This window comes from Kitasatospora humi (genome assembly GCF_020907985.1).
In the GTDB taxonomy this organism is placed as follows: domain Bacteria; phylum Actinomycetota; class Actinomycetes; order Streptomycetales; family Streptomycetaceae; genus Kitasatospora; species Kitasatospora humi.
The window spans coordinates 54,638-112,052 of the sequence record NZ_JAJJPA010000010.1 but is presented as its reverse complement, the minus strand read 5'-3'; the positions used below and the strand labels follow the sequence as shown (position 1 = coordinate 112,052).

General features: G+C 72.4%; 52 protein-coding genes and 4 tRNA genes (2 of these 56 cut by a window edge). 35 read left to right on the top strand and 21 right to left on the bottom strand.

From position 1 onward, the window contains the following. From LN042_RS13275 to trxA, 7 genes are all read left to right on the top strand, one after another. A protein-coding gene (locus tag LN042_RS13275; protein ID WP_230051368.1) for a hypothetical protein crosses the window boundary here: on the top strand, positions 1-2,086 show its 3' portion. It extends 335 nt beyond the left edge of the window; 2,086 of the gene's 2,421 nt are visible here — the last part of the coding sequence; the start codon falls outside the window, past its left edge; the stop codon is at positions 2,084-2,086. Between the two features lie 107 nt (positions 2,087-2,193). Beyond that, positions 2,194-4,755, top strand: coding sequence for a murein biosynthesis integral membrane protein MurJ (gene murJ / locus LN042_RS13270; RefSeq protein ID WP_230051367.1), 2,562 nt, complete (start codon positions 2,194-2,196; stop codon positions 4,753-4,755). 214 nt (positions 4,756-4,969) lie between these two features. Further along, entirely contained in the window at positions 4,970-7,306 is a 2,337-nt protein-coding gene (locus LN042_RS13265; protein WP_230051366.1) for a serine/threonine protein kinase, read from the top strand. A 31-nt stretch (positions 7,307-7,337) separates the two neighbouring features. Next, entirely contained in the window at positions 7,338-8,204 is an 867-nt protein-coding gene (gene sigM / locus LN042_RS13260) for an RNA polymerase sigma factor SigM (RefSeq protein ID WP_230051365.1), read from the top strand. Next, positions 8,201-9,070, top strand: coding sequence for an anti-sigma factor family protein (locus LN042_RS13255; RefSeq protein WP_230051364.1), 870 nt, complete (start codon positions 8,201-8,203; stop codon positions 9,068-9,070). The genes sigM and LN042_RS13255 overlap by 4 nt, the downstream gene beginning before the upstream one ends. Positions 9,071-9,197: 127 nt before the next feature. Continuing rightward, entirely contained in the window at positions 9,198-10,172 is a 975-nt protein-coding gene (trxB, locus tag LN042_RS13250; protein WP_230051363.1) for a thioredoxin-disulfide reductase, read from the top strand. A gap of 84 nt (positions 10,173-10,256) precedes the next feature. Further along, positions 10,257-10,583, top strand: coding sequence for a thioredoxin (trxA, locus tag LN042_RS13245; RefSeq protein WP_230051362.1), 327 nt, complete (start codon positions 10,257-10,259; stop codon positions 10,581-10,583). A gap of 85 nt (positions 10,584-10,668) precedes the next feature. Here the strand turns inward: trxA and LN042_RS13240 are convergent, their stop codons facing one another. The 9 genes from LN042_RS13240 to rpmH form a co-directional block, all read right to left on the bottom strand. Next, the gene (locus LN042_RS13240; RefSeq protein ID WP_230051361.1) at positions 10,669-11,283 is read right to left on the bottom strand and encodes a GNAT family N-acetyltransferase; all 615 of its coding nucleotides are present in this window, start codon (positions 11,281-11,283) and stop codon (positions 10,669-10,671) included. Between the two features lie 166 nt (positions 11,284-11,449). Then, complete coding sequence (locus tag LN042_RS13235) at positions 11,450-12,529, bottom strand: ParB/RepB/Spo0J family partition protein (protein ID WP_230051360.1); 1,080 nt, start codon at positions 12,527-12,529, stop codon at positions 11,450-11,452. Next, entirely contained in the window at positions 12,526-13,533 is a 1,008-nt protein-coding gene (locus LN042_RS13230; RefSeq protein ID WP_230051359.1) for a ParA family protein, read from the bottom strand. The genes LN042_RS13235 and LN042_RS13230 overlap by 4 nt, the downstream gene beginning before the upstream one ends. 220 nt (positions 13,534-13,753) lie before the next feature. Beyond that, positions 13,754-14,524 (bottom strand): 16S rRNA (guanine(527)-N(7))-methyltransferase RsmG, encoded by a 771-nt coding sequence (rsmG, locus tag LN042_RS13225; RefSeq protein WP_230051358.1) that lies wholly within the window; start codon positions 14,522-14,524, stop codon positions 13,754-13,756. A gap of 140 nt (positions 14,525-14,664) precedes the next feature. Continuing rightward, positions 14,665-15,198 (bottom strand): Jag family protein, encoded by a 534-nt coding sequence (locus LN042_RS13220; RefSeq protein WP_230051357.1) that lies wholly within the window; start codon positions 15,196-15,198, stop codon positions 14,665-14,667. Positions 15,199-15,281: 83 nt separating this feature from the next. Continuing rightward, positions 15,282-16,472 (bottom strand): membrane protein insertase YidC, encoded by a 1,191-nt coding sequence (gene yidC / locus LN042_RS13215; protein WP_230051356.1) that lies wholly within the window; start codon positions 16,470-16,472, stop codon positions 15,282-15,284. 3 nt (positions 16,473-16,475) lie between these two features. Continuing rightward, positions 16,476-16,796 carry a membrane protein insertion efficiency factor YidD gene (gene yidD / locus LN042_RS13210; RefSeq protein ID WP_230051355.1) on the bottom strand — a complete coding sequence of 107 codons (321 nt, stop codon included), beginning with the start codon at positions 16,794-16,796 and terminating at the stop codon, positions 16,476-16,478. After that, positions 16,793-17,224, bottom strand: coding sequence for a ribonuclease P protein component (rnpA, locus tag LN042_RS13205; protein ID WP_230051354.1), 432 nt, complete (start codon positions 17,222-17,224; stop codon positions 16,793-16,795). The genes yidD and rnpA overlap by 4 nt, the downstream gene beginning before the upstream one ends. Before the next feature lie 18 nt (positions 17,225-17,242). Further along, positions 17,243-17,380 (bottom strand): 50S ribosomal protein L34, encoded by a 138-nt coding sequence (gene rpmH, locus LN042_RS13200; RefSeq protein WP_230051353.1) that lies wholly within the window; start codon positions 17,378-17,380, stop codon positions 17,243-17,245. 375 nt (positions 17,381-17,755) lie between these two features. Between rpmH and dnaA the strand changes: the two genes are divergently transcribed. The 12 genes from dnaA (at position 17,756) to LN042_RS13140 (ending at position 33,219) form a co-directional block, all read left to right on the top strand. Continuing rightward, positions 17,756-19,630 carry a chromosomal replication initiator protein DnaA gene (gene dnaA, locus LN042_RS13195; protein ID WP_230051352.1) on the top strand — a complete coding sequence of 625 codons (1,875 nt, stop codon included), beginning with the start codon at positions 17,756-17,758 and terminating at the stop codon, positions 19,628-19,630. A 910-nt stretch (positions 19,631-20,540) separates the two neighbouring features. Continuing rightward, the gene (gene dnaN / locus LN042_RS13190) at positions 20,541-21,671 is read left to right on the top strand and encodes a DNA polymerase III subunit beta (protein WP_230051351.1); all 1,131 of its coding nucleotides are present in this window, start codon (positions 20,541-20,543) and stop codon (positions 21,669-21,671) included. 134 nt (positions 21,672-21,805) lie between these two features. Further along, positions 21,806-22,681 (top strand): phosphogluconate dehydrogenase (NAD(+)-dependent, decarboxylating), encoded by an 876-nt coding sequence (gene gnd, locus LN042_RS13185; protein ID WP_230051350.1) that lies wholly within the window; start codon positions 21,806-21,808, stop codon positions 22,679-22,681. Between the two features lie 33 nt (positions 22,682-22,714). Beyond that, positions 22,715-23,851, top strand: coding sequence for a DNA replication/repair protein RecF (gene recF, locus LN042_RS13180; RefSeq protein ID WP_230051349.1), 1,137 nt, complete (start codon positions 22,715-22,717; stop codon positions 23,849-23,851). Between the two features lie 74 nt (positions 23,852-23,925). Further along, positions 23,926-24,438, top strand: a complete 513-nt coding sequence (locus LN042_RS13175) for a DciA family protein (RefSeq protein ID WP_230051348.1) — start codon at positions 23,926-23,928, stop codon at positions 24,436-24,438. A gap of 261 nt (positions 24,439-24,699) precedes the next feature. Further along, positions 24,700-26,748 carry a DNA topoisomerase (ATP-hydrolyzing) subunit B gene (gene gyrB / locus LN042_RS13170; protein WP_230051347.1) on the top strand — a complete coding sequence of 683 codons (2,049 nt, stop codon included), beginning with the start codon at positions 24,700-24,702 and terminating at the stop codon, positions 26,746-26,748. Between the two features lie 69 nt (positions 26,749-26,817). Continuing rightward, a complete protein-coding gene (gyrA, locus tag LN042_RS13165) occupies positions 26,818-29,436 on the top strand; it encodes a DNA gyrase subunit A (protein WP_443667702.1) in 2,619 nt (872 codons plus the stop codon). A 142-nt stretch (positions 29,437-29,578) separates the two neighbouring features. Further along, the gene (locus LN042_RS37715) at positions 29,579-30,274 is read left to right on the top strand and encodes a DUF3566 domain-containing protein (protein WP_230051346.1); all 696 of its coding nucleotides are present in this window, start codon (positions 29,579-29,581) and stop codon (positions 30,272-30,274) included. A gap of 304 nt (positions 30,275-30,578) precedes the next feature. Further along, positions 30,579-31,979 carry an SAM-dependent methyltransferase gene (locus LN042_RS13155; RefSeq protein ID WP_230051345.1) on the top strand — a complete coding sequence of 467 codons (1,401 nt, stop codon included), beginning with the start codon at positions 30,579-30,581 and terminating at the stop codon, positions 31,977-31,979. Between the two features lie 16 nt (positions 31,980-31,995). After that, a tRNA-Ile gene (locus LN042_RS13150) sits at positions 31,996-32,069 on the top strand. Between the two features lie 750 nt (positions 32,070-32,819). Next, positions 32,820-32,948 (top strand): DLW-39 family protein, encoded by a 129-nt coding sequence (locus LN042_RS13145; protein WP_211786189.1) that lies wholly within the window; start codon positions 32,820-32,822, stop codon positions 32,946-32,948. Between the two features lie 198 nt (positions 32,949-33,146). Further along, positions 33,147-33,219, top strand: a tRNA-Ala gene (locus tag LN042_RS13140). A gap of 73 nt (positions 33,220-33,292) precedes the next feature. On the opposite strand, the gene LN042_RS13135 is transcribed toward LN042_RS13140, so the two are convergent. Beyond that, positions 33,293-34,042, bottom strand: a complete 750-nt coding sequence (locus LN042_RS13135) for a DUF5324 family protein (RefSeq protein ID WP_230051409.1) — start codon at positions 34,040-34,042, stop codon at positions 33,293-33,295. Positions 34,043-34,193: 151 nt separating this feature from the next. Between LN042_RS13135 and LN042_RS13130 the strand changes: the two genes are divergently transcribed. Together LN042_RS13130 and LN042_RS13125 are read left to right on the top strand one after the other, a co-directional pair. Beyond that, complete coding sequence (locus tag LN042_RS13130) at positions 34,194-34,718, top strand: peptidylprolyl isomerase (protein ID WP_230051344.1); 525 nt, start codon at positions 34,194-34,196, stop codon at positions 34,716-34,718. Between the two features lie 103 nt (positions 34,719-34,821). Then, positions 34,822-35,739 (top strand): rhomboid family intramembrane serine protease, encoded by a 918-nt coding sequence (locus LN042_RS13125; RefSeq protein ID WP_230051343.1) that lies wholly within the window; start codon positions 34,822-34,824, stop codon positions 35,737-35,739. A 275-nt stretch (positions 35,740-36,014) separates the two neighbouring features. Here LN042_RS13125 and crgA read toward each other — a convergent pair whose 3' ends face one another. Further along, positions 36,015-36,266, bottom strand: a complete 252-nt coding sequence (gene crgA, locus LN042_RS13120; RefSeq protein WP_101380663.1) for a cell division protein CrgA — start codon at positions 36,264-36,266, stop codon at positions 36,015-36,017. 165 nt (positions 36,267-36,431) lie between these two features. Between crgA and LN042_RS13115 the strand changes: the two genes are divergently transcribed. The 6 genes from LN042_RS13115 to LN042_RS13090 all read left to right on the top strand — a co-directional run bounded on the left by LN042_RS13115 (position 36,432) and on the right by LN042_RS13090 (position 40,846). Then, positions 36,432-37,214 carry a DUF881 domain-containing protein gene (locus LN042_RS13115; protein WP_372495726.1) on the top strand — a complete coding sequence of 261 codons (783 nt, stop codon included), beginning with the start codon at positions 36,432-36,434 and terminating at the stop codon, positions 37,212-37,214. A gap of 97 nt (positions 37,215-37,311) precedes the next feature. Then, on the top strand, positions 37,312-37,485 hold the full coding sequence (locus LN042_RS13110) for a hypothetical protein (RefSeq protein WP_230051342.1): 174 nt from the start codon (positions 37,312-37,314) through the stop codon (positions 37,483-37,485). A gap of 77 nt (positions 37,486-37,562) precedes the next feature. Then, positions 37,563-38,225: an aminodeoxychorismate/anthranilate synthase component II gene (locus tag LN042_RS13105; RefSeq protein ID WP_230051341.1), complete on the top strand. Its 663-nt coding sequence runs from the start codon at positions 37,563-37,565 to the stop codon at positions 38,223-38,225. 4 nt (positions 38,226-38,229) lie between these two features. After that, the gene (locus tag LN042_RS13100; protein WP_230051340.1) at positions 38,230-39,270 is read left to right on the top strand and encodes a class E sortase; all 1,041 of its coding nucleotides are present in this window, start codon (positions 38,230-38,232) and stop codon (positions 39,268-39,270) included. Between the two features lie 35 nt (positions 39,271-39,305). After that, complete coding sequence (locus tag LN042_RS13095; RefSeq protein ID WP_230051339.1) at positions 39,306-40,022, top strand: class E sortase; 717 nt, start codon at positions 39,306-39,308, stop codon at positions 40,020-40,022. Positions 40,023-40,189: 167 nt separating this feature from the next. Next, positions 40,190-40,846 carry a BRO-N domain-containing protein gene (locus LN042_RS13090; RefSeq protein ID WP_230051338.1) on the top strand — a complete coding sequence of 219 codons (657 nt, stop codon included), beginning with the start codon at positions 40,190-40,192 and terminating at the stop codon, positions 40,844-40,846. A gap of 115 nt (positions 40,847-40,961) precedes the next feature. On the opposite strand, the gene pknB is transcribed toward LN042_RS13090, so the two are convergent. The 5 genes from pknB to LN042_RS13065 all read right to left on the bottom strand — a co-directional run bounded on the left by pknB (position 40,962) and on the right by LN042_RS13065 (position 48,211). Next, positions 40,962-43,046, bottom strand: coding sequence for a Stk1 family PASTA domain-containing Ser/Thr kinase (gene pknB / locus LN042_RS13085; protein ID WP_230051337.1), 2,085 nt, complete (start codon positions 43,044-43,046; stop codon positions 40,962-40,964). Positions 43,047-43,318: 272 nt separating this feature from the next. After that, a complete protein-coding gene (locus tag LN042_RS13080; RefSeq protein WP_230051336.1) occupies positions 43,319-44,773 on the bottom strand; it encodes a peptidoglycan D,D-transpeptidase FtsI family protein in 1,455 nt (484 codons plus the stop codon). Between the two features lie 110 nt (positions 44,774-44,883). Further along, positions 44,884-46,587: a protein phosphatase 2C domain-containing protein gene (locus tag LN042_RS13075; RefSeq protein ID WP_230051335.1), complete on the bottom strand. Its 1,704-nt coding sequence runs from the start codon at positions 46,585-46,587 to the stop codon at positions 44,884-44,886. A gap of 200 nt (positions 46,588-46,787) precedes the next feature. Further along, positions 46,788-47,339, bottom strand: a complete 552-nt coding sequence (locus LN042_RS13070; RefSeq protein WP_230051334.1) for an FHA domain-containing protein FhaB/FipA — start codon at positions 47,337-47,339, stop codon at positions 46,788-46,790. 11 nt (positions 47,340-47,350) lie between these two features. After that, entirely contained in the window at positions 47,351-48,211 is an 861-nt protein-coding gene (locus LN042_RS13065; protein ID WP_230051333.1) for an FHA domain-containing protein, read from the bottom strand. Positions 48,212-48,640: 429 nt separating this feature from the next. On the opposite strand from LN042_RS13065, the gene LN042_RS13060 reads away from it, so the two are divergent. After that, a tRNA-Leu gene (locus LN042_RS13060) sits at positions 48,641-48,724 on the top strand. Positions 48,725-48,900: 176 nt separating this feature from the next. Continuing rightward, positions 48,901-48,984, top strand: a tRNA-Leu gene (locus tag LN042_RS13055). Between the two features lie 70 nt (positions 48,985-49,054). Here the strand turns inward: LN042_RS13055 and LN042_RS13050 are convergent. After that, positions 49,055-49,249, bottom strand: a complete 195-nt coding sequence (locus LN042_RS13050; protein WP_230051332.1) for a hypothetical protein — start codon at positions 49,247-49,249, stop codon at positions 49,055-49,057. A gap of 207 nt (positions 49,250-49,456) precedes the next feature. Here LN042_RS13050 and LN042_RS13045 point away from each other — a divergent pair, with 207 nt between their 5' ends. The 3 genes from LN042_RS13045 to crcB are packed head-to-tail and all read left to right on the top strand — an operon-like array spanning position 49,457 to position 50,944. Further along, on the top strand, positions 49,457-50,116 hold the full coding sequence (locus LN042_RS13045; RefSeq protein WP_230051331.1) for an MOSC domain-containing protein: 660 nt from the start codon (positions 49,457-49,459) through the stop codon (positions 50,114-50,116). A 2-nt stretch (positions 50,117-50,118) separates the two neighbouring features. Continuing rightward, positions 50,119-50,544: a fluoride efflux transporter FluC gene (locus tag LN042_RS13040; protein ID WP_230051330.1), complete on the top strand. Its 426-nt coding sequence runs from the start codon at positions 50,119-50,121 to the stop codon at positions 50,542-50,544. Between the two features lie 25 nt (positions 50,545-50,569). Beyond that, positions 50,570-50,944 (top strand): fluoride efflux transporter CrcB, encoded by a 375-nt coding sequence (gene crcB, locus LN042_RS13035; RefSeq protein ID WP_230051329.1) that lies wholly within the window; start codon positions 50,570-50,572, stop codon positions 50,942-50,944. 30 nt (positions 50,945-50,974) lie between these two features. Here the strand turns inward: crcB and LN042_RS13030 are convergent, their stop codons facing one another. Further along, positions 50,975-51,349 (bottom strand): hypothetical protein, encoded by a 375-nt coding sequence (locus tag LN042_RS13030; protein WP_230051328.1) that lies wholly within the window; start codon positions 51,347-51,349, stop codon positions 50,975-50,977. 156 nt (positions 51,350-51,505) lie between these two features. On the opposite strand from LN042_RS13030, the gene LN042_RS13025 reads away from it, so the two are divergent. Then, positions 51,506-52,225 carry an alpha/beta fold hydrolase gene (locus LN042_RS13025; RefSeq protein WP_230051327.1) on the top strand — a complete coding sequence of 240 codons (720 nt, stop codon included), beginning with the start codon at positions 51,506-51,508 and terminating at the stop codon, positions 52,223-52,225. 85 nt (positions 52,226-52,310) lie between these two features. On the opposite strand, the gene LN042_RS13020 is transcribed toward LN042_RS13025, so the two are convergent. Beyond that, on the bottom strand, positions 52,311-53,561 hold the full coding sequence (locus LN042_RS13020) for an MFS transporter (RefSeq protein ID WP_230051326.1): 1,251 nt from the start codon (positions 53,559-53,561) through the stop codon (positions 52,311-52,313). A gap of 139 nt (positions 53,562-53,700) precedes the next feature. Here LN042_RS13020 and LN042_RS13015 point away from each other — a divergent pair, with 139 nt between their 5' ends. Then, entirely contained in the window at positions 53,701-54,579 is an 879-nt protein-coding gene (locus LN042_RS13015; RefSeq protein ID WP_230051325.1) for a site-specific integrase, read from the top strand. Positions 54,580-54,615: 36 nt separating this feature from the next. Here LN042_RS13015 and LN042_RS38000 read toward each other — a convergent pair whose 3' ends face one another. Continuing rightward, entirely contained in the window at positions 54,616-55,023 is a 408-nt protein-coding gene (locus tag LN042_RS38000) for a chaplin (protein WP_372495725.1), read from the bottom strand. A gap of 207 nt (positions 55,024-55,230) precedes the next feature. Beyond that, positions 55,231-55,893 carry a response regulator gene (locus LN042_RS13005; RefSeq protein ID WP_230051324.1) on the bottom strand — a complete coding sequence of 221 codons (663 nt, stop codon included), beginning with the start codon at positions 55,891-55,893 and terminating at the stop codon, positions 55,231-55,233. A gap of 183 nt (positions 55,894-56,076) precedes the next feature. On the opposite strand from LN042_RS13005, the gene LN042_RS13000 reads away from it, so the two are divergent. Beyond that, a protein-coding gene (locus LN042_RS13000; protein WP_372495724.1) for a phosphatidylglycerol lysyltransferase domain-containing protein crosses the window boundary here: on the top strand, positions 56,077-57,415 show its 5' portion. The gene runs 497 nt beyond the window's last position; 1,339 of the gene's 1,836 nt are visible here — the first part of the coding sequence; it begins with the start codon at positions 56,077-56,079; the stop codon falls past the right edge of the window.

Sequence of the window (57,415 nt, the reverse complement as noted above, 5' to 3'; positions counted from 1 at the left end):
GCTGCAACTGCGCGGTGACATCGCGGCGATGCTCTCCCGGACCGATCCGGTCTACCAGGACGGCAGCCCGCTGCCCGCCCCGGTGCAGCAGCTCTCCGACCTGGCACCCGGCGGCAGCGCGCCGTTCCACCTGCCCACCACGCTGGCCGAGCTGAAGCCGGGTCAGAACGGCTTCTACGAGCTGGCCGTGGACGTCGAGGCCGGCACCGCCGAGGACGACAGCCCGCACCAGGTGGGCATCGGCCGCACCACGCTGTCGTACTACCCGACCCCGGGCGACGACAAGCCGCTGCAGGTGGCCACCCTGTGGCCGCTCACCCACGCACCCGAGCTGGTCCCGCAGACCGTCCAGGACAGCGACCAGCCGGTGCTGCGCGACGACACCCTGGCCACCGACCTCGGCCCGAACGGCCGGCTCGGCCGGCTGCTCGCCGACGGGCAGGACATCCCCAGCCTCACCTGGGTGATCGATCCCGACCTGCTGGACGCGGTGCAGGCGATGACCAAGCCGTACCGGGTGCAGCAGCCCGGCCACTCCGGGGAGCCGGCGACCGAGAGCAACACCGTGCCGGGCACCGGCACCGCCGTGGCCACCGACTGGCTGAACAAGCTGCGCGCGGCGGTCGTCAAGCCGAACGACCAGGTGATCGCGCTGCCCTACGGCGACCCGGACCTGGCCTCGATCGCGCACGTCGGCGGCGCGCTGCCCGATCCGGGCACCTTCCTGACCACCGCCCGCACCGCCGGCAAGCTGACCGTCGACGGCCGGCTGCCGGTGGACTCGCTGGACACCGTGGCCTGGCCCTACCAGGGCTACCTGGACCCCCAGACCGCCCGGACGACCCAGCAACTGGGCGCCACCCAGGTACTGGTGGACAGCGCCAGCCTGCCGGACCACCTCAACTACAGCCCGAACGCGGCCCGGCCGATCGGCCAGAACCAGACCGCGGTGGTCGCCGACGACACCATCGCCGGCCTGTTCCGGTCCGACCTGAAGACTCCCGAAGCCAAGACCCAGGCCCGGCAGCGCTTCCTGGCCGAGACCCTGGCGATCCAGCAGCAGCGCGCGTCCGTCCAGCGGACCCTGCTGGTGATGCCGCCGCGCGACCTGACCGCGGACACCGCCGACGTGCTGAAGGCCTCGCTGAAGGCCGCCGGCGACGGCCACTGGATCAGCCCGGCCTCCTACACCGCGGTGGCGACCGCCGCGCCGGACGCCGACGCCGACACCGGCGTGGCCGGCCCCGACGCCTACCCGGCCGACCTGCGGGGCAGCGAACTGCCCGCCGACACCTTCGACCGGATCGGCACGACCCAGCAGCAGGAGCAACTGCTGCTGCAGATCCTGACCAACCAGGAGCGGGTGAGCGCGCCGTTCGCCGCGGCGCTGGAGCGGGCGACCTCCACCCAGTGGCGGGGCGACAAGTCGGCCGCGTCGGGCTACCTGGAGAACGCCCAGAACTACCTGGGCCACCTGCACAACGCGGTGCGGATCCCCGACAAGAGCAAGACCATCACGCTCGCGGGCGACTCCGGGGTGCTCCAGGTGAGCGTCCGCAACGAGCTCCAGCAGGGCGTGACCAACCTGGAGCTGCGGCTCACCTCGGGGCAGTCCAACCGGCTCATGGTGACCAGCCGGCAGCCGATCACGCTGGACCCGGCGCAGAGCACCTCGGCCCGGTTCCAGGCGCAGGCCCTGGGCAACGGCGCGGTGCAGATGACCGCCCGGCTGTACACGACCGGACCGAACGGCCAGCCGTACGGCGAGCCGGTGACCTTCACCGTGAACGTCACCCAGGTGACCAGCGGCGTCTGGTGGGTGGTCGGAGCCGGGACGGTGCTGGTGCTGGCCGCCGGGCTGCGGATCTTCCTGAAGCGCCGCAAGCACGGTGACGAGCCGCCGGCGGACCCGGACGCCCCGCTGGCCGACCCCGACGGCCCGGCGACCGACTCCGACGATCCGGCGGGCGCTCAGGTCGACCCGCAGGCCCCTGGTGCCCTCGGCGCCCCTGAGACCCCTGAGGCCCCTGAGGCCCCGACCGACGGCGAGGACCGGGCAACCGACCCCGCGGTGGCGCCTTCCTAGTCCCGGCGACGGGAGTTCTCCCGGCCGGCTGCGTTGAAAACCGGGTTCGGACCGGCGGTGATGAGACAGTAGGTGCTCAGGCCGGACCCGGACAGCGATGAGGTGGCATGAGCGAGCGCGGCGGCAACGATCGGCTGGCCGAGGAGCCGGACTGGTACCTCGACGAGACCTACGCGAAGGACCCGTTCGCCGCCGACCCGTATGCGACCGCCACCGGGCCGGGCCCGTACGAGCGGTCGACCGAACCCGCGGCAGGGGCGGCGGCCGGGACGGTGACCGAACCGGCGGCAGGAGCGGCCGGGGAAGCCACCGGGAGCGACGCGGTGGCCGCCGCGGCGCCGGTGCGCGAGTCGTCTGCGGTGCCGGCGGGGGAGGGCGGCGAGGCCATCGAGCGGCCCGCTGCGGCACGGGAACCGGCCCGGGGGCCGGACCGGCCGGCCGACGGCCCGGAGCCGACGGCGCCGGTCTCCCGCTGGGCCCGGCTGGCCGCTGCCGCCCGGGCCCGGGTGGCGGCGGCCGAGGCCGCGTCGGACGCCCTGGAGCACGACGACCCGGAGGAGGAGGCGGCGGCACGGTCCGGTGCCCCGGACGACGCCGCCCCGCCGCTCGCCTTCGACGCCGCCCTGCTCGCCCCGGCTGCCGGGGCCAAGGCCCCCGGGGCGAAGACCCCCGGGGCAACGGCCGCCGGGGCGATGGCCCCCGGGGCGATGGCCGAAGCCGACGCCGGTGAGCCGTTCGTCCCGGTGATCGAGTTCGACCCGCCGCTCAGCCCGGCCGAGACCGCGGCCGCGGCCCGCCGGCCGGCCGAGACCCCCGCGCCGACCGCGCCGACCGCACCGACCGCACCCGCCGCGCCTCCCGTGCCGCCGATGCCCCCGCGGCCACCGGCGGCGGCGCCCTCGGCCGCGCCCGACGAGCCGGCCGCCGAACCGCCCGTCGGACGCCCCGGGGACTTCACCGAGGAACTCACCGAGGAACTCACCGAGGAAGACGGGTTCGACCCAACGGCCCACCCGGCGGCTCCGGACCGGGTCGCCACCCTGCGGGGCTCCAGCGCGATCATGGCGGCCGGCACCCTGGCCTCCCGCGCCACCGGCTTCCTGCGCACCATGGTGATCGCGGCCGCGATCGGCGTCGGCACCATGGGCGACTCCTACTCGGCCGCCAACACCCTGCCCACCCTGCTCTACATCCTGATCGGTGGCGGCGCCCTCAACGCGGTCTTCGTGCCCCAGCTGGTGCGCAGCATGAAGCAGGACGAGGACGGGGGCACCGCCTACGCCAACCGCCTGCTCACCCTGGTGATGGCGGGTCTGGCCGGGGTGGTCTTCGTGGCCGTGCTGGCCGCCCCGCTGCTGGTGCAGCTGATCTCGCACTCGCTGATGTCCAGCACGGCCGGCGCCGACACCACGGTCGCCCTGGCCCGCTACTGCCTGCCGACCATCTTCTTCATGGGCGTCCACGTGGTGCTGGGCCAGATCCTCAACGCCCGTGGCCGGTTCGGCGCCATGATGTGGACCCCGGTGCTCAACAACGTGGTGGTGATCTTCACCTTCGCGATGTACCTGTGGGTCTTCGGGGCCTTCCAGAACAGCCGGGTCACCCCCGATTCGGTCAGCCCGGAGGGCCTGCGGCTGCTCGGCGCCGGCACCCTGCTCGGGCTGGCCGTCCAGGCGCTGGCCATGGTGCCGTACCTGCGCTCGGCGGGCTTCCGGTTCCGGCCCCGGTTCGACTGGCGCGGGCACGGGCTGGGCAAGGCCGCGCGGCTGGCCAAGTGGACCTTCTTCTTCGTGCTCGCCAACCAGGCCGGCTACCTGGTGGTCGCTCAGCTGGCCACCGCCGCCGGCAGCCGCGCGGCCGACCACGGCTACCTCGGCGTGGGCCTGGCCGCCTACTCCAACGCGCTGCTGATCTGGCAGCTGCCGATGGCGGTGATCACCGTCTCGGTGATGAGCGCCGTGCTGCCCCGGCTCTCCCGGGCGGCCGCCGACGGCGACGACGGCGCGGTCCGCGACGACCTCTCCCACGGGCTGCGCACCTCGGCGGTGGCGATCGTGCCGGCCGCGTTCCTCTTCCTGGCGCTCGGCCCGCAGATCGGCGGCGCCATCTACGGCCTGGGCAACGGCGGCAGCGCCGCGCACGGCACCACGGCGGTCGGCTACATGCTCTCCGCGTTCGCGCTCGGTCTGATCCCCTACTCGGTGCAGTACGTGCTGCTGCGCGGCTTCTACGCCTACGAGGACACCCGCACGCCGTTCTCCAACACCGTCTGGGTGGCCGTCACCCAGGCCGGCACCGCGCTGCTCTGCTACCTGCTGCTGCCGGCCCAGTGGGCGGTCACCGGGATGGCGCTCGGCTACGGCGCCGCTTACGTGGTCGGCGTCGCGGTGGCGGTGCCCAAGCTGAAGCGGCGGATCGGCGGACTGGACACCCCGCGGATCACCAAGACCTACGTCCGGTTGGTGATCGCCTGCCTGCCGGCCGGTGCGGTCGGTTTCCTGCTCGCGCTGGCGCTCGGTAGCGTGCTCTCCGGATGGCTGGGCAACGTGGTCGCGGTGCTGTTGGCGGGCGCCGCGCAGTCGGCGCTCTTCGTCGTGCTGGCCCGCCGGATGCGGATCGAGGAGCTGAACGCGATGATCGGCATGGTCCGCGGCCGACTCGGCCGCTGACCGCCTCTCAGTTTGTCCACCGACCGACCAGTGTGGGGGCGGACGGAACCGGATGGCCGCATCAGCGGTCGTACTCCGGTGGGAAGAGTGGGCACAATTGTCTTCGAACGACTGGGACCGCGGTCGCCGCGGCCCCGGGTCCTCGCCTGTCCTCCTCCCGAGGCAGCACGGCGAGGGCGCCGTACCGGGCGCTACAAGGGGAGGCTGGACGACGGTGGCTGATCGCACCACGGATCGCACCGAGGCGGCCGTCGACATGTCAACTGCCGAGGCCACCGGTGAGATCACGGCACCGCTGCCGACCGCCGAGGCAGTGGCCGACCTGACCATGCCGCTGCCCGCCGCGGATCCCTCCACCGACCGGACCGTGCCGCTGCCGATCGCGGAGGCCACGGCGGAGCTCACCATGCCGCTGCCCGGCGCCAAGGCGCGGGCCAGGACCGGCACCAGGAGCTCCCTCAGGACGCCGGGCCACCCGGCGGCGGGCCGGAGCCCGGGCAAGGCGCCCGCGAAGGCACCCACCAAGACGGCCGCGGCGGCCGGCACGGCGGCGGGCAAGTCCAGGGCCGCCGGACCGGGCGGCGCGGCGTCCAAGCCACCGGTGCGCCCGCAGAACCGCACCGCCGCCGAACGGGCCGCGGAGCGGTCGGTGGAACGGGCCGTCGAGGCCACCGGTGAGATCACCGCACCGCTCTCGGCCACCGAGATCGCCGCCGAGCTCGCCCAGCCCGCGGGCCCCAAGACCGCCGGGACGGCCCCCAGCGCCGCTTCTGAGCCCGCCGCGGCTCCCGGGCCCGCCGCACCCGCGGCCGTGCCGCCCAGGAGCACCGACGAGCCGTCAGCGCCCGGGAAGCCGTCGGCGTCCGGGGCGCCGTCGGCCGCGCCGGGCACCCCGCCGGCGACGGACGACGCGCTGCCCGAGCAGTTGCCGGCGCCGGTGCGGCAGAGCGGCGACCGGATCGCCGGGCGGTACCGGCTGGAGGAGTGCATCACCCAGTCGGCGGCCTTCAGCAGTTGGCGCGCCGTCGACGAGATGCTGCGCCGCGCGGTCGGCGTGCACCTGATCGCCGCGGGCAGCCGCCGGGCCGACGCGGTGCTGGCCGCCGCCCGCTCGGCCGCCCTGCTCGGTGACCCGCGCTTCGTCCAGGTGCTCGACGCGGTCCGGGAGGGCGAACTGGTCTACGTGATCCGGGAGTGGCTCCCGGACGCCACCGACCTCGCCACCATGCTGGCCGCCGGCCCGCTGGCGCCGCACGAGGCCTACCAGATGGCCCGCCAGGTCACCGACGCGATCGCCGCCGCCCACCGCGGCGGTCGCTCGCACCTGCGGCTCACCCCGCGCGCCGTGCTGCGCACCGACACCGGCCAGTACCGGATCAACGGCGTGGCGGTGGACGCCGCCCTGCGCGGCCTGTCCGCACCCGAGGACCGGGCGGCCGCCGAGCTGGCCGACACCAGGGCCATCGGCACCCTGCTCTACGCGGCCCTCACCCACCGCTGGCCGCAGCCCGAGGACCGCTACCAGCTGCGCGGCCTGCCCGACGGCGTGCCCGCGCCCGAGGTGCTGCGCCCCGACGCACCGCCCACTCTCTGCGCCCTGGCCGCCCGGATCCTCTGCACCCCCGGCACCGGCCCGCAGGCTCCGATCACCACCCCGGCCGCCCTGGCCAAGGCGATCGCCGCGCTGCCCAAGATCCACCAGCCGGAGGGCGGACCGAACAGCGGCGACCGCTCCGCGCACCGCTACCCGCCCGGCCAGACCGTCGGCCGGACGCCGGCCGCACCCGCCGGCGCGCCCCGCACCCGGCAGCCGCGCCCCGCCCCCGGTGGCCCGGTCCGGCCCGCCCCGGTCCGACCCGCCCCGATGCGACCGGCGCCGGACGCCGTCCCCGGCCACCCGGCACCGCGCCCGGTCGCCCGGCGGGGCAAGCGGGTGCTCACCTGGGCCGTCTCGGCGGTGGTGCTGGCGGCGATCGGCTACGGCTCCTGGCAGTTGGCCGGCACCCTCGGCGCGACCGGCACCAGCAGCGGCCCCACCACGCTCGGCAGCACGGTGAGCAGCCAGCCGCCCAGCAACGGACCCACCAGCGCCGCCCCACCGGTCGGCCCGCTGACGATCAGTGACGTCACCTCGTTCAACCCGTACGGCGGCACCCCGACGCACCCCAACCAGCTGGCGCTGAGTCACGACGGCAACCCCCAAACCGCCTGGACGACCGAGGGTTACCACGACGACCTGCCCACCATCGGCCACGGCAACGGACTGCTGGTCGACCTGGGCGCCGTCAAGTCGGTCAGCTCGGTCGAGGTGCAGTTCCTCGGCGGCGCCACCGGCGTCTCGCTGCAGGTGCCGAAGGACACCTCGGGCACCACGGCGCCCACCCGCTACGAGGACTTCGCGGCACCCCTGGCGAAGGCCACCGACAGCGACGCGAAGTTCCCGCTCTCCACCCCGGTCCGCACCCGCTACCTCTTGATCTGGCTCACCAGCCTCCCCAAGGATGGGGACAGTTACCGCGGCCAGGTGGCCGAGATCAAGGTGACCGGCTGAACGGCCGGACCGGCCCGGAAAGGTAGGGCGGATGGCAGGACCGGCGCGACCCGAGCGCGAGGAGATCGACCTCCCGCCGTCCGCCGAGCTCGGTGACGCCGAGCTGCTGGCCCGCCACCTCGCGGGGGACCAGGCGGCGTTCGGCGTACTGGTGGCGCGGCACCGGGACCGGCTGTGGGCCATCGCGCTGCGCACCCTGGGGGACCGCGAGGAGGCCGCCGACGCGCTGCAGGACGCCCTGGTGTCCGCACTCCGCGCGGCACACACCTTCCAGGGCCGAGCCGCCGTCACCACCTGGCTGCACCGCATCGTGGTCAACGCGTGCCTGGACCGGGCCCGCCGCGCAGCCGCCCGCCGCACCAAATCGCTGGACGCCCTGGAGGCCCCGGACGACCGACCGCCGCTGGACTCGCTGGTGCCGGCGGCCGAGGCCACCGAGACCCTGGTGCTCCGTCACGAGCTGCGCCGCGAACTGGGGGCGGCGCTGGCGGAGCTGCCGGCCGAGCAGCGGGCCGCACTGGTCCTGGTCGACATGCAGGGCTATCCGGTCGCGGAGGCCGCCGAGCTGCTGGGGGTGCCGGTCGGCACCGTCAAGAGCCGCTGCGCCCGGGGTCGGGCCAAGCTGCTGCCGCTGGTGCGCCACCTGCGCGGCGGCGCCGAGGACGGTGTTTCACGTGAAACACCGTCGGCGCGCGGCGGCCCGCCGACCGTTCCGGATGGAACGTCGTCGGCGGTTCCCCGTGAAACGTCGCCGACCGTTCCACGGGGAACGACGCCGGCGGTTTCACGTGAAACGTCGCCACCGGGGAACCCGATGCCCCGCCGCTCCGTCCCATCCGCGAGCCCGGCCGTCCCCGCCCAAGAGTCGACGCTGAGAGGAGATGCGACGAACCGATGACGAACCAGACGCCCGAACCGGTCGCCGACGCCTCCCACCCCGACATCGAAACCCTGGCGGACCTGTCGGAGGACCTGCTCGCGCCGGCCGAGGCCGCGGCGCTGCGCGGCCATCTCGCCGACTGCCCGGAATGCGCGGACACCCTGGCCGCCCTGACCGAGGTCGCCGCGCTGCTGGCGGCCGACCGGGTGGAGCCGATGCCCGCCGACGTCGCCCTGCGGATCGACGCCGCGCTGACCGCCGCTCAGCCGCCGAGCGCGCCGAGCGCGCCCAACGGGCCGAGCACCCCGAGCACCCCGAGCCCCGCCGGCGCCCGGCGACCGGCGGCCGCGGCGGGCCCCGGCAGCGCCGGGCCGCCCACCCGGAACGAGCGCAGCAGCCGGCCGGGCGGGGCCCGCTCCCGGCGCCGTCGACTGGTGCTGGCCGTGGTCGGCTGCCTGGCCGCGCTCGGCCTGGGCGCCACCGGGCTGGTGCTGAGCCGGGGCGGCTCGGCGCCGGCCGCCGTCAGCGCCGGCACCCCCGGCACCGAACAGCACCCGCTCGCCGCCGCCGGCCCGGAGTTCACCGCCGCCGACCTGTCCGAGCAGATCGACCGCCTGCTGCCGTCCGGCCCCGGCGGCCAGCCGCACGCCAGCGCCCAGCAGAGCGGCGGCGGGCTGCCCGACTGCGTCCAGCGGGCCGTCACCGGTCACCAGGGCGAGACCCCGCTGCTGATCACCCACGGCAGCTACCAGGGCGCCCCGGTGGAGGCCTACGTCTTCCGGCTCGCCGGCGCCCCCGGCCGGCTGGACGTCTTCCTGCTCACCCCCGGCTGCACCACCGACCCGGCCACCGTCCGACTGGAGCAGCAGATCCCGGCACGCTGACCGGGGCCGCCTGGTGCGCCGGGCGCTGGGAATGCGGGAGACTGGTCAGTCGTTGACCAGGGGCGGCGGAGACGACCGCCGTCCCTCCCCCCGCTGGTGCGGGTCGCGATGCCAACCAGGAGATGCAGTGAGCGACGTCCGTAATGTGATCATCATCGGTTCCGGCCCCGCCGGGTACACGGCAGCGCTCTACACCGCCCGGGCGTCCCTCAAGCCCCTCGTCTTCGAGGGCGCGGTGACGGCCGGCGGTGCCCTGATGAACACCACCGAGGTGGAGAACTTCCCGGGCTTCCGGGACGGCATCATGGGCCCCGAGCTGATGGACAACATGCGGGCCCAGGCCGAGCGGTTCGGCGCCGAGCTGGTGCCGGACGACATCGTGGCGGTCGACCTCACCGGTGACGTCAAGACCGTGACCGACTCCGAAGGCACCGTGCACCGGGCCAAGGCGGTCATCGTCACCACCGGCTCCCAGCACCGCAAGCTCGGCCTGCCCCGCGAGGACGCGCTCTCCGGTCGCGGCGTCTCCTGGTGCGCCACCTGCGACGGCTTCTTCTTCAAGGACCAGGACATCGCCGTGGTCGGCGGCGGCGACACTGCCCTGGAGGAGGCCACCTTCCTCTCCCGGTTCGCCAAGAGCGTCACCGTGGTCCACCGCCGCAACGAGCTGCGCGCCTCCAAGGCGATGCAGGAGCGCGCCTTCGCCGACCCGAAGATCACCTTCGCCTGGGACAGCGCGGTCGAGGCGATCCACGGCGACCCCAAGCTCACCGGCCTGACCCTGCGCGACACCACCACCGGAGAGCTGCGCGAACTGCCGGTCACCGGCCTGTTCATCGCGATCGGCCACGACCCGCGCACCGAGCTCTTCAAGGGCCAGCTGGAGCTGGACGCCGAGGGCTACCTCAAGGTCGACGCCCCCTCGACCCGCACCAACCTGACCGGTGTCTTCGCCGCGGGCGACGTGGTGGACCACACCTACCGCCAGGCGATCACCGCCGCCGGCACCGGCTGTGCCGCCGCGCTGGACGCCGAGCGGTACCTTGCTCACCTGGCGCACGCCGCCGAGCAGGAGAAGGCCGCGGCCGCCGTCGCCGTCTGACCCTCACCGGGCGGGTGCTGAAACAGATCGGCGCCCGCTGTTGTTGCCCCCACAGAACACCCCGAACAGACCCTAGGAGATCCCGTGGCCGGCTCCACCATCAACGTGACCGACGCGACCTTCGACGCCGATGTCCTCCAGAGCGAGAAGCCCGTTCTGGTGGACTTCTGGGCGACTTGGTGCGGCCCGTGCCGCCAGGTGGCCCCGGTCCTGGAGGCCATCGCCGAGGAGCACGGCGACAAGCTGACCGTCGCCAAGGTCGACGTGGACAACAACCCGGCCACCGCCGCCAAGTACGGCGTGGTCTCCATCCCGACCCTGAACGTCTACGTCAAGGGCGAGCTGGTCAAGAGCATCGTCGGCGCCAAGCCGAAGGCCGCGCTGCTGCGCGACCTGGAGGGCCTCATCTGATCCCGCGCGACTGCGCGGCGAAGGGGCGGCCGTCGGGTCCGCCCCTTCGCCGTTCACCGGACCATCCGTCAGGCCGGACCGACCGTCAGAACGGACGCAACGCGGGCTCCTTGGGCGCGGCCCCACCGAGCAACCGCTCCAGCGCGGCAGGGCGGCGCCAGGAGAGCGTCGTCCTGGACTCCAGCCGCAGCCGCGGGTAGCGGTGGTGCGGCCGCACCGTCTTGAAGCCCACCGCCAGCAGATGGTCGGCCGGCAGCAGACAGCTGGGCCGGTCCTTGCCGACCACCCCGATCGCCTCGATCGCCCTGATGTCGCGCCGGACCAGGTCCTTGGCCACCGTCTGCACCAGTGCCCGGCCGAGCCCCTGCCCCTGGAACGGCGGCAGCACCCGGCTGATCATCAGCTGAACGGCGTCCGGCGAGACCGGACTGGTCGGAAAGGACTGCGAGCCCGGCACATAGGCCGGCGGGGCGTACAGCGCGAAGCCGGCCGGCCGCTGGTCCACGTAGGCGATCCGCCCGCAGGACCCCCACTCCAGCAGCACGGCGGAGATCCACCCCTCCTTCTCGGCCTCCGCCTTGCCCGCTTCCACCGCCTCGCGCCCCCGCACCGGATCGAGCTCCCAGAAGACGCAGGAGCGGCAGGGTCCGGGTAGGTCCGCCAGATTGTCCAATGTCAACGGGACGATCCTGCGACCCATGCAGCACACCTCCTCGTTCGGTTCCTCCCCCTGGCGGCCCCGTCCCACACGGTTCGGGCAGTCGACCCGATCGGGCCGCCAGCACCTACAACGCCTGTGGGTGCATGTTTCACGTGAAACATGCACCCACAGTTGGCCCCACGTGCGAAACCGCCGCCGGCCGTGCTCAGCTCCCCGCGAGCCGCAGCCCGTCCTCCCCCGGAGCCAGGCTGTCCAGGATCCGGTTGAGGTCCTCCACCGAGGCGAACTCCAGCACCACCTTGCCCTTGCCCAGCTTCCCGTTGCGCTGCGACACCTCGACCTTGACCCGGGTGTCGAACCGGTCCGAGAGCCGGCCCGCCAGATCGTTGAAGGCCGGCGACAGCAGCTTGCCCGCCTTGGGGCCGGCGGCGCGCTTGGCCTTCTGCGGCTCCTCGTCCTTCATCAGCGCGACGATCTCCTCGACGGTCCGCACCGAGAGACCCTCCGCGATGATCCGGGTGGCCAGCGCATCCTGCCGCTCGGTGTCCGGAACGCCCAGCAGCGCCCGGGCGTGGCCTGCCGTGAGCACACCGGCCGCCACCCGGCTCTGCACCGCCCCGGGGAGCCGCAGCAGCCGCAGGGTGTTGGAGACATGCTCCCGGGAGCGGCCGATCCGGTCGGCCAGCGCGATCTGGGTGCAGCCGAAGTCCTTCAGCAGCTGGTCGTAGGCGGCCGCCTCCTCCAGCGGGTTCAGCTCCGCCCGGTGCAGGTTCTCCAGCAGCGCGTCCAGCAGCAGCTTGTCGTCCTCGGTGGCCCGCACGATCGCCGGGATCCGCTCCAGGCCGGCCTCCCGAGAGGCCCGCCAGCGCCGCTCACCCATGATCAGCTCATAGCGGTCCAGTCCGACCTGACGGACCACCACCGGCTGCAGCAGACCCACCTCCTTGATGGAGGTGACCAGCTCCTCGAGCTTCTGCTCGTCGAAGACCTCACGCGGCTGCCGCGGGTTGGGGGTGATCGCGTCCAGCGGCAGCTCCGCGAACCGCGCACCGGCCACCGGCGCCAGCTCGGTCAACGCCTGCTCGGCCGCCTTCTCCGCCACCGTGCCCCGCCCGGGCGGCAGCAGCGGCACCGCGGTCGGCGAGACCGCACCGGCCCCGGACGCCGAGCCCACCGACCGGCCTGCCGCCGGACCCGCGGGCGCGGCTGCCGCACCCGCGGGCGCCGGTGACGCCGCCGGGATCAGCGCGCCCAGCCCCTTGCCCAGACCCCTGCGCCCACTCACCGATTACCCTCCATCGTGCTCTGCTCCGTCATCGGCACCGCCTGCGCCCCGATCGTGTGCCGTCCCACCGCGCCGAGCGCCTCGGCCGCCGCCTGCTCCACCGCCGTCGGGGCTCCCGTCTCCGGCGCCACCGCACGCAGCGCCAGCTCCCGCGCCGCCTCCAGGTAGGAGAGCGCCCCGGTGGACCCCGGGTCATAGGTGAGCACCGTCTGGCCGTAGCTGGGCGCCTCGGAGATCCGCACCGAGCGGGGGATCGCGGTCCGCAGCACCTCGGTGGCGAAGTGGTTGCGCACCTCCTCCGCCACCTGTGCGGCCAGCCTGGTCCGGGCGTCGTACATGGTGAGCAGGATGGTGGAGACGTGCAGCGCCGGGTTGAGGTGCGCCCGCACCAGGTCCACGTTGCGCAGCAACTGCCCCAGGCCCTCCAGTGCGTAGTACTCGCACTGGATCGGGATCATCACTTCCTGACCCGCCACCAGGGCATTGACCGTCAGCAGGCCCAGCGAGGGCGGACAGTCGATCAGGATGTAGTCCAGCGGCTGCTCATAGGCCGCAATGGCCCGGGCCAGCCGGCTCTCCCGGGCCACCAGCGACACCAGCTCGATCTCCGCGCCCGCCAGGTCGATGGTGGCGGGCACGCAGAAGAGCCCCTCCACCTCCAGGACCGGCTGCACCACATCGGCCAGCGGCTTGCCCTCCACCAGAACGTCGTAGATCGACGGCACCTCCGCATGGTGGTCGATGCCCAGGGCGGTCGAGGCATTGCCCTGCGGGTCCAGGTCGATCACCAGCACCCTGAGCCCGTGCATCGCCAGCGCCGCGGCCATGTTGACGGTACTGGTGGTCTTCCCCACCCCGCCCTTCTGGTTGGCCACCACGATCACCCGGGTCGCCGGCGGCCGCGGCAGGCCCTCGCCCGCCCGCCCCAGCGCCTGCACTGCGGCCTGCGCCGCCCGCGCGATGGGGGTGTCATCGATCTGATCGATGGTCTCCGACTCCTGCATGGGGGTCAGTGTTTCACGTGAAACCGGAGCGGCGACAGTCGCCGCCCGGCCGCGCCCGAGGATGCCGAAGAGCAGAGAACGACGTTTCACGTGAAACACCATGCCCGCTATGTCGGAATTCTGACGATGCGACACTCCGGGAGCGGCAAGCGCAAGACTCCTGGACCACAAAGAGCCCCCGATCGCACCACGGCGACCAGGGGCTCTCTCCATACGGTGGTCAGCGCCGGCGGCGCCCACCACCACGCGGCTCGGCCGGCCGACCGCTCGCCCGCCCGGCCCGCGCCGCCTTGGCACGGCGCGTCGCCGCCTTAACGCCCCCCGGGCTCTCCCCGGCCTTCACCTGGACCACCCGGGTCGAGGCACCGAGCACCTGCTCCCCGACCGGCAGCACCGCCCACTCCACCGCGCCCAGCTTGACCAACGCCGACCGGGACTCCGCCAGCTCCTGCTCGGCGGTGTCCCCCTTGAGCGCCAGCATCTGACCGTACGGCCGCAGCAGCGGCATGCCCCAGCCGGCCAGTCGGTCCAGCGGTGCCACCGCCCGCGCCGTGACGATCTCCACCGAGATCTTGCCGACCATCTCCTCGGCCCGCCCGCGCAGCACCGTGACGTTCGCCAGGCCGAGCTCGCGCACCACCTCCTCCAGGAAGGTGGTCCGGCGCAGCAGCGGCTCCAGCAGCGTCACCGAAAGGTCCGGCCGGGCCAGCGCCACCGGGATCCCCGGCAGCCCGGCACCCGACCCCACGTCGCACAGCGACGCCCCGGCCGGCAGCAGCTCGGCCAGCACCGCGCAGTTGAGCACATGGCGGTCCCAGAGTCGCGGCACCTCCCGAGGACCGATCAGCCCGCGCTGCACCCCCGCCGAAGCCAGCAGCTCCGTGTAGCGCCGCGCCGCCGGAAAGTTCTCACCGAAGATCTCCCGCGCCGTCGGCGGGGCCTCGGGCAGGCCCTGGGCACCGCCCTCGCCCGCCGCACTCTCCGTCGCCATCTCAGTCTCTCCGCTCACTGCCCCTGCCGTTTCACGTGAAACAATCCCACGCCATTCTCCGGGCCGCCGCACGCGCTACGTACGAAGACCCCGCCCGCACCGACGTGCGAGCGGGGTCCCTGGCCGGTCGCCCGGAGCGATCAGCTCGCCAGCACCACGACGCAGCGCTGCGGCTCCTCGCCCTCCGACTCGCTGCGCAGCCCGGCCGCCGCCACCGCGTCGTGCACCACCTTGCGCTCGAACGGCGTCATCGGCCGCAGCTTCACCGGCTCGCCGGTCTGCTTGGCCTGCTCCGCCGCCTTCGCTCCGAGCTCCGCCAGCTCGGCCCGCTTGCGGGCCCGGAAGCCCGCGATGTCCAGCATCAGGCGGCTGCGCTCGCCGGTCTCCCGGTGCACGGCCAACCGGGTCAGCTCCTGGAGCGCCTCCAGCACCTCGCCCTCCTGGCCCACCAGCCGCTGCAGGGTGCGGTCGTTGCCCTCGCTCACGATGGAGACCAGGGCCCGGTCGCCCTCGACGTCCATGTCGATGTCGCCGTCCAGGTCGGCGATGTCCAGCAGGCCTTCGAGGTAGTCGGCCGCGATCTCACCCTCCTGCTCCAGGCGAGCGACCAGGGTGTCCGCGTCGGCCGCGGCGTCCGAGCCGTTGGGGGCAGCGGAGGTGGTGCCTTCCGTCACGGGAGGGGCTCCTTAGTGGATACGGGCCCGGCGAGCGGGCCGGGAACGACGTTCGGATGCGAGGGTGGGCCGACCGGTGCGGCTCAGGACTTCTTCTTGGGCCGCTGACCGCCCTGCTGCGGACCGCGCTTGGCCCCACCGCTCTGCTTGGCGGCCGGGCGCTTGCCGCCGCCGCCCTGCGTCCGGCCGGCGCCCTGGCCACTGGGCACCGCGTCCTCGACCGGCGCGGCCGGCTCCTGGGACTCCTTGGCCGCCGCCGGCTTGGCCGCCGCCGACTCGTGCTTGGCGGCGGCGGTGCCGCCGTGGTGCTGGCGCTGCGCCTTGGTCTGCTTGCGCGGCTGCTGGCGGCGCACCTGCACCGACTCCTGCACCAGCGCGGCGGCCTCCTGCGGAGCCGGGCCGGCAGCCTTGCCGCCGCCGAACAGCTTGCCGAGCGGGCCGCTGCCCTTGATCACGGTGCCGTCCGGGTTCAGCCGGCCGGCCGCCTTCAGGCGGGCCTGCCGCTCGTCCCAGGCCTTGGAGCCCGGCGTCGGGTTGTTGCGGATGACGACCAGCTGCTGGGCCATCGACCAGACGTTGGTGGTGAGCCAGTAGACCAGCACACCGACCGGGAAGTTGATGCCCATCACGGCGAACATCACCGGGAAGACGTACATCAGCATCTTCTGCTGCTGCATGAACGGCGTCTTGACCGAGAGGTCCACGTTCTTGGTCATCAGCTGGCGCTGGGTGATGAACTGCGACAGCGACATCAGCACGATCATCACCGCGGTGACGATCTTCACGCTGAGCTCGGGGCTGCTCACGAAGGTCGCGGACAGCGGGGCGCCGAAGATGTGCGCCTGCTTCGCGCTGTCCAGCAGGGAGCCGTTGATGACACCGATCTGCTGGTGGTGCGCGACGTGGCTCAGCACCCCGTAGAGGGCGGTGAAGAACGGCATCTGCACCAGGATCGGAAGGCAGCTCGAGAAGGGGTTGGTACCCGCCTCCTTGTAGAGCTTCATCATTTCTTCCGACTGGCGCTGCCGGTCGTTCTTGTAGCGCTCCTGGATGGCCTTCATCTTCGGCTGGATCGCCTGCATGGCCCGGGTCGACTTGATCTGCTTCACGAAGAGCGGGATCAGGGCGATCCGGATCACGACCACCATCGAGGCGATCGACAGGCCCCAGGCCCAGCCGCCGTTGGGGTCGAAGATGTGGCTGTACAGCGAGTGGAACTGGACGATGATCCAGGAGACCGCTGTGTAGAGGGGGTTCAGGAAGGACCAGGTCACCGGTCAGACTCCTTGAGCATTGGGCTTGGTCGTCGGCTCCGGGAGCGCGGCGCTACCGGTCGTCCTGGGGCGCACCAGTTCTCGTAGTCGCTGGTGCCAGACGGGACGCTTGCGCGGCGGTACGTGGTCCACTCCACCCGGGGACCATGGGTTGCAGCGCAGAATGCGCCATGCGGTGAGCACACTGCCCTTCACCGCCCCGTGCACCCGCACGGCTTCGTAGCCGTAGTGCGAGCACGAGGGGTAGTAGCGGCAGACCTGACCGAGCAGCGGACTGATCGTCCACTGATAGACCCTGATCAGCCCCATCAGCAGGTACTTCATCGCCCTGATCCTGTCGGCCCTGATCCTGTCGCTGTGGCCGGATCCGTCCGGAGCAACCGCTTCAGCGCGGCATCCAGGTCGTGTGCAAGATCCGTGTAGGACGCCGACCCCGCCGGAGGTAGCGCCCGTACCACTATCAGGCTACCTGCGGGCAGACCACCCAGACGCTCTCGTACGAGGTGACGAAGACGACGCTTCACCAGGTTCCGCACGACCGCGGAGCCGACCGCCTTGCTCACGACGAAACCCGCACGCACCGAGGGAAGCCCCTCGGCGGCGTGCGGGTGGGAGTCGCTGTACCCGTCCCCCGCCGGTCCGTCCTCTCGTCTGAGATGGACCACCAGCAGGGGCCGACCGGCCCGGCGGCCGCGTTTCACCGCGGTCGAGAAGTCCTGGCGCCGCCGCAGCCGATTCTCGGAGGGCAGCACTGCAGACTCTGCCGCGGATCAGGCGGACAGGCTGGCGCGGCCCTTGGAACGGCGGGCCGCCAGGATGGCACGGCCGGCGCGGGTACGCATCCGCAGCCGGAAGCCGTGGGTCTTGGCGCGACGACGGTTGTTCGGCTGGAAGGTGCGCTTGCTCACTCGGGGGCTCCTGGGGTGAATCGTAGGGTGACGAACTGCGGCATGGCCGTCACCGTGCGTCCGCGCGATCTCCCCTCACTTCTGGGAAATCCGGCCCGAATCCCCAGGTCCGCTGGGTTTCGGACAATCCACGGCGCCCGTGCTGCGCGCCTTCTGGAAGCGGGTTTGACCCGCGGGCATGCGGCAGCGGCCATCGACAACTCGACCTCGTTACGGTACGCGGCGGGACGCCCGAGGGTCAAACCGGACCCCGGTCGAGCACTAACCCACAGCCTGTGGACAACAACTTGAATCAGCTCTGCCCGCTGACTACCGTTGCAGGACTTGTCTGGTTTTGTTCATCCCCCCGATGGGGGAACGAGAAAGCGTGCACCAGTGGCTGATGTCAACAGCGACCTCGTCCCCGCCTGGGCGGAGGTCGTCGAGCGGCTGGTCAACGACACCTCGGTGGGTGACAAGGACAAGGTCTGGGTGCAGCGCACCCAGCCGATGTGGATGATGCACGACACCGCCCTGCTGGCCGCCCCCAACGAGTGGGCGAAGCAGGTGTTGGAGGGCCGGCTGCTGCCGCAGCTGACCGAGGAGCTCAGCCGGCTGTTCGGCCGCCCGGTGCGGATCGCCGTGATGGTCGACGCCAACGCCGCCCCGCCCACGCCGGCCCCCGCGCCGCCGCGCCCCGCCGAGCCCGAGCCGGGCTACCGCGAGCCGCAGCCGTACCAGGACTACTCCTACGAGGAGCGCCGCTCTCCCGGCTACCCCCAGCAGCAGCCCTACGGCGACTACCCGCCGTACCAGGAGCAGCCCTACGGCGGGCCGGCCTACCAGCAGCCCACCGGGTACCAGGAGCAGCAGCCGTACCAGTACCGCGACTGGGAGGCCGAGAACGCCCAGGCCGGCGGCCAGCCCGGCGGCCCCGCCCAGGGCGACCTGTTCGGCGGCGCCTACGACTCCACCGAGCCGCAGGGCCGGGGCGGTCGCGGCACCGGCCGCTCGCTGCCGCCGGTCCGCCGCGACCTACCGCCGGCCTCGCTGCGCCAGCCCCCCGGCCGCCCCGGCGAGGAGCCGACCGCCGCCGGCGGCGGCGAGCGCCCCGAACCCGAGCGTCCCGAGCCCGCCGACCGGCCGGGCTCCGCCGGACTGCCCGAGCGGGCCGGCGAGCGTGGCGTGCCCGCACCCCCCGGCGGTTCTTCCGGCGAGCTCGGGCGCAAGGACGAGCCGGCCGCCCGGCTGAACCCCAAGTACCTCTTCGACACCTTCGTGATCGGCGCCAGCAACCGGTTCGCGCACGCGGCCGCGGTGGCGGTCGCCGAGGCCCCGGCCAAGGCCTACAACCCGCTGTTCATCTACGGCGAGTCCGGCCTCGGCAAGACCCACCTGCTGCACGCCATCGGGCACTACTCGCGCAGCCTCTTCCCCGGCACCCGGGTGCGGTACGTGAGCTCGGAGGAGTTCACCAACGAGTTCATCAACTCCATCCGGGACGGCAAGGCGGACGCCTTCCGCAAGCGCTACCGGGACATGGACATCCTGCTGGTCGACGACATCCAGTTCCTCGCGCAGAAGGAGTCGACCCAGGAGGAGTTCTTCCACACCTTCAACACGCTGCACAACGCCAACAAGCAGATCGTGCTCTCCTCGGACCGGCCGCCCAAGCTGCTGACCACCCTGGAGGACCGGCTGCGCAACCGGTTCGAGTGGGGCCTGATCACCGACGTGACCCCGCCGGAGCTGGAGACCCGGATCGCGATCCTGCGCAAGAAGGCGATCCAGGAGCGGCTCAACGCCCCTGCGGACGTGCTGGAGTTCATCGCCTCCCGGATCACCCGCAACATCCGCGAGCTGGAGGGCGCGCTGATCCGGGTGACCGCGTTCGCCAACCTGAACCGCTCGCCGGTCGACCTGGAGCTGGCCGGGATCGTCCTCAAGGACCTGATCCCGGGCGGCGACGAGGACGCCGGGCCGGAGATCACCGCCCAGGTGATCATGCAGCAGACGGCGGCCTACTTCGGGCTCACCGTCGAGGACCTGTGCGGCTCCTCGCGCAGCCGGGTGCTGGCGACGGCCCGTCAGATCGCCATGTACCTCTGCCGGGAGCTCACCGACCTGTCGCTGCCGAAGATCGGCGCCCAGTTCGGCGGCCGCGACCACACCACCGTGATGCACGCGGACCGCAAGATCCGCTCGCTGATGGCCGAGCGCCGCTCGCTCTACAACCAGGTCACCGAACTCACCAACCGCATCAAGAGCTAGCGACTCCGCCACCCGGTCCCCAGGGCCGGTGGACGACCGTTTCCGGCCGTCCACCGGCCCTTTCGGTGTCCGGCGCCGTTTCGTCCCCGGGGTCGGGTGTAGCCGCCCGCAGCCCGGGGAAGGGATCGAGCTGACGCCCCACCAAGCTCCGGGCCGCTTCGCACAACTGAGCAGCAATTCGAACACTGCGGTCCCGTCGAGCCGTTCTCCACAGACGCGGGAGTTTTCCCCGGTCCACAGGGTGGGGAGCGCGGAGTTATCCAGAATTCCTCCACAGGGGACCCGCCGCTACGCTCTTCGCCGCAGGTCAGCTGCCTGTGGACTTGTGCACAACAGTTATCCACAGGCTGTGGACACTTGGCTGCCCGTCAGACCGCCGGAAAGTTGTCCACCGTCAATCCACAGGACCAGGGCGGTTGTCCCCAGCTTCTCCACAGCGATGTCCACTGTTCGACAGCCGTCAGGCCCGCTTCATCGACCTGTGTGAAAGCCGTCACGCGATGTTGACCCGGCCGCCGTGGATAACCCGGGGGAAAGCTGGGGAAGGAGCTGGGGAAAACCTGTGGATACCCAGAGTGCCCTGTGAGTAACACTCCGCCGTCCACAGCGGCGACTGGTTATCCACCGGCGCCCTCCACAGCCACTGTGGACAAAAAAGCGGCGATGACCTGGGAAAACGGGGTTATCCACGGTATCCACAGGCCCTACTACTACCGCTGAACCTAGAGAGCCCCCGAATCGCGAAACAGCGGGGTGGGCCGAAATCTGTGGACAAGCCGCCAGGACGCGTGTTCGCCCGACTTGCGCCGGTCGGCATCGACTGTCCGCGGAGTACGTCAGACTGTCTTCGGCAACAACAGAGCAAGACCAAGATCAGCAAGCGACAGCAGGATCCAGGAGGCGGTTACCGGTGAAGTTCCGGGTGGAGCGTGACGTCCTCGCGGAGGCAGTGGCCTGGGCCGCCCGCAGCCTCCCGGCACGGCCGCCGGTGCCGGTGCTGGCCGGCCTGCTGCTGACCGCGCAGGACGGCACCCTGGCGCTGTCCGGCTTCGACTACGAGGTCTCGGCCCGGGTGGAGCTGGAGGCCGACGTCGAGGAGTCCGGCACCGTGCTGGTCTCCGGCCGGCTGCTCAACGACATCTCCCGCAACCTGCCCAACCGCCCGGTGGAGATCTCCACCGACGGCATGCGGGTCAGCGTGGTCTGCGGCAGCTCGCGCTTCACCCTGCCGACCCTGCCGGTCGAGGAGTACCCGGCGCTGCCCCAGATGCCCACCGCGACCGGCACGGTCTCCGGCGACGTGTTCGCCACCGCCGTCAGCCAGGCCGCCGTGGCCGCCGGGCGCGACGACACCCTGCCGGTGCTCACCGGTGTCCGGGTCGAGATCGAGGGCGACCGGATCACCCTGGCCGCCACCGACCGCTACCGGTTCGCCGTCCGCGAGCTGATGTGGAAGCCCGAGCAGCCGGACATCTCCGCGGTCGCCCTGGTGCCGGCCCGCACGCTGCAGGACATCGCCAAGTCCCTGGGCAGCGGTGACAGCGTCTCGATCGCGCTCTCCTCGGGCGGTGCCGGCGAGGGCCTGATCGGCTTCGAGGGGGCCGGCCGCCGCACCACCACCCGGCTGCTGGAGGGCGAGTTCCCCAAGTTCCGCAGCCTCTTCCCGACCGAGTTCAGCGCGGTCGCCGCGGTGCAGACCCAGCCGTTCCTGGAGGCCCTCAAGCGGGTCTCGCTGGTCGCCGAGCGCAACACCCCGGTGCGCCTCAACTTCGAGCAGGGCGTGCTGACCCTGGAGGCCGGCTCGGGCGACGACGCCCAGGCCACCGAGCGGATCGACGCCGACCTGGAGGGCGACGACATCTCGATCGCCTTCAACCCGGGCTACCTGGAGGAGGGCCTCAAGGCGGTCGACGCGGCCTACGCCCAGCTGTCCTTCACCACCTCCACCAAGCCGGCCCTGCTGTCCGGCAAGCCCGCGGTGGACGCGGAGGCCGACGAGGCCTACCAGTACCTGATCATGCCGGTCCGGCTGTCCGGCTGATCCACAGCCGTTCGATGTGACGAAGCGCCGGTGTCCACATTCGGCCCGAACTCCTGGGGACACCGGCGCGGCGTAGGCTCTGAGGCGCGGCAACGGCGCCGCCGGATTGCACGAACTTCAGGTAAGGACAAGTCATGGAGCTCGGCCTCATCGGTCTCGGCAAGATGGGCGGCAACATGCGCGAGCGCATCCGCCGCGCCGGCCACACCGTCATCGGCTACGACCGCAACCCCGACCTCGCCGACGTCGCGAGCCTCCAGGAGCTCGTCACCAAGCTGCAGGGCCCGCGCGTGGTCTGGGTGATGGTGCCGGCCGGTGCACCGACCCAGCAGACCATCGAGGAGCTGGCCCGGCTGCTCTCGCCGGGCGACATCGTGGTGGACGGCGGCAACTCGCGCTGGACCGACGACGAGAAGCACGCCGCGCTGCTGGCCGAGAAGGGCATCGGCTTCGTCGACTGCGGCGTCTCCGGCGGTGTCTGGGGCCTGCAGAACGGCTACGCACTGATGTACGGCGGCGAGGCCGAGCACATCGCCCGGGTGCAGCCGGTCTTCGACGCGCTCAAGCCCGAGGGCGAGTACGGCGCGGTGCACGCCGGCAAGGCGGGCGCCGGCCACTTCGCCAAGATGGTCCACAACGGCATCGAGTACGCCATGATGCAGGCCTACGCCGAGGGCTGGGAGCTGCTGGAGGCCGTGGACAGCGTGACCGACGTCCGGGAGATCTTCCGCTCCTGGAAGGAGGGCACGGTGATCCGCTCCTGGCTGCTCGACCTGGCGGTGGACGCCCTGGACAAGGACGAGCACCTGGACAAGCTGCGGGGCTACGCGGCCGACTCCGGCGAGGGCCGCTGGACGGTCGAGGCCGCGATCGACCACGCCGTGCCGCTGCCGGCGATCACCGCCTCGCTGTTCGCCCGGTTCGCCTCCCGTCAGGACGACTCCCCGCAGATGAAGATGATCGCCGCGCTGCGCAACGAGTTCGGCGGCCACGCGGTCGAGTCCAAGTAACGAAGCACCAGAAGGCGGGCGCAGTACCTCCCCATGCATGTCGCGCACCTGTCGCTCGCCGATTTCCGGTCCTACGCCCGGGCCGAGGTACCCCTCGACCCGGGCGTGACCGCGTTCGTGGGGCCCAACGGCCAGGGCAAGACCAATCTGGTGGAGGCGATCGGCTACCTGGCGACGCTGGGCAGCCACCGGGTGGCCACCGACGCCCCGCTGGTCCGCCAGGGCGCCGAGCGGGCGGTGGTGCGCGGCTCGGTCGAGGACCGCGGCCGGACCACCCTGATCGAACTGGAGATCACCCCGGGCAAGGCCAACCGGGCCCGGATCAACCGCTCCGACAACGTCCGTCCGCGCGACGTGCTGGGCCTGCTGCGCACTGTGCTGTTCGCCCCCGAGGACCTGGCGCTGGTCAAGGGCGACCCGGGGGAGCGGCGGCGGTTCCTGGACGAGCTGCTGACTTCCCGGGCGCCCCGGCTGGCCGGCGTGCGCGCCGACTACGAGCGGGTGCTCAAGCAGCGCAACGCGCTGCTGAAGACCGCCGCGATGGCCCGCCGGGCCGGCGGCGGCAAGGGCGCCGACCTGTCCACGCTGGAGGTCTGGGACGGCCATCTGGCCCGGGCGGGGGCGGAGCTGACGGCCTTCCGGCTGCAGCTGGTCGCGGCCCTGCAGCCGCTGGTGGCGCAGGCCTACGAGCGGCTGGCGCCGGGCGGCGGCCCGACCGCCCTGGAGTACCGGGCCTCGGCCTTCGAGGGCGCCCTGCCGGGCAGCCGGGAGGAGGCGGAGCAGCGGCTGCTGGAGGCGCTGCGGGCGGTGCGCAGGCAGGAGACCGAGCGCGGGCTGACCCTGGTCGGACCGCACCGGGACGAGCTGGGCCTGCTGCTCGGCACCCTGCCCGCCAAGGGCTACGCCAGCCACGGCGAGTCCTGGTCGTTCGCGCTGGCGCTGCGGCTGGCCTCCTACGAGCTGCTGCGGGCGGACGGCGGCGAGCCGGTGCTGATCCTGGACGACGTCTTCGCCGAGCTGGACGCCAGGCGGCGCGACCAGCTGGCCGAGCTGGTGGCCGGCGGCGAGCAGGTGCTGGTCACCGCGGCGGTGCCGGAGGACGTGCCCAAGGCGCTGGCCGGCGCGCGGTACGCGGTGGCGGACGGCGAGGTCAGCCGGATCCACCCCTGACGGATCCGACGGCGGGGGGCGCGAAGCCGTACTCTGGTCTGTCCACAGCCTGGGGAAGAAGGAGCGCACCGCCGATGAGCGACGAACCGCAGCTCTCCGGCGTCGACCTGGCCCGGGTCGCGCTGCGGGCGGCCAAGGAGCAGGCCCGGCAGCGCGGCGAGCAGGTGCGCGAGAAGCGCGAGGCGAAGCGGCACGGGCTGCGCAGCGGGGCCCGGGCGGACGGCCGGGACCCGGTGCCGCTGGGGGCCGCGCTCAATCGTTTGATCACGGAGCGTGGCTGGGAGGCGCCGGCCGCGGTGGCCGGGGTGATGGGCCGCTGGCCGCAGATCGTCGGCCCGGACATCGCCGCGCACTGCGCCCCGGAGCACTTCGACGAGGCCGAGGCGGTGCTGACGGTGCGTTGTGACTCCACCGCGTGGGCCACTCAGTTGCGTTTGCTGGCAAGGCAGTTGGTGGCGCGGCTCAACCACGAGCTGGGGCACGGCACGGTCCGGGTGATCCGGGTGTTCGGGCCGTCGGTGCCGCAGCGGCGGTACGGCCGGCTGCGCGCGCCGGGCAGCACGGGTCCGCGCGACACCTGGGGCTGAGTCGTCGGGCGCGGTGACGCAGGAGCGCCTCTTGACGGAGCGCACACCTCCGGAACCGCTGGCGGCCTGCGTGAAGCCGCTCAGCCCCCCGGGCGAGTATCGGGACATGTGCGGAGGGGATTCGGGGCGGCAAATCCGCCTTCAAGGCCTGCCAAACGCCCATCTATGTCAGTCGTACCGGTAGACTGAACCGCAAACACTGCAACTTGCGGTAACTGAGTCGAAACGACGTGGTCGCACCCTCGCCCGAACCGGGCGGGGATGCGGCCCGCGCTGTGCCAGAGAGGGCGCTTCGTGGCCGATTCCGGCGAGTCCAGCCAGTCCCCCGTCCCCACCGACCCGGCGACCACCCCTGCCGAAAAGGGGTCGTCGTACGACGCCAGCGCGATCCAGGTGCTGGAGGGCCTCGACGCGGTCCGCAAGCGCCCCGGCATGTACATCGGTTCGACCGGTGAGCGCGGTCTCCACCACCTGGTCCAGGAGGTCGTGGACAACGCCGTCGACGAGGCCATGGCCGGCCACGCCGACACCATCGACGTGACCATCCTGGCCGACGGCGGCATCCGGGTCGTCGACAACGGCCGCGGCATCCCGGTCGGCCTGGTGCCCGGCCAGGACAAGCCGGCCGTCGAGGTGGTGCTCACCGTGCTGCACGCCGGCGGCAAGTTCGGCGGCGGCGGCTACGCGGTCTCCGGCGGTCTGCACGGTGTCGGCGTCTCGGTCGTCAACGCGCTCTCCACCCGCCTCGCGGTGGAGATCCACACCGACGGCCACCGCTGGACCCAGGACTACAAGATGGGCGCCCCGACCGCGCCGCTGGCCAAGCACGAGGCCACCGACCGGACCGGCACCAGCGTCACCTTCTGGGCCGACGGCGACATCTTCGAGACCACCGTCTACTCGTTCGAGACCCTGTCGCGCCGGTTCAAGGAGATGGCCTTCCTCAACAAGGGCCTGACCATCCGGCTGACCGACGAGCGCCCGGAGCACACCGACGACGAGGGCAACCCGCTCTCGGTGACCTACCACTACGAGGGCGGCATCGCCGACTTCGTGAAGGACCTCAACTCCCGCAAGGGCGAGGTCGTGCACCCCTCGGTGATCGACTTCGAGGCGGAGGACAAGGACAAGACGATCTCGGTGGAGATCGCCATGCAGTGGAACGCCTCCTACACCGAGGGCGTCTACTCCTTCGTCAACACCATCCACACGCACGGCGGCGGCACCCACGAGGAGGGCTTCCGGGCGGCGCTGACCGGCCTGGTCAACCGCTACGCGCGGGAGAAGAAGCTGCTCCGCGAGAAGGACGAGAACCTCTCCGGCGAGGACATCCGCGAGGGCCTGACCGCGGTCATCTCGGTCAAGCTCGGCGAGCCGCAGTTCGAGGGCCAGACCAAGGACAAGCTGGGCAACACCGAGGCCAAGACCTTCGTCCAGAAGGTGGTGCACGAGCACCTCAACGACTGGCTGGACCGCAACCCGAACGAGGCCGCGGACATCATCCGCAAGTCCATCACCGCGGCCACCGCGCGGATGGCGGCCCGCAAGGCGCGCGACCTGACCCGCCGCAAGGGCCTGCTGGAGAGCGCCTCGCTGCCGGGCAAGCTGAGCGACTGCCAGTCCAAGGACCCGGGCGAGTGCGAGATCTTCATCGTCGAGGGTGACTCCGCCGGCGGCTCGGCCAAGCAGGGCCGCGACCCGCGCACCCAGGCCATCCTGCCGATCCGCGGCAAGATCCTGAACGTCGAGAAGGCGCGGATCGACAAGGTGCTGCAGAACACCGAGGTCCAGGCGCTGATCTCGGCCTTCGGCTGCGGCATCCAGGAGGACTACGACGAGTCCAAGCTGCGCTACCACAAGATCGTGCTGATGGCCGACGCCGACGTCGACGGGCAGCACATCCGCACCCTGCTGCTGACCCTGCTGTTCCGCTTCATGCGCCCGCTGGTCGAGGCCGGCTACGTCTACCTGGCGATGCCGCCGCTGTACAAGATCAAGTGGGGCAAGGACGACTTCGAGTACGCCTACTCCGACCGCGAGCGCGACGCCCTGATCGAGGCCGGCGTGTCGGCCGGGCGCCGGCTGCCCAAGGACGACGCGATCCAGCGCTTCAAGGGTCTGGGCGAGATGAACGCCGAGGAGCTGCGGGTCACCACCATGGACCCGGCCCACCGGCTGCTGCTCCAGGTGACCCTGGAGGACGCGGCCCGCGCCGACGACCTGTTCTCGGTGCTGATGGGCGAGGACGTCGAGGCCCGTCGCTCCTTCATCCAGCGCAACGCCAAGGACGTCCGCTTCTTGGATGTGTAGGTGCCTGGACGTGTGATCGACCGTCCGTCTCCGCCCGTCCAGTCACGCGTGAAAGGAAACTGACCAGCAGTGGTCGACGACAACCGCCCCGAGAGCGAAGAGCAGCCGCAGGCTGCCCAGGCCCAGGGCGCGCTGCGGATCGAGCCGATCGAGCTCGAGACCGAGATGCAGCGCTCCTACCTCGACTACGCGATGAGCGTGATCGTCTCCCGCGCGCTGCCCGAGGTCCGCGACGGCCTCAAGCCGGTGCACCGCCGGGTGCTGTACGCGATGTACGACGGCGGCTACCGGCCCGAGAAGGGCTACTACAAGTGCGCCCGCGTGGTCGGCGACGTGATGGGCAACTACCACCCGCACGGCGACACCTCGATCTACGACACCGTGGTGCGCCTGGCGCAGCCCTGGTCGATGCGGATGCCGCTGGTCGACGGCAACGGCAACTTCGGCTCCCCGGGCAACGACCCGGCCGCGGCGATGCGCTACACCGAGTGCAAGATGGCGCCGCTGTCGATGGAGATGATGCGCGACATCGACGAGGAGACCGTCGACTTCGCCGCCAACTACGACGGCCGCTCGCAGGAGCCGACCGTCCTGCCGGCGCGCATCCCCAACCTGCTGGTCAACGGCGCCACCGGCATCGCGGTCGGCATGGCCACCAACATCCCGCCGCACAACCTGCGCGAGGTGGCCTCCGGCGCGCTCTGGGCGCTGCAGCACCCGGACGCCTCCAACGAGGAGCTGCTGGAGGCCCTGATCGAGCGGATCAAGGGCCCCGACTTCCCGACCGGCGCGCTGATCGTCGGCCGCCGCGGGATCGAGGAGGCGTACCGAACCGGGCGCGGCTCGATCACCATGCGCGCGGTGGTCGAGGTGGAGGAGATCCAGGGCCGCCAGTGCCTGGTGATCACCGAGCTGCCGTACCAGGTGAACCCGGACAACCTGGCGCTGAAGATCGCCGACCTGGTGAAGGACGGCCGGGTCGCCGGCATCGCGGACGTCCGCGACGAGTCCTCCTCGCGGACCGGCCAGCGCCTGGTGATCGTGCTCAAGCGCGAGGCCGTCGCCAAGGTCGTGCTCAACAACCTGTACAAGCACACCGACCTGCAGACCAACTTCGGCGCCAACATGCTGGCCCTGGTCGACGGGGTGCCGCGCACCCTCTCGCTGGACGCCTTCATCCGGCACTGGGTCAACCACCAGGTCGACGTGATCGTCCGGCGCACCCGGTTCCGGCTGCGCAAGGCCGAGGAGCGGGCGCACATCCTGCGCGCGCTGCTCAAGGCGCTGGACATGATCGACGCGGTGATCTCGCTGATCCGCGCCTCGGCGTCGGCCGACGCCGCCCGCACCGGCCTGATGGACCTGCTCACCATCGACGAGCTGCAGGCCAACGCGATCCTGGAGATGCAGCTGCGCCGGCTGGCCGCCCTGGAGCGGCAGCGGATCACCGACGAGCACGACGAGCTGCAGCGCAAGATCGACGAGTACAACGCGATCCTGGCCTCCCCGGCCCGGCAGCGGGAGATCGTCTCCGAGGAGCTCACCGCGATCGTCGAGAAGTACGGCGACGAGCGGCGCTCCACGCTGATCCCCTCGGACGGCGACCTGTCGATCGAGGACCTGATCGCGGAGGAGGACATCGTCGTCACGATCACCCGTGGCGGCTACGTCAAGCGGACCCGCTCCGACCTGTACCGCTCGCAGAAGCGCGGCGGCAAGGGCGTGCGCGGCGCCCAGCTGAAGCAGGACGACATCGTGGACCACTTCTTCGTGACCACGACCCACAACTGGATCCTCTTCTTCACCAACAAGGGCCGGGTCTACCGGGCCAAGGGCTACGAGCTGCCGGACGCCGGCCGGGACGCCCGCGGCCAGCACGTGGCCAACCTGCTGGCCTTCCAGCCGGAGGAGCACATCACCCAGGTGATGGCGATCCGCACCTACGAGGACAAGCCCTACCTGGTGCTGGCCACGCGTGAGGGCCTGGTGAAGAAGTCCCCGCTGAAGGACTACGACTCGCCGCGCTCCGGCGGCCTGATCGCGATCAACCTGCGCACCGACGAGAACGGCCGCGACGACGAGCTGATCGGCGCCGAGCTGGTCTCCGCCGACGACGACCTGCTGCTGGTCTCCAAGAAGGCCCAGTCGATCCGGTTCACCGCCACCGACGAGGCGCTGCGCCCGATGAGCCGGGCCACCTCCGGCGTCAAGGGCATGGCGTTCCGCGAGGACGACGAGCTGCTGTCGATGAACGTGGTCCGCCCGGGCACCTTCGTCTTCACCGCGACCGACGGCGGCTACGCCAAGCGGACCCCGGTGGCCGAGTACCGGGTGCAGGGCCGCGGCGGCTTCGGCATCAAGGCGGCGAAGACCGTCGAGGGCCGCGGCTCGCTGGTCGGCGCGCTGGTGGTCGAGGAGACCGACGAGATCATGGCCATCACCCTGTCCGGCGGGGTGATCCGGACCAGGGTTTCCGGGGTCCGTGAAACCGGACGTGACACCATGGGCGTCCAACTGATCAACCTCGGGAAGCGCGACGCGGTGGTGGGCATGGCCCGCAACGCGGAGGCCGAGGAAGAGGAGATCGCCGACGGTACGGCCGAGGCTGTCGAATCGGTCGAGGGCGCGGGCACCGACATTGTGGCGGATGCCCCAGCCGGCTCGTCCGAAGCGGCTGACCAGGGCTGACGGTGGTGGGGCAGCCGGTACCCCCGCCGTTCGACGGGGGCACCGGCTGCCCCGGTTTCGGGCTTCTCAGCTTGATGCCGCACAGTGGAGTGTCGACCGGGACGTGGCCGCGTCCCGGGCAGGAACTGCGGGAGGAACCAGAGTGAGTGGGACCACGGGTGCTGCGGGAGGTGCCGCGCCGGGCGGTGCGCCGTTCGGAGGTGTTCCGCAGCCGTCGGCCGAGCATCCGGCGGCGTCCACCTCTGTGATGTCCTCGGTGGGCTCCACCGGCGGCTACAGCGGTGGCACGGCCGACAAGCCGACGGTGCCCCCGCCGGGTCAGTCGGCGGCCGGCGGGTACTCCCAGCCGACCACCTACACCAAGGGGCAGCCGGCCGCCGGGCGCGGCACCCGCGCCCCGGGCCAGGCGGGCCAGTCGGCCCCCCGGCCGGCCGCCGCGGCGCCGTCGGCCGGCTCCGGCCGGACCCGCAAGGCGCGGCTGCGGGTGCTCAAGGCCGACCCCTGGTCGGTGATGAAGGTCAGCTTCCTGCTGTCGCTGGCGCTCGGCATCATCATGATCGTGGCCGCCATCGTGCTCTGGAGCACGCTGGACACCCTGGGCGTCTTCGACTCGATCGGCAAGACCCTCAAGGAGGTCACCGGCTCGGGCAGCACCGGCACCGGCGGCGTCAACATCATGGACTACGTCGGCTTCGGGCAGGTGCTCACCTGGACCGCGCTGATCGCCGTGGTCGACGTGGTGCTGCTGACCGCGCTCTCCACCCTCGCCGCGTTCATCTACAACTCGGCGGCCGGCTTCACCGGCGGCGTCGAGCTGACGCTGGCCGAGGAGGAGTGACCCGACCCGGGCGGCTCCCGGCTGACCGCGCGTCAGCCTGACACATCGTCACGACTTCACTCAGTACGCACCGGTTCACGAACCAGTTTCGCGAAATCCGGCATAGGCGGGCCCCTTCGGCGGTTTCATCGAAGGGGCCCGCCTCGTCATTCGGGTGACAGCCGTCCGGTCCCGGCGTGCCGCCGGGACTTCGCGCGGCCGTTCGGATTGGCTGGTGCGGCTGCCTGCACGGCTACCGGTACGGATTCAGGGGGCGGCTGCTCGGCGTTCAGCTGTCCCCACGGTTGCGCGGAGGTTCCACACGATGGCTCAGATCGCATCGCAGCTCGTCGAGGCAGTGGAGGGCCTGCTCGGGTCCCGGCTGCCGTTCCGGCTGCAAGCTTGGGACGGCAGCACCGCCGGGGCGGCCGACGCCCCGGTGCTGGTGCTGCGCAACCGGCGGGCGCTGCGCCGGCTGCTCTGGGCCCCCGGCGAGCTCGGCCTGGCCAGGGCCTACGTCTCCGGCGACCTGGAGCTCGGCCAAGGCGAGGACCTCTACGCGGTGCTGGCCGAGGCGGCGCACTTCGCCGAGCGGCCCGAGGTGCGCGACCTGCACCTGGGCCCGGCCGACCTGGCCGGCCCGGCCGGGCGGCGGGCCCTGGCCGCGCTGGCCAGGGCCGGCGCGCTCGGCCCGAATCCCGCGCTGCCGCCCGAGGAGGCCCGCCAGCAGGGCCGGCTGCACAGCCGCAGCCGGGACCGGGCCGCGATCAGCCACCACTACGACGTGGGCAACGAGTTCTACCGCCTGGTGCTCGGCCCGTCGATGGTCTACTCGTGCGCCTACTGGGCTCCGGAGGGCAAGAGCCTGGAGGACGCGCAGTTCGCCAAGCTCGACCTGATCTGCCGCAAGCTCGGCCTGGAGCCCGGCATGCGGCTGCTCGACGTCGGCTGCGGCTGGGGCTCGATGGTGCTGCACGCGGCCGAGCACTACGGGGTCACCGCGGTCGGCGTGTCCATCTCCGCCGAGCAGGTGGCGCTCGCCCGGGAGCGGGTGGCCGCGGCCGGGCTGGCGGACCGGGTGGAGATCCGGCTGCAGGACTACCGCGAGATCCCCGACGGGCCCTATGACGCGATCTCCTCGATCGGCATGGCCGAGCACGTCGGCAGCGCCCAGTACCGGGTCTACGCGGAGGGCCTGTACGACCTGCTGGTCCCCGGCGGCCGACTGCTCAACCACCAGATCGCCCGCCGCCCCGACCGCCCCGGGGTGCCGCACACCCCCAGCCCCTTCATCAACCGCTACGTCTTCCCGGACGGCGAGCTCTCCCCGGTCGGCAGCACCGTCTCCTCGCTGGAGGAGGCCGGCTTCGAGGTGCGCGACGTCGAATCGCTGCGCGAGCACTACGCCCTGACGCTGCGCGAGTGGGTGGCCAACCTGGAGGCCAACTGGCCGCAGGCGGTCCGACTGGCCGGCCGCGGCCGGGCCAGGGTCTGGCGGCTCTACATGGCGGCCTCCGCGCTGGCCTTCGAGGAGAACCGGATCGGGATCAACCAGGTCCTCGCCGTGCGCACCACCCCCAGCGGCACCAGCGGCCTCCCGGCCACCCGCGAGCAGTGGCTGCGCCGCCGGTCGACCGGGACCGGAACTGCCGAGGTGAGGCCTGCGATCGGGGGGCCGAAGGAGGGCCAGGGTATCGATTTGGGAGATCGGCCGTCGGTCCGCTAATCTTTCAGTGCGGCAAGGGCCTATAGCTCAGACGGTTAGAGCGCTTCCCTGATAAGGAAGAGGCCACAGGTTCAAGTCCTGTTAGGCCCACCTGCGGAAACGCCCGCTCACCGGGATCGGTGAGCGGGCGTTTCGTTTTGGCGGCGGCTGCGCGACGGACGGGAGCGGCGATGCAGCGGAGCTGCGCGGGTGCTGCGGGCCGGGAACGAGGCCGTCTGCGCCCTGCACGGCGGCAGCTGCGACCTGGGCAACCCCGGTGCTGGACGACCGGCTGGAGCGGTTGCCGACGTACGACCGGGCCGGCGTGTCGCGGCTGTGCGACGCGGCCTGCGGCTTCTGGTGGCGAGCACTCGCCCCGAGTCCGCCGACCAGGCGCTCACCGGCTCCCGTCCGCCGGCCGGGGTGCGGCGCTTCGCGGTGCTCGCCGACGGCGTGTCGCGGCTGGTGGAGCGGTACGGCCGGAGCTGGGCACGCTGGAGACCCCGGACGAGCGGGGTCCGGGCGCGGTGCCGGCGGTCGTGCGGGCCGCCGCGCACGCGGACCCGCCCGGCCGGTTCCCGGCAAGCGGCACGACGACGCCACCGTGGTCTTCGGCCGGACCGGCCCCGCCGATCGGCCGTCCTGCGCGCCGTGACGTCAAACCGTGGGCCGCGTCCCCATGTTGGGGCGCCGGATAGCCGGTCTCGAACAGGACACGGGTGTGTATCATCGGCCGCAGGGCGGTTCGGTCGATTTCGGTCGCCAACCACACCCCGCACATCACAGGCCCGCCACCCCGGCCGCCCGGCCGGGACCCTGGCGGGTGAGTCCCCGAACTGCTGAGAAGGACGAGGTCCCGCGGTGAAGAAGCTCCTCCTGGTCGCCCTGGTCGCCCTCGGCGGCTTCTTTGTCTACCGTCAGGTCCAGGCCGACCGCGCCGAGCAGGACCTGTGGACCGAGGCCACCGACCCGATCCCGGCCGGTCGCTGACCTCAGGTCGCCGCGGCGGAACGCGGGAGGTCCGCTCGGGACCTCCCCGCCGCTGCTCCTGCCCACCCGGTGGGCCGGACACCCGCGCACGGCCCCCGGTCATGGGGCCCCTGACCGGCGGCCGGGGGAGGGCGGGAGGTGCCCCCAGTCCGGTCGACCCGGTACGCTGTTCTCCGATGGCGCCACGGGTGCCGTCCCGGGGCTTTAGCTCAGTTGGTAGAGCGCTGCCTTTGCAAGGCAGATGTCAGGAGTTCGAGTCTCCTAAGCTCCACGGAAACGCCGATGGCCGGCCTGGTCCTCCAGGCCGGCCATCGGCGTTCCGGCGCACTGCGTCCGGCGGTGCGTCAGACCGGTCCGCTGCCGTCCGGCCGGTCGTCCTCGCCGGTCTGCCCGTCGGGTCGCTCAGCCGCCTCCGAGGCGTCCCCAGCGGTGCCGGTGGCACGCGAGGCCGGGTGCACCGGGTTCAGCGGGTGCTGCACCTCGGGCGGCTCGATCAGCCACTCCGGCTCGCTGCGCCGCCGGTACCAGGCCCAGAGCAGCACCCCGCCGCCGATCGCCAGCAGCCCCACCGCGGCCAGTGACCCGCGGCGACCGCGCTCGGCCCGGGCGGCCCGCCGGGCCTCGGCGGTCATCCGACGGCGGCTGCAGCCGCAACGCCGCGCCGCCGGCTGCTTGCCCTGGAGGGCGGACAGCGCGGCCGCACCCCGGGCCTGGGCCTCCTGCACCACCGGCAGCGCGGCGGCCCGGGCGTGCTCGGCCGAGTGCCGGGCGTGCAGCGCGGCCTCCTGGGCCCGGTGGACGGCCTTGACGGCGTTCTCCTGGCTCTTCGGTGGCAGCGCGGCGAAGGCCTGTCCGACTCGCGGTGCCAGGCCGGCGCGGGCCGACTGGGCCGCCTGCAGCCCGCCCGCCCTGGCTTGGTCGACGGCCGCCTCCAGCCGCGGCCCCAGCGCCTCCAGGGCCGGGCCCAGCCGCTGCCGGGCTCCGTCCGCGTACTGCGCCGCGGTGTCCCGGGCCGTCGCCGCATAGGGCGCCAGCGTCTCCAGGGTCCGGCCGGCCGTCTCACGTGCGCCTTCGAGGGAGGGCACGGCGGGCATACGGGTCACGGAAGATCCACCTCCTGGGGTGTTGTAGCGGCACTTATCCACCTGATTCGAGATCATGCATGCCGTTTTATCCCTTTGCATGGCAGGCTGGGCCGTCTGCCATGATGCAGAGGTCAGTGACCAAGAGAAGGAAGGCATCCTCGTGGCCGAGGAACTGTTCGCGACCCTCAAGACGAACCACGGCGACATCGTGGTCAAGCTCTTCCCCAACCACGCCCCCAAGACCGTGGCGAACTTCGTCGAGCTGGCCGAGGGCACGCGCGAGTGGACCGACCCGCGCACCGGCCAGAAGACCAATGCCAAGCTCTACGACGGCACCATATTCCACCGGATCATCGACGGCTTCATGATCCAGGGCGGTGACCCGCTGGGTCAGGGCATCGGCGGCCCGGGCTACAAGTTCGGCGACGAGTTCCACCCCGACCTGGCCTTCACCAAGCCGTTCCTGCTCGCCATGGCCAACGCCGGCCCGGGCACCAACGGCTCGCAGTTCTTCATCACGGTGGCCCCCACCACCTGGTTGACCGGCAAGCACACCATCTTCGGCGCGGTCGAGGACGAGGCCAGCCAGAAGGTCGTCGCCGTGATCGCCGGTGTCAAGACCGGCCCCAACGACCGTCCGGTCCAGGACGTGGTGATCAACTCGGTGGAGATCACCCGCCGCTGACGCCTGTCGGCGTCCCCGGCGCGGCAGTAGCCTTGACGGTCCCGGTGGTCCGCCACGCGGTGGTGGGCCCCGGGACTCGTCATGCCAGGCAGAGAGAGGCGCGATGACCCAGGGCGACCCGACCGGTCCGGCGGCACCCACCGGAGCCGGTGCGCACCGGCTGCCGCGCTGCTACCGGCACCCCGAGCAGGAGACCGGGGTCAGCTGCTCGCGCTGCGGCCGGCCCATCTGCCCCCGGTGCATGGTCGACGCCTCGGTCGGCTTCCACTGCCCGGAGTGCGTGAACGGAACCTCGTCGCATCCGCCCGCGCAGCAGCCGCAGCAGTCGCAGGTGCCCACCACCCGGTTCGGCGGCAAGCTCACCGGGGACGGCAGCCTGGTCACCAAGATCCTGATCGGGATCAACCTGGCGCTGTTCGTGGTGTCCTCGTTCCTCTACAAGCCGCTGACCTACCAGTGGGACCTGGCCAGCTGGGTGGACCAGTACGGCCACCTGCACGGTGTGGCGGGCGGCGAGTACTACCGGCTGTTCACCGCGATCTTCATGCACCAGCCGACGAATCCGCTGCACGTGGGCTCCAACATGCTGGCGCTGTGGTGGATCGGCCCCAACCTGGAGCGGGTGCTGGGCCGGCTGCGGTTCCTGGCGCTCTACGTGGTCAGCGGGCTGGCCGGCAGCGCGCTGGTCTACCTGGTGTCGGGGAGCGGCACCGCCTCGCTGGGCGCCTCAGGAGCGATCTTCGGCCTGTTCGGCGCTACCGCGGTGCTGTTCCGGGCGGCCCGCCAGCCGATCGGCCCGGTGGTCGCGCTGATCGTCTTCAACCTGGTGATCACCTTCTCGGTGCCCGGCATCGACTGGCGGGCGCACATCGGCGGGTTGGTCGCCGGGACCGTCACCGGGATCGGCCTGATGCACGCGCCCCGGGCCCACCGCGATCTGGTGCAGGCCACCACCGTGGCCCTGATGCTGGCGGCGATCGTCGCCGTGGTCCTGGTGGAGACCGCCCGACTCAGCGGCTGAGCCGCACAGTTGTCCACAGTGCGCAGTGATGTGCACACAGTCGGTGCCCGCCTGGTCTACGCGCGTCCCGCTGCGGGATCGTCAGGCGATCCGGAGATCGCACAGAGTTATCCACAAGGTGGGTCGACTTTTCCCCACTGTGGATAACCATGTGGACAAGCGGACGGTATGACCGACCCGCGCCGCGCGCGGACAGCCCGGCGGACCGCTCCGCCGGGCTGCGGCGAAGCGGTCCTCGTCCCCTCGGTCAGCGGGGGCCGCTCAGGGCGCGGGCGCTACTTCCACTGGGTGGAGACGCCGAAGCCCCCGGCGATGAAGCCGAAGCCCACCAGGATGTTCCAGTTGCCCCAGGCCCGCACCGGGTAGCTCGCACTCGTCACGTAGTAGGTGACGATCCAGGCCAGCCCGATGAGGAACAGTGCCAGCATCACCGGAGCGACCCAGGTGCGGCCCGAGCTGATCTTGACTGCGGTCGCCGTGGTCGGCGGGGTGTAGTCGGACTTCTTGCGGAGTCGAGACTTCGGCACGAGGGGCTCTCCTGTCGATGCGCTGTGAGACCGCGCAGGGTGCAGCGGGGCGGGGCGGCGAATGCGGAGCCGGGTCGGTACAGAGGAGACCGGGAGGTACTCCGCAGATGCCACCGGCGTCCGTTAGCGTAGTGGCTCGCCGGGTCGGAAGGAGATAAGGGTACGGTGCCGAATTCCGAGAATTCCGGAGAGCAGGACCCCCCGGAGGGCATCGGCCGCCGAAACTCCACCCGAATTGTCGGTCGTGCCCTGACCTGCGGTGTCTTCGCCCTCGCGGGTGTCCTGTTCTACGTCAGCGCGCACGCCTCCCACGGCATCGACCTGCGCTCGGACAACTCGCTGCTCCGCCTGGGCGATCTGATACAGCAGCGCAGCGACCAGAACCGGCAGGCCCAGGCCGACCTCTCCGAGCTCCAGCAGCGCGCCGACGCCCTGACCAGGCAGCAGGTCGGCGACCCGGCCGACGCCGACCGACTCGCCCAGCAGCGCCGACTGGCCGGCCTCGACCAGCTGCAGGGCCCCGGCCTCACCGTCACCCTGAACGACGCGCCGGCCGACGCCACCGCCCGGATCCCCGGCGTCCCCGAACCAGGCGTCAACGACCTGGTGATCCATCAGCAGGACATCCAGGCCGTCGTCAACGCACTGTGGCGCGGTGGCGCCGAAGGAGTGCAAGTGATGGACCAGCGGCTGATCGCCACCAGCGCGGTCCGCTGCGTCGGCAACACCCTGCTGCTGCAGGGCCGGGTCTACTCGCCGCCGTACGTCATCCGGGCCGTCGGCAGGACGGCCGACCTGCGCGCCGCGGTCGACGCCGACCCCTCGATCCGCAACTACCTGCAGTACGTCGCGGCCTACGGCCTGGGCTGGAAGGTGCAGGAGACCGGCGACCTCACCCTGCCCGGCTACACCGGCGGCACCGACCTGCACGCCGTCACCGGTCAGTAGCACCCCTCGCGCCGGGGCGCGGGAAATTTCCCGGTCCGGCCAACGGCCGTGGCTCGCGGTCTACTCTGGTGCCCACGGCCCGACTGTAGGGAGCACCATGTACGCCTGGATCTGGCGGCACCTGCCGGGGAACACCCTGGTCCGCGCGATCATCTCGCTGCTGCTCGTCCTCGGCGTGGTCTACCTGCTCTTCCAGTACGTCTTCCCGTGGGCGGAACCGCTGCTCCCGTTCAACGACGTCACGGTGAACAACGGCGGTGGCCACGGCTGACCGTCCCCCGGCCGCCCGGACCGGGCACGCCACCTCCCGCCAGCAGTCCCGCCCGCACCCCACCGGAGTCAGCAGCCATGGCCTCGACCGTCACCACCCCGCGCATCCTCGTGGTGGACAACTACGACAGCTTCGTCTTCAACCTGGTCCAGTACCTCTACCAGCTGGGCGCCACCTGCGAGGTGGTGCGCAATGACGAGCTGACGGCGGGTCGGGCGGTGCGGCGCGACGGCGAGCGGGGGTACGACGGGGTGCTGCTCTCCCCCGGCCCCGGCGCGCCCGAGGAGGCCGGGGTCTGCATCGAGATGGTGCGGCACTGTGCCGCCATCGGACTGCCGCTGTTCGGCGTCTGCCTGGGCCTGCAGTCGATCGCGGTGGCCTACGGCGCGGTGGTCGACCGGGCCCCCGAGCTGCTGCACGGCAAGACCTCGCTGGTCGAACACGAGGACGGTGGTGTCTTCGCCGGCCTGCCCTCGCCGATGACCGCCACCCGCTACCACTCGCTGGCCGTCGAGCCGACCACGGTCCCCGCCGAGCTGGTGGTCACCGCGCGGACCGAGAGCGGTGTCATCATGGGGCTGAGGCACCGGGAGCTGCCCGTGGAAGGGGTGCAGTTCCACCCCGAGTCGGTGCTCACCGAGGGGGGACACCGAATGCTGGCCAACTGGTTGGCCGAGTGCGGCGACCCGGAGGCGGTCGGCCGATCGGTCGGACTCGCACCGGTGATCGGCCGGGGTTGAGGCGATGACGGCCGTGCGCCCGGAAGGGCGCCGAGACGAGGGGTACGGCGGTCGGTGGCAGGAGCCGCCGGCCGGGGCGCACCAGGGCGAGTCCGACGGCTGGGGGGTCTACCAGCCCGTCGAACCGGCGGTCCCCGCGGCCGAGCAGCCGGACTACCCGGCGCCGGAGTATCCGTGGCTGGCCGATCAGACGCTGCAACTGCGGGCGGTCACCGTGCCCGCGCAGTCGGCCGGCCGGTCGGGCGAGCAGGGCGGCCGGAGCGAGGGGCGGCGCGCCCAGGGCCGGGTCGGGGTGCGCTCGGGCAGCGGCCGCCGGCGGTCCACCGGGCGACGCGGGCCGGTGGTCCGGCCCAAGGAGCGCAAGCGGGTGATCGCGGCCCGGCTGGTCGGCGAGCTGTTCATCACCACGGGCCTGGTGATGCTGCTGTTCGTCGCCTACCAGCTCTGGTGGACCAACGTGCAGGCCGATGCGATAGCTGACGGCACCCGCGACAAGCTGGAGCAGCAGTTCGACCACCCCACCGCACCGCCGCCCGGCCCCGGTCAGTCCGCGCCGCCGCCGGCGTTCGCCCCCGGCAAGGGCTTCGCCATCATCCACGTGCCCAAGATCGGCCTCACCGACCCGGTCGCCGAGGGCACCGACACCACCAAGGTGCTCGACCACGGCCTGGTCGGCCACTACACCGGCACCTCGATGCCCTGGGACCCGTCCGGCAACTTCGCCGTGGCCGGTCACCGCACCACGCACGGCCAACCGTTCCGCAAGCTCGCCGAGCTCGCCCCCGGCGACAAGATCGTGGTGGAGACGGGCACCGACTACTACACCTACGAGGTGGAGGGCGGCATCCCGGAGACCCCGCCGACCAACGTCTCGGTGCTGCAGGCGGTCCCCAAGGGGTCGCCGTTCACCCAATCGGGGCGGTACATCACCATGACCACCTGTACGCCCGAGTTCAGCGCCAGGGGTCGGCTGATCGTCTTTGGCAAGATGATCGATGACCGACCGAGGAGTCAGGGAGAGCCGCCGGCCCTCACCAGCCCCTGACCCGAGGCTTCTCCACCCACCGGGAGCGAGGCCGCATGGCGCAGCAGCCAGCCGGGAGCACCAGGCTGCCGCGCCGCCGCTCGCCGACCGCCCGGGTGCTCGGGCTCGCCGGTGAGCTGCTGGTCACCCTCGGGGTGGTGCTGGCGCTCTTCGTCGCCTACTCGCTCTGGTGGACCGACCTGCTGGCGGACCGTCAGGCCGACCAGGACGGCCGGCGGCTGCGCGGGTCCTGGACGGTTCCGGGTGACGCGGCGCCGGCCGGCCTCGACGCCGGGGGCATCGGGTTCCTGCACGTGCCGGCGATGGGGCGCGGCTACTCGGTGCTGATCAAGCTCGGCACCGACCCCGCGGTGCTCAACCAGGGCGTCGCCGGGGTCTACACCCAGCCCTTCGGCCCCGCGATGCCGTGGGACCCGTCCGGCAACTTCGCCCTGGCCGCCCACCGCGACGGCCACGGCGCCCGGTTCCACGACCTGGACGCGGTCTCCAAGGGTGACCCGATCGTGGTGGAGACCCGCGACCACTGGTACGTCTACCGGGTGGACGCGGTACTCGACCGGACCACCGAGGACGACGTCGGCGTCGTCGCCCCGGTCCCGGCGAAGGCGGGCTACACCAAGCCGGGGCGGTACATCACCCTGACCACCTGCACGCCGGTGTACACCTCGGAGTACCGGACGGCGGTCTGGGGGAGCCTGGTGCGGGTGGACCCGGTGGACGCGAAGCGGACTTTGCCGGGGGAGTTGCGGTGAGGGGAGGTGTAACCACTGGTTGCACCTCCAGGGTTGTCCACAGGCACGAGAGGTCGGTGCGGCCCGCGGTCCTCAGAATGCTTGGAGACCGGGCGCACTCCCGTGCGCCGGGGTGGTGCGCTGGGGCGGCGCGCTACCAGCCGTTCGGGCGAATCGTTTGGGTTGGTATGACGAACATGGAAAACCCGGTCATCCCGTTCGACTTCGAGGGCCGGGAAGTCCGGGTGGTGACCATTGAGGGCGAGCCTTGGTGGGTCGCGGCGGATGTCTGCGCGGTGCTGGAGCACAGCAACTCGCGGAAGGCTCTGCAGACGCTCGACGAGGACGAGGTTGGTGTAACCATTGCTTACACCAGCGTCGGCCGTCGACGCGTCTCCATCATCAACGAGCCTGGCCTGTACTCGCTGGTCCTCCGCTCCCGCAAGCCGCAGGCCCGCGCCTTCAAGCGCTGGCTCACTCACGAGGTCATCCCCGCGATCCGCCGCACCGGCCGCTATGCGCCCGAGCCCGAGCCCGAGGCGGCCCCGCGACCGGGTTGGGCCGAAGCCATGGTCACCGACATCGCCGGCCGGGCCACTCAGCTCTTCGAGCACCGCGTCCAGGAGCTGGAAGCCCGCCACGAGGGCCTCCTGGACCAGGTCACCGCCCTGGAGCAGCGCCACGCCGAGCTCTCCCTGCGGGTGCGGCGGGACGCGGAGCTGCTGGCGGCGATGAGTGCCCGGCTGGCCGAGGTGTCGGGGGCGATGTGGACGCTGGGCGGGCGGGTGGAGCTGCTCTGCACCATGTCCGGCGCGCCGGGCCACGGCCGCCGGCGCCGGTACTGACGGGCTGTGGACAACGCGGCGGGGACGCTGCTCCGGGAAAGGCCAAGGGGCTGTGGGCAACTGACGGGTTGTCCACAGCCCCCTGTGCTCGCTCAGGGTCCGCTACCGGTGGTGCCTAGTTGCCCCCGCCGAGGGGGGGAAAGCCGGTGAGCCCCCCGGCGGCGGGGCTGCCCCCTTTGCCGGGCGGGCTCGCGTTCCCCGGCTGGGTGGTCAGCTGGATCACCTGCGACGGGTCGACCTGCGAACCGGCCTGGGGGTTGACGGCGGTGACGATCGCATTGTCGTCCTGCGGTCCGGCGACCACCGTCGATGCCAGGTGCAGCGCGTTGAGTGCTGCGAACGCGTCCTTGTAGGTCTTGCCGACGACGATCGGCACGGTGACCTTGGCCGGCGGCCCGTAGACGGTCAGCGTGATGGTCGCCCCCGGGGCCGCCTTGGCGGGGCTCTGCGAGGCCACGGTGTTGACCACCTGGCTGGCGTTGGTGCTCGGGGTGCTCTTGCTGGAGTCGACCGAGAAGCCGGCGTTCTTCAGGGTGGCGGTCGCCTGGTCGACCGGCTGGCCGACCACGTTGGGCACGGTGGTCATGCCCGTGCCCTGCGAGACGTGCAGGGTGACCGTGGAGCCGGGAGCCACCTGGGTGCCGGCCGGCGGGTCCTGCGAGATCACCGAATCCTGCGGGACGGAGTCGCTGTTCTCGTAGACCGGCGAGCCGAGCTGGAAGCCGGCCTTCTGCAGCTCGGCGGTCGCGGTGTCCTTGTTCTTGCCGCTCTCGTCGGGCACCTGGACCTGGCTGGGGCCGCTGGAGAGCTGGACGTCGATCGTGCCGTTCTCGGGCATCTGGGTGCCGGCCGTGGGGCTCTGCTGGCAGACCTGGTCCTTGGCCACGTTGCCGCAGGGCATCGCGGCGCCCTTCGCCACGGTCAGTTTGGCGCTGACGTTGTGCGCGTAGTTGGTGGCGTCGTCGAACGTCTTGCCGGCGAGGTTGGGCGCGGCGATCTGCTTGCTGCCGCCGCCGCCCTTGAACATGGCCTGGGCGACGAAGAACGAACCGACCAGCACCAGCACCGCGGCGAGCGCCAGGATGACCCAGGAGGTGTTGCTCTTCTTCGGCTGGTCGTCGCGGCGCCGGCTGCGCGGGACGTCGTCGCCGCCGTCGCCGTAGCCGTCGTCGGGGTAGCCGTTCGAGTCGTAGCCGCCCTGGCCGCCGACCGGCGGGAGCATGGTGGTGGGCGCGGCGGCACCGGCCTGCGGCATCATGCTGGTCTGGCCGTACGGGTCGTGCTGCGCCGGGTAGCCGTGCTGGTCGTAGCCGTAGCCGCCCATGCCGTAGGCGGCGGCCTGCTGGGCGGCCGCGACCGGGAGGCCGTCGAGGAAGCGCTCGATGTCGTCGCGCATCTCGTCGGCGCTCTGGTAGCGGTAGTCACGCTCCTTGGCGAGCGCCTTGAGCACGATCGCGTCGATCTCCGGCCGGACCTCGGGGTCGTAGCTGGACGGCGGCGCGGCCTCCTCGCGGACGTGCTGGTAGGCGACCGCGACGGGCGAGTCGCCGACGAACGGCGGGCGCAGCGTGAGCAGTTCGTAGAGCAGGCAGCCGGTGGAGTAGAGGTCGGAGCGGGCGTCCACGGTCTCGCCCTTGGCCTGCTCGGGCGAGAGGTACTGGGCGGTGCCGATCACGGCCGAGGTCTGGGTCATGGTCATGCCGGCGTCACCCATCGCACGGGCGATGCCGAAGTCCATCACCTTGACGTTGCCCTGGCGGGTGAGCATCACGTTGGCCGGCTTGATGTCCCGGTGCACGATGCCGGCGCGGTGCGAGTACTCCAGCGCCTGGAGGATGCCGATGGTCATCTCCAGCGCCCGCTCCGGCAGCAACCGGCGCCCGGAGTGCAGCAGTTCGCGCAGCGTGGAGCCCTCGACGTACTCCATCACGATGTACGGGATGGAGATGCCGTCGATGTAGTCCTCGCCGGTGTCGTACACGGCGACGATGGCGGGGTGGTTGAGGGAGGCGGCGGACTGGGCCTCGCGGCGGAAGCGGGCCTGGAACGAGGGGTCCCGCGCCATGTCCGCCCGGAGCGTCTTCACTGCGACGGAGCGGCCGAGCCGGGTGTCATGGGCGAGGTAGACCTCGGCCATGCCGCCGCGTCCGAGGACGCCGCCGAGCTCGTACCTGCCGCCGAGGCGACGAGGCTCTTCCATAGTTCCGACCCTCTCCCCCACCGTCCGGTGAGGATGTGACGTAGGTGTCCCCGCACGTTCCTGTAGTGACGCTGCTCTCGTCACGCGTGGTTCTGGTGACGATGGTCCCAGCCGCCGCGACGAGGCGGAACCGGGCAGCGGGCAGACCCGCCGCTGGCGGATACGCTACCGGTCGCCGCACGGACAACTCGACACGCCCGCCAGCTGAGACCAGACCGGTATCGGAGCCTACTGGTGTCGGAGACGAAACGCCGCGAAGTGGCGCCGGTCCGTCACTGCTTGCCGATGGCCGCCTGCATGATCTGCTTGGCGATCGGAGCGGCCAGGCTGCCGCCGCTGATCTCCTCGCTCTGCGCGGCACCGTCCTCGACCACCACCGCGACCGCGATCGGGTAGTCGTTGCCGACCTTGGCGTAGGAGACGAACCAGGCGAACGGCAGTCCCTTGTTGTCCACGCCGTGCTGGGCGGTGCCGGTCTTGCCGCCGACCTCGACGCCGGGGATCTGGGCGTTCTTGCCGGTGCCGTTCTGCACCACGTCCACCATCATCTGCTGCAGCTTCTGCGCGGTGGCGGGGCTGACCGACTGGTTGAGCACCTTCTCGGTGTGCTTGGAGATGGTGGTGCCGCCGGCCGAGCGCTCCTCGTCGACCAGGTAGGGCTGCATCTCCTTGCCGTTGTTGGCGATCGCGGCGGCGACCATGGCCATCTGCAGCGGGGTGGCGGTGGTGTTGTGCTGGCCGATCGCGTCCTGGGCGGTGCCGTCGGGGGTGGAGTCGGTGGGGAAGTTGCTGGCCGCGGAACGGATCGGGGTGTCCACCGTGCTGTTGAAGCCGAACTTCTGCGCCTGGGCGAGCAGCTTGCCCCCGCCGAGGTCGGCGCCGAGCTTGCCGTAGACGGTGTTGCAGGAGATCTCGAGGGCGTACTTGAGGGTGGCCTGGCCGCAGTTCTCACTGTCGCTGTCGTTGTGCAGGACGGTGTTGGTGCCGGGCAGGGTGTAGACGTCCGGGGTGTCCGTCTGGTCGTCCGGGCTGTTGTACTTGCCGGTCTCGAAGGCGGTGGCGGCGGTGACCAGCTTGAAGGTGGAGCCGGGCGGGTAGGTCTGGCGGAGCGCCCGGTCGAGCAACGGCTGGTTGGGGTCGTTGGTGAGTGCCTGCCAGGCCTTGCTGTCGGTGTTGGCGACGTTGGGGTCGTAGGACGGGGTGCTGACCAGGGCCAGGATGGCGCCGGTGCGCGGGTCGAGCGCGACGGCGGCGCCCTTCTTGTCACCCATCGCCTGGAAGGCGGCCTTCTGCACGTTCGGGTTGATGGTGGTGATCACGTCGCCGCCGCGCTGGGGCTTGCCGGTGAGCGTGTCCATCGCGTTGCCGAAGGCCAGCCGGTCGTCGGTGCCGCCGAGTATGCCGTTCTCCAGGTTCTCCAGGGCGCTGGAGTCGTACGGCGTGGAGTAGCCGGTGATCGGCGCGTACATCGGGCCGTCGGTGAAGCCGGTCTGGTACTTGAACCGGACGCCGTTGACGAGATTGGACGTGGTGATCGCCTGGCCGTTGGGGCCGCCGACGATGAGGCTGCCGCGCGGGTGGGCGTACGCCTCGTACTGGGGGCGCTCGTTGTGGGGGTTGTCGGCGTAGCTGTCGGCGACCACCGCCTGCACCCAGTTGGCGCGCAGCAGCAGCGCGAAGATCAGCACCATGCAGAAGACGGCAACCCGTCGGATGGGCTTGTTCATGAGGCGGGTCCCCTCCTTCGACGACACCTGGGCAGGCGGCGCATGCCATTCAACCGCACAGGTGCAGGGGTGCTGACCGGCAGGCCCCGGGCCGGCCGGTCAGCGGTGGGTCAGGACGGCTGCGGGCAGGACTTCTGCAGCTCCTGGTCGGCCGCGCTCAGCGACGACTGACCGCCCGGGGTGGCCGGGGCGCTCGGCGAGCCGTCGGCCGCCGGGCTGCTCGGAACGGCCGTCGGCGAGCTCGGCGGCGCGGACGGCTCGCCGGCGCCGGTGCTCCCCTGGCCGGGCGCGGCGCTCGGGGTGGGCGTGACCGGGGCGCCGACCCTGGGTGCGCTCCGGTAGGAGGCCGCGGTGACCGGCTGGCCCTGGCTGTCGGTCGGCTGCTGCTGCGCCACCTTGGAGCAGACGTCGGCCTGGTGGGAGTAGACGCTCACCTTGGCGTTGGCGTCCTCCAGGCTGCTGGCCGCGACGGTGCTCTTGAGCGCGTTCTGCGACTCGACCGGGAGCAGCCGGGTCTGCACGGCCGTGGTGCTGTGCACCTTGGACAGGCTGATGCCGGCGATGTTCTCGTTGATGCCCTGGTAGACCGTGACGTGGCCGTCGCTGATGCCCAGGTAGTACTTGTCCTGGGTCCAGGAGTAGCCGGCGTAGGCGGCGCCGCCGACCAGGGCGAGGGCCACCACGGTGATCGCCGAGCGGCGGAACCAGCGGCGCTTGCGCGGCGGCTGCTCGGCGCCGGCGGGCTGCGCCTCGGGGGACTGGGCCTGGCCGTAGCCGCCCTCCGGGCCGCCCGGGTAGCCGGCGGGTGCCTGGGGGTCGCCCGGGCCGTAGCCCTCGGCCCCGTAGCCCTCGCCGCCGTAGCCGTCGGCCCCGTAGCCCTCGGCGGGGCCGAAGCCGCCCGGCGCCTGCCCGTCGTAGCCGTCGGCCGGGCCGAAGGCGCCCTGCGGCGGCTGCTGGCGGCCCAGCCCGGCGGCACGGCCGGCCGGGGTGTCGATGATCTGGTTGTCCACGGCGGTGCCGTGCGGGCCCTCGGCGATGGCGCCGACCACCACGGGGGTGGTGGTGAACTGGCCGCTGTGGGTGTCGTTGGGGCCGATGTCGAGCACGTCGGCCACGATGCAGGTGATGTTGTCGGGGCCGCCGCCGCGCAGCGCCAGCTGGATCAGCTCCTGGATGGTCGGCTCGGGGGCGTAGAAGCTCCCCAGCGTCTCCTCCAGGGTCTGGTGGCTGACCGGGCCGGACAGGCCGTCGGAGCAGATCAGGTAGCGGTCGCCGGCCCGGACCTCGCGGATCGCCAGGTCGGGCTCGACCTGGCCGCGGCCGTCCAGGGCGCGCATCAGCAACGAGCGCTGCGGGTGGGTCTCGGCCTCCTCGGCGGTGATCCGGCCCTCGTCCACCAGGCGCTGCACCCAGGTGTGGTCCTGGGTGATCTGGGTCAGCGAGCCGTCGCGCAACAGGTACGCGCGGGAGTCGCCGACGTGCACCAGGCCCATCCGCTCGCCGGTCCACAGCAGCGCGGTCAGGGTGCAGCCCATGCCTTCGAGCTGGGGATCCTGTTCGACCATCAGGCGCAGCCGGTCGTTGGCGTTCTGCACCGCGTCGTTCAGCAGGGTCAGCAGGTCGGCCTGGGGGTCGGCCTCGTCCAGCGCGATGAGCGAGCTCAGGGCCTCGGAGGAGGCGACTTCGCCGGCCGCCGCACCGCCCATGCCGTCCGCCACCGCCAGCAGGCGGGGGCCGGCGTAGCCGGAGTCCTCGTTCCCCTCCCGGATCAGTCCCTTGTGGGACCCGGCGGCGAACCGCAGCACCAGACTCATGCGCCCACCCCGCAAAGCCCGGTGAGGTCATTCGCCCACGCGCGCCCTCCAACGACGAGCTCTCCCCCGGCCTTCGGCCGGGGGTGCCCCCATCGCTCGCTCGCGGCGCCCGCTCCCCTCTGCTCCTCGCACAGGGCAGCGGCAGCGGCCGCGCTGCCTTCCCGGCTGTTCATGGACGGGGTGCTGTCCCTCATGCGCTACTACTTCCGCAGTTCGATGACGGTCCTGCCGATACGGATCGGCACGCCGATCTGCAGCGGCAACGGCTGTGTCAGCCGCTGACGGTCGAGATACGTGCCGTTGGTGGAGCCTAGATCCTCCACGGTCCACTGCCCAGTCTGGTCGGGGTAGATCCTGGCATGACGCGAGGAGGCGTAGTCGTCATCGAGCACGATGGTGGAGTCGTGGGCGCGACCCAGCGTGATGACCTGGCCCTGGAGCGCGACGGTGGTGCCGGCCAGCCCGCCCTCGACCACCACCAGCTGGGTGGGGGCGTTCCGGGGGGCCCGGCGGCCGCCGGGCTGCGGCCCGCCGGCCGGGCCGGCGCCCTCTCGGGGGCCGGGCTGCGGGCGGGCCGGTGCGCTGCTCGCGGCGGCCGCGGGGGCGGCCGCGCCCGCGGTCCGGCGGCCGATGCGGCCGGTGCCCCTGGCGCCGAACAGATCGCTGCGGATCACCTGCACCGCCACGATCACGAACAGCCACAGCACGGCCAGGAAACCCAGCCGCATGACTGTCAGAGTGAGTTCGGACACCGCTGCTCGCCCTACCCTTCGACCTGTCGGTAGATGATCGTCGTGGAGCCCACGACGATCCGCGAGCCGTCGCGGAGCGTAGCGCGCTGGGTGTGCTGTCCGTCCACCACGATGCCGTTGGTGGAGCCGAGGTCGAGGACCATGGCCGGGTTCCCGGGGCGGATCTCGGCGTGCTTGCGGGAGACCCCGGGGTCGTCGATCCGCACGTCCGCCTCGGTGGAGCGGCCGAGCACGCAGGCGTTGCCGGTGATCTGGTGGCGGGTGCCGTTGACCTCGATCCAGCGTCGGGTGCCGGCTCCGGTGCCCGAGCCGGGGAACGGGCGGACGTTGCCGCCCGCCGGCGCGGCCGGCGGGGTGGCGGGAGGGGTCGGCGACAGCGGCGCGGAGCCCGCGTACGTCGGCTGGCTGCTCTGCGCCCAGCCCGGGCCCGGCTCGGGCTGGCCGTAGCCGGGCTGCGGGGCGGGCTGCTGGTAGGCGGCGGCCGACGGCTCGGGTGCGTCGCCGGCGAGGGTGCGGCTGCGGACCCGGTAGAGGCCGGTGTCCAGGTCGTCGGCGCGCTCCAGGTTCACCTGCAGCGGGCCGAGGAAGCTGTAGCGCTGGGCCTCGGCGTACTCCAGCACCATCCCGGCGAGCTCCTGGCCGAGCTGCCCGGCGTACGGGCTGAGTCGCTCGTGGTCGTGCGGGCTGAGCTCGACGATGAAGTCGTTGGGGACTACGGTGCGTTCCCGGTTCCAGATGGTGGCGTTGTTGTCGCACTCGCGCTGCAGCGCACCGGCGATCTCCACGGGCTGGACCTCGGACTTGAACACCTTGGCGAAGGTGCCGTTCACGAGACCCTCAAGTCGCTGCTCGAACTTCTTCAGCACTCCCACGGGGCACCCCCTTCCAAGGGCTCTCGGGCTTCCGGTCGGGCCGGGGGCCCGATTGCGGTACTTCCGTACTGATCGTATCCACGCCGCGGCCATCTGTACGGTTCCCCGGCCATGTGGTCGCGGGGCGTGGGATGCCCCACAACGGCCATGTGGCGCGCAGGGACAGGTACCCCCGGCCGGGCGCCGTCATCCGCGGCTCACCCGTTCGTCTCCGCCGTCCCGCGACCGCTCCGGGTGGCGGGCCCGGCGCGGCCGTGCAGGGGGTGCCGGGGGATGGATTCGTAGGTTGGGTCGCGGCCGTGCTAATGTTTTCCACGTCGGAAGGGGCGCCCGAGAGGGAGCCGAAACCGGCCGAGTGGGAAAGAAGCCGGATCGAACCGGTTCGACCTCACCCGGACGATCGGCTAGCATCTTCGACAACACCCAGATGCGCGGGTGGCGGAATAGGCAGACGCGCTGGATTCAGGTTCCAGTGCCCGAAAGGGCGTGGGGGTTCAACTCCCCCCTCGCGCACAACCGGAAGGCCCGGTTCGGAGAAATCCGAACCGGGCCTTCGGCATGTACGGAGGCGGTGCGGCATGGCGCTCCGGGGCTCGCGACCGGGGCCGGAGCGCGCGGTCCGGCCCGGCGGGACGGTCGGCTTCGACCTCACCCGGACGATCGGCTAGCATCTTCAACAGCACCCAGATGCGCGGGTGGCGGAATAGGCAGACGCGCTGGATTCAGGTTCCAGTGCCCGAAAGGGCGTGGGGGTTCAACTCCCCCCTCGCGCACAACCGGAAGGCCCGGTTCGGAGAAATCCGAACCGGGCCTTCGGCATGTACGGGGGCGGTGCGGAAAGGCTCAAGTGTTGCCGCGTTCCTCGGACGGGGTGTGCGGCAGGTTGATCCCGTGGCTGGCGGCCAGCCTGAGCAGCCCGGCGATCCGGCCCTCGCAGGCCTGCACGCCGTCGAGGTCGCCCTCGGCGGTGGCTCTGGCCAGGTCCTCGCGGGCCGCCGCCAGCTGCGCGCGGAGCTCCTCTTCGAACATCCCGGTCATCTGACCAGCATGTGCCCGAGGTGCGGATTCCTCAACCCTGGCCGCCGGACCGGTCCCCGCCGATCCGGCCGCCGCCGATCCGGCAGCGGTGAGGGGCGGCGCGGGCGGTCCATGGGCTCCACCTTGATCCGGGGCGGGGCTGGCGGCCCGATCAGCTGCGCCGTCCGGGCCTGGGTCGGGTCGGGCCGGGCCGGTAGCGTGAGGGGCATGCAACCCCAGCCCTTCATTCGCTCCGTCAACATCGGGACGGCACGGCCGACCGACTTCGCCGCGCCCGGCAGGACCGGGATCGACAAGCGGCCGGTGACCGGCCCGGTGGTGGTCGCGCCTGCGGCGGACGGCAGCGGGGTGGCCGGTGACACCGTCTGCGACCTGCGTCACCACGGCGGCCCCGACCAGGCGGTGTACGCCTATGCGGCCGAGGACCTGGCCGACTGGGCGCTGGAACTGGACCGGGAGCTGCCGCCCGGGGTGTTCGGCGAGAACCTGACCACCGAGGGCCTGGACGTCAACGGCGCGCTGATCGGCGAGCGCTGGCAGATCGGGGACGGACCGCTGCTGGAGGTCTGCGCACCGCGGATCCCGTGCCGCACCTTCCAGGGTTGGCTGGGCGTGCAGGGCTGGGTGCGGCGGTTCTCCGAGCGGGCCCGACCGGGTGCCTATCTGCGGGTGGTCGAGGCGGGGCCGGTGGCCGCCGGGGACCGGGTGCGGGTGGTGCACCGGCCCGGGCACGGGCTGGACGTGGCCACCGTCTTCCGGGCGGTGACCCTGGAGCCGGCGCTGCTGCCCAGGCTGCTGCCGGTGGCCGAGCTGCCGGAGAAGCTGCGGGACCGGGCCCGGCGGCGGGTCGAGGAGAAGGCGGGCTAGTCGTGGCGCAGCGGACCGCGACGGCGGCGCAGTACCAGGCGGTGGCCGTGGTGGGGGTCGGGGGTGTGCTCGGCGCGGAGGTGCGGTACGGGCTCGGGCTGCTGTGGCCGACGCCCGGCGGGACCTTCCCGTGGACCACCCTGCTGATCAACGCGGCGGGCTGCCTGGTGATCGGGGTCTTCCTGGTGGCGGTCACCGAAGGGCGGCCGGCCCACCGGCTGGTCCGGCCGTTCTTCGGCACCGGGGTGCTGGGCGGGTTCACCACCTTCTCCACCTACTGCCTGGACGTGCGCCGGCTGCTGGTCGGCCATCACCCGGCGCTCGCCGTCGGCTACCTGACGGGCACCCTGCTGGCCGCGCTGGCGGCGGTGGCGGCGGGCGCGGCCGGCACCCGCTGGTGGCTGGTCCGGCGCGGGGCCGCGCGATGAGGCGGGGCGGGCCGGAGGCCGGAGGATGAACGGGGCGGTACTGGTGGCGGTGGGTGCCGTGGTGGGCGCGCCACTGCGGTTCCTGACGGACCGCGCGGTGCAGGCGCGGTACGGCTCGGAGTTCCCCTGGGGCACCCTGGTGGTGAACGCGCTCGGTTCGCTGGTGCTGGGGCTGGTGGCCGGGGCGGTGGCGTCCGGGGCGGCGTCCGGGCAGCTGCAACTGCTGGTCGGCACCGGGTTCTGCGGGGCGCTGACCACCTACTCGACGTTCGGTTACGAGACCTTGCGGCTGCTGGAGACCGGTGCTCGGCGCTGGGCGGCGGCCAATGTCGCGGTGTCGCTGCTGGTGGGGATGGCGGCGGTGTACGCGGGCGCCGGGCTGGCCGGGCTGCTGTCCTGACGGCCCGCCCGGCCGCTCCGGGCGGCCCGGTCAGACCGTCAGTCCGCTCTCCACCCGCCGGATGTGATGGCGTGCCATCGCCAGGTTGGCGCGGGACCGGTCCAGCACCAGGTAGAGGAAGAGGCCCTCGCCGCCCGGGCCGGTCAGCGGCCGGATCAGGTGGTACTGGTGGGTCAGCGTGGTGAGGATGTCCTCCATCGCCTCGCCGGTGCGGCCCTGCAGCTCGTTGGCCCGCAGGGTGGCCCGGACCAGGTCGGTGCTGCCGGCCGCGGCCAGCGTGAGGTCCAGGTCGGCGGAGTGTCCCAGGGTGCCCAGGGCCATGCCGCTGCTCATGTCGACCAGGGCCGCGCCCAGGGCGCCGTCGATGGTCAGCGCCTCCTTGAGCGCTGTCTCGACTCCGGCCATCGGGTACCTCCAGGTGCGGGAAGGCGATCGTGGTGCTGGTCACGAGGGTAGGGAGACGGCGGGTCCATGCCGGGCGGCTGACCGGTATTGGTCGATAGTTGTCCGGGCCTGCCGGAGATCGTCTGTGCAGGACCGACTGATGGCAGGAGGAGCCGGATGACGAGGCTGCGGTGGAAGGTCCGATCGGCCGGGGCCCGCGCGGTGGTGCTGGTGCTGCACGGCGGGCGGGAGGCCGATCTGGCGCCGGCCCGGCCCTGGCAGCCGGCGGCGGTGCGGATGGCGCCCTTCCTGCGCCCGCTGCGCCGGGCCACCGCGGGCGGTGAGGTGGCGGTGGGCCTGGTGCGGTACCGGCACCGGGGCTGGAACGGGCAGCGGGCCGACGCCGCCCAGGACGTGCTGGCCGCGCTGGACGCGGTGGCCGCCGAGTGCGGGCCGGTGCCGGTGGTGCTGCTCGGGCACTCGATGGGCGGTCGGGCCGCGCTGCGGGCTGCCGGGCACCGGGCGGTCACCGGTGTGGTCGCGCTGGCCCCCTGGTGCCCGGCCGGGGAACCCTGCGAGCAGTTGGCCGGCCGCACCTTGGTCACCCTGCACGGCGACCGGGACCGGATCACCGATCCGGCCGCCACCCTGGCCTTCGCCGCGCGGGCCCGGGCGGCCGGGGCGGCGGTGGCCGGGATCGAGGTGGCCGGTGGTGACCACGCGATGCTGCGGCGGCACCGGGACTGGCACCGCGGCGCGGCCGACCTGGTGGCCGCGCTGCTCGGGCTGCGGCCGGTGCCCGGGCCGGTGGCCGAGGCGCTGACGGCGCGCGGGGCGGACCGGGCGGGGCTGCACATTCCGCTGCCGAGGAGTCGTCCGCTGCCGGTGAGCCGCTGATCGGGCCGGCCCGGTCGGCCGCTGATCGGTGGGCCGGGCCCGGTCGGCCGCTGCCGGGGAGACCGGTGCGGCCGGCGCGGCGCCGCTAGTTCTCCCGGACGGCGCGCACGCCCAGCGCCGCCGCGGTGGACACCAGCTGGAAGACCGCGCCCGCCGCCAGCACCGTCCCGGTGCCCAGCAGCGCCGCGGCCGGTCCGGCCAGCGCCAGCCCCACCGGGCCGAGGGCGAAGGCGCCGAGGTAGCCGTAGGCACTCACCCGGGCCTGCAGCTCCCGCGGAATCAGCCGCTGCCAGGCCAGCGTGCTCAGGCTCCCGCCGACCGCCGAGGCGATGCCGGCCAGCAGCGCGGCCGCGCAGACCCAGGTCAGTGCGGCACGGCACGCCAGTGCGGCCGAGGGCAGCACATAGCCGAGCCCAGTGATCGTGGAGACCAGCACCGGCCGGCGCGGGTCGCGACCGAGCAGCAGCAGCGAGCCCAGCACCGAGCCGCCGCCGAAGCAGGCCAGCACCACGCCCCAGGCCCGGGCTCCGCCCAGGTGCTGCTCGGTGTCGGCCGGGCCGAGCACCAGGAACGGCGCCCAGAGCAGCAGATTGAAGAAGCAGGCCTGCAGACAGGTGGTCCACAGCCAGTTGTGGGAGCGGAACTCGCCCCAGCCGTCGCGCAGTTCGGCGAGCAGGCCGGGTCGGTGCCCGGCGGGCGGCGGCAGGGCGACGACCACCCGGCTGAGCGCCAGCAGGCTGACCGCGAAGCTGCCCGCGTCCGCCGCCAGCACCACGCCGGGGCCGGCCCAGGCGGTGAGCAGGCCGGCCAGCGCCGGCCCGGCCACGTTGGCGGTGGACCGGACCAGGGTGATCGTCGCATTGGCCTGGGCGAGCTGCTCGGCGGGCGCGAGCCGAGGGATCAGGGCGTTCAGCGCCGGGGTGAAGACCGCCTCGCCGACGCCGCCCACCGCGGCCAGCGCCAGCAGCAGGCCGAGCGGCCGGTACCCCGTCAGCAGCGCGAGGGCGAAGCCGCTCTGCGAGACGACCCGCACCGCGTCGGCGGTCAGCATCACCCGGCGGCTGCCCAGCCGGTCCGCCGCCGCGCCACCGACCAGCAGCATCAGCACCACCGGCACGATCCTGGCGGTCAGCACCCAGCCCAGGGTGTCGGCCCCGCCGGAGCCCGGCAGCAGCGCGAAGGCGAGCGCGACGGGGGCCATCGCGGAGCCGAACAGCGAGGTGGCGTGGCCGGGGAGGAACCAGCGGAAGTTCTCCTCCCGCCGTAACAAGGACATGGCGGAGCGCACCCCGCGGGCCCGGCCGGGCCCGCGGCGCTCCTGCAGCGCGGTGGTCATGGGCAGCAGCGTGCCGCGCGCGAATGCCGGCGCACAAGGGTTCCGCGGCCAGAAATTGAGTTATTCGGCATCAATTCCTGACTATGCTTCAAATGGCGCAGTAAATCGGCGCTGAGCTGGGCAGAGAGGGGATTTCCTTGTGAGTGATTTACTGCGGGAACCGGTGGAGTACTCGGTGGCGGTGGAGCGTTATCTGACGGCCGCCCGGCTTTCCGAGGGCTCCCGTCGGGTGTACCGGATCGCGCTGGCGACCTGGGCCTGGGCGCTGGCCGACCGCCCGCCGCCGGTCGGCGCACAGCGGCGCCGGGCGGCCCCGCCGGTGCTGCCGCTGGCCCTGCTCGACGACCCCCGGGCGGCGCAGCGGCTGCGGTCGGCGGTGGCGGCGCGTGCGGCCGAGCCGCGCACCGTGAACCGGGAGCTGTCGGCGCTGCGCGGTGCGATCGGTTGGTGGCGGGCCCAGGGCTGGCTGGTCACCGACCCACTGGGCGGTCAGGCGGCCGTCGAGCCGGTGGCGGCGGTGGGGGTCCCCGGAGGCGGGGGGAGGGCTCCGCTCACCGAGGCGCAGGTGCGGGCGGTGCTGGCGCTGCCGGCGCCGCTGCGGGACCAGGTCTGCTGGCACCTGATCCATGAGTCGGGGGCGCCGATCAGGCGGATCCTGGCGCTGGACGTGGACGACATCGACCGGTCCGGGCGGCGCGGCCGCGGTCGGGCGGCCGATCTGAGCTGGGGTGCCGGCACTGCCCGGCTGCTGCCGCTACTGCTGGTCAGCCGGGCCGGCGGACCGCTGCTGCTGACGGACCGGCGGGCCCCGGCCGGGGTGCCGGCGGCCGACCGCTGCCCGCTGACCGGGCGCGGGCGACTCTCCTACCGCCGGGCCGCCGAGCTGTTCACGGCGGCCACCCGCGAGCTGGATCCGGCGGGCCGGGGGTGGACGCTGTGCCGGCTGCGGCGGGGCGGCGCGCCCGGGCCGGCGGGCACCGGGCAGAGGCGCGGACGGCGAACGGCCGGCCCCGCCTGAGTGGCGGGACCGGCCGGTGCTTGCGCGCGGGCTCGATCAGTCGTCGTCGCCGTCGTGGTCGTGGTCGTGGTCGTGGTCGTGATCGTGGTCGTGGTCGCACCCGCGGTCGCACCCGTGGTCGTGGTCACGCCCGTGGTCGTGGTCACGCCCGTGGTCGCGGTCGCGGTCACGGTCACGGTCGTTGTCACGGCCGCGGTCGTTCACGTCCGCGTTGATGCAGGTGTTCCCGGCCGCCGGGTTGAGCAGACCGATCAGGCTGATCGAGTTGCCGCAGACGTTGACCGGGATGTGGACCGGGATCTGCACGACGTTGCCGGACAGGATGCCGGGCGAGCCGATCGCGGCGCCCTCCGCGGTGGCGTCGGCCGACGCGACGCCGGCCCCACCCAGCACGAGAGCGCCGGCAGCGCAGGTCAGCACCAGAGCCCTGCGGAAGTCCTTCATGTGTGTTCTCCAATTCCTTGCGGAGCGAACGAGTCAAAGAGCGAGCACATTCGGCCGGAGTTGACCGAATGTGTTCCCCTGGTCACTCTTCGTCTTGGAGTCCTGTTTGGCGCGCTACGCCGCCCAGTAGGGGCGCTCAAGTCACCCGCACGGCGCAGCCCGCGCCACCGGTCGGGCGAGGTGCGGCGGGTCGGGGCCCGTGGCAGGTCAGTGGCGGGGCGGGCGGACCAGGCCGGCCCGGTGGGCGATCACCGCGGCCTGCACCCGGTTCGCGGCCCTGAGCTTGCCGAGGATGGCGCTGATGTGGTCCTTGACGGTGCCGGTGCCCAGCAGCAGTCGGTCGGCGATCTCGGCGTTGGCCAGTCCCTCGCCGAGCAGCGCCAGCACCTCCAGCTCACGCCCGGTCAGGGTGCGGACCAGGGCGAGTGCGTCGGCGTCCGGGCCGCCGCCCTCCACGTAGCCGCCGATCACCGTGCGGGTCACCGCGGGCGACAGCATCGAGCCGCCGGCCGCCAGCACCCGCACCGCGTGCACCAACTGGTCGGGCGCGGTGTCCTTGAGCAGGAAGCCGGCCGCACCGCCGCGCAGCGCGGTGCCGATGTACTCGTCGGTGTCGAAGGTGGTGAGCATCGAGACGGCCGGCGGGTCGGGCAGGGCGCGCAGCAGCCGCAGCACCGCGAGGCCGTCCAGATCGGGCATCCGGACGTCCAGCAGCACCACGTGCGGCTTCAGCCGGCGCGCGTGCTCCTCGGCCTCGCCGCCGGAGCAGGTGCCCACCAGTTCCAGGCCGGGCGCCGAGCCGACGATCATGCCCAGGCCCGAGCGGACCAGCAGCTCGTCGTCGACGATCAGCACGCGGATCGGTTCCACTGCTCCTCCTCTGTCCTTCCCAGGGGACGAGCGTAGGGCCAATCGCGGTTGCCACCCCCGCCGATCGGCGGGGGCCGAATCCACTGGCCGCATCACGCGTTCGGGTAGGCGGTTGAGCCACGATGGATGACGTGCCACCAGGTGCGGATGCGCCCCTGGAACTGATCGTTTGGAATTGATCCCGTGTCCTCCCCCACCAAGCAGCCGGCGCCGGCTGCCTCGGCCGCGCCCCGACCGGGCCTGCCGGCCCGGCTGCGTCCGCTCGCCGCCACCGGCACCGTCTGGTACCTGCGGCTGATCGCGCTGCTCAACCTGGTGGCGGTGGTCGCCGTGCCGTTCCGGCAGACGGTTCGCCACCACTCCGAGGGGCAGTTCTTCACTCCGTACCTGATGACCGCCGGCCTGGCCGCCGCGGTGCTGTCGCTGTTCCTCGCGGTGGCGATGCGGCGGCGCAAGCGGGCCGCCTGGATCTTCAACGCCGGTCTGGGCGGGCTGACCTTCCTGACCTACGTGCTGGCGCTGAGCTTGCCCGGCACGGACCACTTCAACCGGCACCCGTTCAACTACTTCTCCGCCGTGCTGACCGGCCTGTTCATGCTCTGCCTGCTGGTCGGGCGCAAGGAGTTCACCTCCAAGGGCGACCGCTCCAACCCGTGGACGGCGGCAATCACCTTCGTCGCCGGCCTGCTGCTCGGCGGGCTGATCGGCTCGCTGCTGGTGGACGCCAACAACTCGCTGCCGGGCGCCGACTTCGGCGACCGGTTCGGCTACGCGATCGCCCGGATGGTCACGGTGACCCCGTCCGACCGGGTGATGGACGTGATCGACGTCCCGAACTGGGTCAACACCTTCATCAACGCGATGGGCGCGGTGCTCTTCCTGCTGGTGCTCTACGTGGCCTTCCGCAGCCCGCGCGGCAAGGAACTGCTCACCGCGGAGGACGAGGTCCGGCTGCGCGAGCTGCTGGCCAAGCAGGGTGAGCGGGACTCGCTGGGGTACTTCGCCACCCGGCGCGACAAGGCGGTGATCTTCTCGCCGTCCGGCAAGGCCGCGGTCACCTACCGGGTGGTCGGCGGGGTGTCGCTGGCCTCCGGCGACCCGATCGGCGACCCGGAGGCCTGGCCGAGCGCGATCGAGCTCTGGCTGGCCGAGGCCCGGGAGCACGCCTGGGCGCCGGCCGTCACCGGGGCCTCCGAGGAGGCCGGGGTGATCTACGCCCGGCACGGCCTGGACGCCCTGGAGCTGGGCGACGAGGCGATCGTCGAGCTCGACGACTTCTCCATGGAGGGCCGCGCGATGCGGGTGGTCCGCCAGGCCTACAACCGGGTCAAGCGGGCCGGCTACATGGTGCGGATCCGGCGGCACGAGGACATCCCCGAGCAGGAGATGGCCGCGCTGCTGGACCGGGCCGACCACTGGCGGGACGGCCAGACCGAGCGCGGCTTCTCGATGGCCCTGGGCCGGCTCGGCGATCCGGCCGACGGGCGCTGCGTGATGCTGGAGTGCCATGACGGGGACGGTG

Excerpts from the sequence above, each read along its gene's own strand:
- rsmG (WP_230051358.1), bottom strand. The coding sequence starts at position 14,524 with ATGGCGACGGAGAGTGCGGCGGGCGAGGGCGGTGCCCAGGGCCTGCCC.
- LN042_RS13050 (WP_230051332.1), bottom strand. The coding sequence starts at position 49,249 with ATGACCGGGATGTTCGAAGAGGAGCTCCGCGCGCAGCTGGCGGCGGCC.
- LN042_RS13110 (WP_230051342.1), top strand. The coding sequence starts at position 37,312 with ATGTACGCCTGGATCTGGCGGCACCTGCCGGGGAACACCCTGGTCCGC.
- yidD (WP_230051355.1), bottom strand. The coding sequence starts at position 16,796 with ATGAAGTACCTGCTGATGGGGCTGATCAGGGTCTATCAGTGGACGATC.
- LN042_RS13100 (WP_230051340.1), top strand. The coding sequence starts at position 38,230 with ATGACGGCCGTGCGCCCGGAAGGGCGCCGAGACGAGGGGTACGGCGGT.
- pknB (WP_230051337.1), bottom strand. The coding sequence starts at position 43,046 with ATGGAAGAGCCTCGTCGCCTCGGCGGCAGGTACGAGCTCGGCGGCGTC.
- recF (WP_230051349.1), top strand. The coding sequence starts at position 22,715 with ATGCATGTCGCGCACCTGTCGCTCGCCGATTTCCGGTCCTACGCCCGG.
- LN042_RS13030 (WP_230051328.1), bottom strand. The coding sequence starts at position 51,349 with ATGGCCGGAGTCGAGACAGCGCTCAAGGAGGCGCTGACCATCGACGGC.
- LN042_RS13155 (WP_230051345.1), top strand. The coding sequence starts at position 30,579 with ATGGCTCAGATCGCATCGCAGCTCGTCGAGGCAGTGGAGGGCCTGCTC.
- LN042_RS13095 (WP_230051339.1), top strand. The coding sequence starts at position 39,306 with ATGGCGCAGCAGCCAGCCGGGAGCACCAGGCTGCCGCGCCGCCGCTCG.
- LN042_RS13090 (WP_230051338.1), top strand. The coding sequence starts at position 40,190 with ATGACGAACATGGAAAACCCGGTCATCCCGTTCGACTTCGAGGGCCGG.
- murJ (WP_230051367.1), top strand. The coding sequence starts at position 2,194 with ATGAGCGAGCGCGGCGGCAACGATCGGCTGGCCGAGGAGCCGGACTGG.
- LN042_RS13045 (WP_230051331.1), top strand. The coding sequence starts at position 49,457 with ATGCAACCCCAGCCCTTCATTCGCTCCGTCAACATCGGGACGGCACGG.
- gyrB (WP_230051347.1), top strand. The coding sequence starts at position 24,700 with ATGCGGCCCGCGCTGTGCCAGAGAGGGCGCTTCGTGGCCGATTCCGGC.
- LN042_RS13230 (WP_230051359.1), bottom strand. The coding sequence starts at position 13,533 with ATGCAGGAGTCGGAGACCATCGATCAGATCGATGACACCCCCATCGCG.
- LN042_RS13240 (WP_230051361.1), bottom strand. The coding sequence starts at position 11,283 with ATGGGTCGCAGGATCGTCCCGTTGACATTGGACAATCTGGCGGACCTA.
- crcB (WP_230051329.1), top strand. The coding sequence starts at position 50,570 with ATGAACGGGGCGGTACTGGTGGCGGTGGGTGCCGTGGTGGGCGCGCCA.
- LN042_RS13125 (WP_230051343.1), top strand. The coding sequence starts at position 34,822 with ATGACCCAGGGCGACCCGACCGGTCCGGCGGCACCCACCGGAGCCGGT.
- LN042_RS13025 (WP_230051327.1), top strand. The coding sequence starts at position 51,506 with ATGACGAGGCTGCGGTGGAAGGTCCGATCGGCCGGGGCCCGCGCGGTG.
- LN042_RS13080 (WP_230051336.1), bottom strand. The coding sequence starts at position 44,773 with ATGAACAAGCCCATCCGACGGGTTGCCGTCTTCTGCATGGTGCTGATC.
- LN042_RS13255 (WP_230051364.1), top strand. The coding sequence starts at position 8,201 with ATGACGAACCAGACGCCCGAACCGGTCGCCGACGCCTCCCACCCCGAC.
- LN042_RS13135 (WP_230051409.1), bottom strand. The coding sequence starts at position 34,042 with ATGCCCGCCGTGCCCTCCCTCGAAGGCGCACGTGAGACGGCCGGCCGG.
- sigM (WP_230051365.1), top strand. The coding sequence starts at position 7,338 with ATGGCAGGACCGGCGCGACCCGAGCGCGAGGAGATCGACCTCCCGCCG.
- LN042_RS13175 (WP_230051348.1), top strand. The coding sequence starts at position 23,926 with ATGAGCGACGAACCGCAGCTCTCCGGCGTCGACCTGGCCCGGGTCGCG.
- LN042_RS38000 (WP_372495725.1), bottom strand. The coding sequence starts at position 55,023 with ATGAAGGACTTCCGCAGGGCTCTGGTGCTGACCTGCGCTGCCGGCGCT.
- LN042_RS13075 (WP_230051335.1), bottom strand. The coding sequence starts at position 46,587 with ATGAGTCTGGTGCTGCGGTTCGCCGCCGGGTCCCACAAGGGACTGATC.
- gnd (WP_230051350.1), top strand. The coding sequence starts at position 21,806 with ATGGAGCTCGGCCTCATCGGTCTCGGCAAGATGGGCGGCAACATGCGC.
- LN042_RS13020 (WP_230051326.1), bottom strand. The coding sequence starts at position 53,561 with ATGACCACCGCGCTGCAGGAGCGCCGCGGGCCCGGCCGGGCCCGCGGG.
- LN042_RS13105 (WP_230051341.1), top strand. The coding sequence starts at position 37,563 with ATGGCCTCGACCGTCACCACCCCGCGCATCCTCGTGGTGGACAACTAC.